The organism is Shewanella sp. SW1, from assembly GCF_025653545.1.
Taxonomy (GTDB): domain Bacteria; phylum Pseudomonadota; class Gammaproteobacteria; order Enterobacterales; family Shewanellaceae; genus Shewanella; species Shewanella oncorhynchi.
On the sequence record NZ_JAKKSG010000033.1, the window covers coordinates 1 to 40432 of the forward strand.

Below are 40432 nucleotides of genomic sequence, written 5' to 3' on the forward strand. Positions count from 1 at the left end.
ATCATCCTGAGTGAACTGGCGTGCGCGCAGGCAACCATTTAACGAGCCTGAGGATTCATTACGGTGCACCAAGCCAAACTCAAATAGTCGCAGTGGCAAATCTCTATGGCTATGTACACCGCGCTTAAACAGCAAAATATGGGCAGGACAAGACATAGGTTTTAAAACATATTCATCCATGTTTTCCTTTCCGCCACCGAAAAACATGTTCTCTGCAAACATGTCCATATGCCCAGACGTTTGCCATAAATCCTTCTTCATAAAAACAGGCGTGTTCACTTCCTCAAAACCATTTCGGCGATACACCCGCCTCATGTGCTCTTGAATGTCTCGGAATAACGCCCAGCCATTCGGGTGCCAAAAAATCATACCCGGCGCCTGTGGTTCAGAGTGAAATAGGTCAAGTTGTTCTGCAATTTCGCGATGTGTTTTCATCATTCTCTCCTAAGTAAAATCTGAGCGAAATACAAAACCAAGGTATAAAAAAACCCTCTGGCGATTTCGCTCAGAGGGTTTTTTTAAAGACGCAAAAAACTACCCCCCGAGAATTCTCGTGGTGGTAGTGGTGGTGTTAATTGCGCTTACGTATATTTTTTTCATGCGCCAGTAATAACAAATCATCCCTATCGCAGCAAGCATTTTGTTTATAAAAAAAATAAATGGCAGACAAAATAAACGGCCATCCATAATGAATTATTAGACCGTCGCGGCCAACCTCTTTTACTCACAGTAAAAGGCACAGTTGAAGCCTTTTATCGTTAAGCTTTAGCGCAAAGAGCTGGATCATAACAACGGCCAATTAATATTGGCCGTTTTGTTTGCCTATTCTACTTCTGCGGCTAAACCATAGGCCTGGTAAATCTGTTTTACACGGCCCGATGCAGCCATATCAAGCAGCGCCCGATTAAGTTCATCGAAAATAGCAGCATGGGTAGAGTTACGGGACATACCAAAATAATGTTCGATCCGATTCGACTGACGGTAATCGGCATAGCTAAAACGATCGTAACCGAGATGCTTGAAGGCATTCTCAATGGCGGCACGATCGAGCACCACCATAGTGTCGAAACGCCCCATGATAAACATGCGAGCCATGTTTTCATCATCGGTAGACTCAATTTTACGTAGCGCGGGATCCGTATTAAAACGCTCAAAATAAACTGTGCCCCGTTTAACCCCTACAGTAAGCTGATACAAATCCTCATAGGACTTAATCCGTCCTTCCTCGCCGGCTTTTACGAGAAACAAAATATCGCGAGTCTGAGTGCCGATAGGACCAAGAAACCGTACAAATGCCTCTCGCTCTTCGTCTCGTATCGTGCGCGGCACAATGTCGACCGTGCCTACCCGCAACTCATGAATGCTGCGTGCAAAAGGACACGCGCTCCATTCGACGCGATAACCGACCTTAGCCGCCGCTTCCTCAAGAATATCCTTTAACGGACTCGTCATAGTATTAGTTCGCTCATCAAGCACCATCTCAGGAGGACGATGCCGAAAATCGGCACGCAACACGTTAGAAAAAGTAGCCGATTGCACCTCAGCGGCGACAATGATGCCCGCGAAAAAACCACAACCAAGTACACACAAAATTGCGTAAACAGAAGGCAACGAAACAAGGATACTTTTAAAATACATAGAGATACCCGCAAATTTATATGCTGCATTTAGCATAACTCAAAAAATCGAAAACTAAAGTGCATAAAACATTAAAATAAATGGCCATCCATAATGAATCCTTAGACCGTCGCGGCCAACCTCTTTTACTCGCAGTAAAAGGCACAGTTGAAGCGTTTTATCGTTAAGATGTATGCGTACTGATAATATCGGTACGACTGTTGATGTAGTGGCTAACAAGATGTAATCACTACACTCAAAGACTCATTATTTTTGGCATAAAAGTACTAGCAGCTAACGGATATGTACTTAGCAAGTTATAATGACAATACTAAACAAGGATGTAATGATGAATTCGAATCAATTAATACTTATCGGGCTGGGTTTGGCGATTATCATTTTCGTGCCGCTACTCTTACGCATTTTCACTAATCTGCTTATCCCATCTTCAGATAATAACTATCGCTACCGTAAACAAGACGCCCTATTTTCCAGTGCTGAACGCTCCTTTCTCGGGATATTAGATCAAGCTGTAGGCGAACAATTCCGAGTTCTGGGCAAAGTGCGTATCGCCAACGTTATCACCCCAGAAAAAGGCATGAACCGCAAACACTGGCAAATTGCCTTTAATAGAATTTCAGCCAAGCACTTCGATTACTTACTCTGCGACAAAAACACACTTAAAGTTATCGCCGCCATCGAACTCGACGATAAAAGCCATAAGCAAACACGTACTCAGCAACGCGACCTCCTCATCGAGCAAGCCTGCGAAAGCGCCAAACTGCCATTAATCCGCTTCGATGCCAAACGCAGCTATCAGCTAGAGCTTATTCGCAGCACTATACATGCAGCCTTACCAGCAAAAACTCACGCATCTGAAGAGTCGCCACTCATACTGACCGCGGACTAAACACAAACTAAATCAATGAACACTACACATCCTGAGTTTAAGGATGTTAAGCTTGACTCGATTTTTTACCCTTATGCTGCTTTTTGAATTCATGTACATCATGTAAGCGGGCAGCGCTTACTCGTCTAACAGCGCTTGAGATTTAAAGCGGCCTTTCCCAAACGCACCTTTAATACTTGTCTTCACGATTGGCCTTGCGAGCAATTTCTTCAATAAAACAAAGCATAAGCTAGCTAATACTACTTAGCAGCTCATTCTACTCGGCGAGCAACACGTCAAGTAACATGATTTCACCACAGTTCAAAGTATCAGCATTATTCGGGCAATTTAAAAGCTGTGCTAAAAAATGCAAAAAGATGTGGCTTTACTGGCTTAAATTACAACGGACTCAATTTACTCATGGAAGTAAAGCAGCTTTGACTGGCTTACCTCCATATTATTGATTATTTAAAGATATATTTAACCAAAATATCTTACTCGCCGATTATTCGCCTGTTAATGACGATTAAAAAAACCTGTTTCAATAATCTTATCCGCAAAAACTTTATGCACGGCAGTCGTTGGATGAGTGATCCCCCAAAACAGATACTTATCAGAGCCATAATAGGCACAATCTTTTGTTAAGCTGTGTGACAACAAATAATCCTTACTACTATCTCTATTGATATCTAAGCAAGCATCTGTGACATTAACAAAACCATACTCTTTAGGGTTTTGAATAATTTCATCGAAGATAGAATGAGCATCAAACAACACTAGATCTATACCTTTTGCTTGATACAACAGAGCCTGCTGTTTAATAAAACCATTGAACTCTTCAATTTTTGATTTTATTTTTACAATGTTTTCTTGAGTAGAATACTTGAACTGTGGTGCGCGCGTAGCATCGGGCAATGTGAATAAAATAATATGCTGAGCCCCGCCTTCATCAACTAAACGCTTTAACCCATCACTTAAGTTCTGACTCACATCTTTAACCTCACGATCATAATTCATGAAATCATTAAGGCCAATTTCAAGTGTAAATAACGTATTTGCAGGCTGGTAATTTTCAGCCTTTTTTAAATAATGAAAATAGGATTGTATTTGATGACCTAAACCGGGAATAATCTTATATTCATCAATACCTGCGGCCCCGCCAACAGACCAATTATACAGAGGAATATTCTGCGATTTAGCTAAATATTCCGGCCATACAAATCCATTAGAAAAATGCCCTAAAAACCAAGAGTTAGTATTTGGAAATCGCCACTCAGAACCATTAAATAGATTTCCCGTATCAGACAAACTATCACCAAATGCGATAATTTTGTTAATTTTATTCCCTTGTTCCGCCTTATCTTGCGTCCAGATAGTCTGATTAAATGACAATTTTTCATTAGCAGCAAAGAAGGTAATGTCTGCGACTTCGTTGCTTGAAACCCCTAATGTATCGACACTCCGTTGCATGATTTCATCTTGTGACGTCTCTGTATAAAACATATTTTTACCCGAAAGCTTATGTCTCCAAGCGCCTTGAATAGAATAATATTCATCACTGTCATTTTGCTTTGCCCATCTATGTTCAGTTGCAGGATTATTATGCGTTTGATCTAATCTATACCAACAACGAATATAAGTATGACTGTGACCAGCTTCCAAATGGTTATCTGGACCATCTGTCTCATCTATATCATCTATCTCATCGATATCCGCAGTTCTAAGCGTTTCCAATATGCTAGTTTGGCTCTCCATATCATCCCTAAACGTTTCATTAGCAGCCCAAGCAGCTGAAAAAGGTAGGGTTAATGAAAAAAATAATAAAGCCTTATTCATACATTTCCTTAACAAAAATAAAATCAACACATATAAATTGGCCATAAAATTAAAATTGAGAAACCTAGTAATTCAATAGACTAATAAGTTTTTTCACAGCCAATATCAGAATAAATATTAAGTATGGGAGAATAATGATAAAAAACTCAAAAAAATATTATAATTAGTATGTTGACGCTTAAAACTGGTCCGATGAGGCAATATAAAATATCCTTACTACGGGTAGTTATTTACATGAAGTGCTTAATCTTGTTTAACACTTGTGTAGATCGGCAAGTTTAGTAAGGAAAAATATCAGAATCTAAAAACGCGACGCGACAAATGATGCCTATCAGATCTTTTCCCCAGAGTAACTTGTATACAAGTTGTTATTTAAAATACGTTTTTGTGATAAAGCGCATTGATTAAACCGTATAGAGCGGGTTAAAGTGTGACCACTCAGGAAAATGCAGGGCAAACTCGAACTCAATCATCGAGCACGCCATTTAGGGAAGAAGAAGCAAATCAGCAATGTGCGCCCAAACTCTAAGCAGACAAGTCTGCCACCACTTTCCAAAATAATAAGTACATTTGATTAGCGGGTTATGTCATCGGGTTAACTATTGACTCGCATTACTTCAGGGACGTAAATGACCGATTTCAGTAACAGTATGTTATCCCTAGCGATAATACTCTCCAGCATGTTTGCCATTGTGGGTGTCATGTATGGTTTGCTGAAATATCGCGATGCAACCGTAAAACTACCCGTCGATCGTGAGCAACTCACCCGTATTCCCGCTTATGGTCTTCAGCAACAAATACAAGATCTGCAGATGGACTTAATCGGCTGCATGATGATGGGACTATTGATTGTTTGCCTTCCATTTGCCGCCAGCAGCATCCAAGCGCATATCACAGTCGGAAAATTCCCTTGGTTGTTCGCCTTAACAGGTTTAATAGGAGTAATTTACTTCGGCATTAAAACCTGGAAACTCTTTTCCAAGCTCATCAAATTACGCCTCGGCCATACAGCAGAAATTGCCACAGCCAATGAGCTCATAGGCTTACAAGCATTGGGTTATCAAGTGTTTCACGATGTCCAAGCCGACGGCTTTAATATCGACCATCTTGTCGTAGGCAAAAATGGCGTATTTGCCATTGAAACCAAAGGCCGCCATAAACGGAACAAAGACCTACTCCAAACCAATGGAACTGGCCCAGGCTCTGGTAAAAAAGGCTATCAAGTATTTTACAAAGACGGGCGCTTAAACTTCCCCTCGTGGACAGAAACCAAACCCATAGAACAGGCTGAACGCCAAAGTAAGTGGGTCAGCCAATGGTTAACCAAGGCCACAGGAACACCAGTATCCTCAACCCCAGTACTCGTATTCCCCGGCTGGTATGTCACCTGCCAGACAAAGCCACCGTTCCCGATCGTTAACCACAAACAATTAGTCGGCACGATCCCGAAACTTAAAACTCAAGATCTTACCAAGCAACAAGTCGACTCCATCATCTACCAAGTCGCCCAAAGATGCCTAAGTAAAAGCGAGGTGGGGAAATGATCAAGAAACAATTTCGCCAACCAAATAATTAATATTTAAAAAGAAATTGAAGGAACACTTATGAGTACCCGAAACTTAGTTATAACTCAAGAAATGAGAGATACAATAACTATACATAGCTTTATTTATCACATACTTAAAACAGACATCGACACTGTTGAGTATCTAACAGCAGTAACTCTTACTAAAGATCAAACTAAATTCTTTCAGGATATGATTGCCGAGTCTTCCAGAGGCACAAAGTACAGATTTTCAGATAAAGCTAATGCTCCTCTATATACCCAATGTTTAGCGTTATTAAGTAATATACATGATGAGACTATGTTTCTCGATAAAAGTGAATCAATAGCCCATAATTTTAAAGCGACTCACGATAAAAGAATGGCTGACGGCATTGTAGTAGTTACCACGTTTAGTATGGTAGTTAATACGCAAACACATAATTTTGTTGCAATATTAAAACTAGATTATAAGCCTGTTTTACAACAAATTAGAGATAAATCCGACCCAACAAAAGTCACTTTCCAAGAAATCACTGATTCCTTGTTAGAAGATAAAGCTGCAATTCAGAAAAGAGCAATTGTAGATATAGGCCAATCCTTTAATTGGGATGTTATCGCAGTAGAAAGAGGTAAATCTGTCTCTAAACAGGATACTGATATAGCTATAGGCGAACATTTTAAAAACTTCTTAAGTGTTTCATTACTTGAAGATAATAGTGTTGTTACACGAAAAGCCATTACACATGCCTCTAAATGGGCCCAAAAACACGCTGAATTAATTTCATCAGAAGTAAAAGCACGCGTCATTAGCTTTTTAGATGCCCATAATGAGCAAAACATAAGCATGGACGACATACGTGATTTACTTTGTGAAAACACAAACCAAAACACTAAAGCAATGTTAATAAACAGCTTTAACTCCTATATGGATAATGTATCACTGAGTGGTGTACAATTTACATCCAAGGCAAATAGTATTCCCAAAAGTGAAAAACGGACCAAGGTAAAAACAAACAAAAATGTTATACTCCAGTGGGAAGGTGAAATGATTGCTTCAGGAATAACAAAGGAAATTAAAAATGGCCAAACGATTTTTACAATTGTTGCAGATAATGTAAATGATATCAGTTAAAAATCTTTGCACTCAGCTTAATTGTTTAGAAGAGTTATCAAACTGCATCAATGAGAGCATTGACAGCTATTATATTAAGGGCTTTGCATCTGATGAAGTTGAAGTTATGCTTCTTCAGCTGTGCGATGTACTAGATGACGTAAGCTATCAAAATTATTTCACTATCAACATTGACAGTGAACGAGTGCAATTTTCAGATATACAACGTTTATTCGATAATCATTGCGCCGAGTTCGAATTAACTTTTGATAAAAAGTCATTTATTCAATCTTTATATTCTGGCGCAGGTGACATTAACGAGATCTTGTACATTTCGGCAAATGCATTTGTTAACAAAAATAATGGACTAGGTTTAGAAAATTCATTACAACAAGGGCAGATAAATCACGAAAGAAACACTAGAATACATGTTAATGGATTAAAAACATCTTTTGGAGGATCTAGATTAGCGATTATTCCTGTTGAAGATCAACTACAAAGAGTAGATTGGTTTTCTGGTAGTAGCTTACCCAATACAGAAACTATCCACCAAAATGTTCATATTATTAATACAAATTCAGTCAAAATTAATCCCCAACAATTTGAATTATCTTGGGGTGATATTGATGGTAGTGATGCAAGACCATTTAGAAGAGCTTTTGCAAAACAACTTTTTGTTACTTTATGCACAAATTACTATACTGACGATAAAGTAGAGTTAAAAGGTGTTAAGCATATTCAAGCCAATATTTTAGAAACTGACACCGAAATTAGCTCTAAGATGCTAGCTGCACTATCGGACTGTGTAAAGTGGTGTTATAGCAAAGAGGATACTGCAGTTCCTTTACAATTACTTATCGATAGACTTTCCCTTGAATGTACAGAAAGTTTATTTGACCTTCCAGCATCTACCTTAATAAGTGCCTTATCACAAGCAAAGAGCAATTATAAGTTTGTTATAGCAAAAAAAAGCGATGAATACCGAAAAGAATTAAAAGAAATATATAAAGACATTAAAACTGTTACTGATAAATTTGCTGAAAAATCACTTTCATTAGCATCAGAGTCATTAAAATCATTACTAACTATTGGTTTCATCTTTACTGCAGGAACAATCTCAAAAGCAATAGTTAACAATCAATTACTGCACTCTAAAGAAGGACAGTTACTTTTTAAAATTGTAGGGATTTATTTAGTTTTCAGTTTTTTAATTAGGTGGCTTAATTCGAGTGCTGATTTAAAAGTATCAGAACAGGCACTAAAAAGTTGGTCAAAAAAGTTACACGATCATATTTCTAGCCAGGAGATAGTTGATCTGATAAAAAAACAAACCTTCTGGTCTAAGATGTTTTATTGGTTTTCTCTCGCAATAGTGACTGCATTTCAAGTGAGTATTGCATACGTATTGTTTAATTCAGCTAGTACACTATTCATATTAGGGCTTTAATAACATAACAGTAACAATCTGAGTATTACTTAATAATTTAGAGAACACTAACTCACCACTAGCTATGTGTGCCACAATATAGTTTAGTGATTACAACTAAAAATAAAGATTTCGATGTGCAACTGGAATACCTATTTTATGTACTGCTGTAATTAACAGAGAAAGTAGTATTAATTTTATGCTGGAGCTCGATAAAATAACAAAAATCATTACAGCCGAACTCAATTGCTCGAAATAATTTATCAAGAGATGCCTCGTAGCCCCAGACACATAAATAAGCAACAATGATCCCCACAAATAACCAAGCAGACATAAGTACATAAGCCATAACACCTGATGAATTGGATATTGGTGCTTCAATTCCTTTTAAAAATGTATAAGTAAAACAAGCCCATAAAATACCGACCAACCATTTAAGTGCGCTTACTCTCGAGCGAGCACGATCTTCAAAAGGTTTAACAGATTTCTTTAGAAGTTCAATGGACTCTACACTGGAAAAGCTACGTTCCCCTAAGTGCTTCACTATAAAAGCTATAGTTTGTTGCGAAACACCATAGTCGCCATACATGCTTGGCATAGCAAAGACGACTAAAAAAAATGGTGAAATCATAGCGAGTAGTAAAATCCCTATTGCAGCATCAGTGTTAGCTATACCTAAAGTATTTATCAACCATGCCCCAAGTATCATAAATATAAACGATAAAAATGCCCAGACTGATGCATCTTTTATTTTTTCATTTATTCCCATTTGTAAAAATTTTGTAGGGAGCCAAAGTAGTCGTTTTATATAACTAAATAAATGAATATCACTGTCTATTTCTGACACAATGTGAGCTTCAACCGACCTCACTAATATGAGTGCCTCTGTAAATATTTGCATAATATTAAAACAAACCTCTTGATACTTTGTTATCCATTATAATATATAAAACACCCAGTTCAGCATAAACATGGGAAATAAAATACTGTTTTATAATAACTTTAACTTTTAGTTAATCATACTCAAAAATTAGAGCAAGCATTACTCATCATTCAACGGTTACACCAGATTAGGCATTGTTGCACCAGTGACCTTCTAAAACATGGATGTTTTAGTAGAGCCTACAAGGATGTATCTACGGCGAGTCACTGGTGTAACAGTGCGAAAGCCTGCGGCAGGCAATTGGGAAATGCCTTTGCCAAAAGCCATAATAAAGCTATTTCGCAGCACTAAATTCATCCGAAATAACATTCAAATCATTAATCACAGATATAAAGAATCGAACACTCATTTAAGATGAATGGCACAATTTAGCCCTTCTAAAGTAGAATGTTATGATTGAGGTGATAAGATACTGAGTCATGATCTTTCTATTCTAAAAGGTAAAATATTGTGAAAATGAGATATCAAGAAGGTGATATTTTTATTATTCCTACAGAGGGTAAATTTGCCATCTGCCAAATTGTTTTTGCCCCAAAAGGGAAGTTTAAGCAAGTCATAGGTTTCTGCGTCCTATTTCTACAGGATAATAAAGTTTTTAAAAGTGATGACGTACTTCGCCCTCTTCCTATCATGGATATGGGGAAAGAGATGAAAGTTATATTTACTGGGAATCAAAATGTAAAAAATGGTTCTTGGGAGATAATTGGACATGCAGACCTGACCGAAGATAAAGACGAGTTAAGGATCTTTAATTACGCAGGAGGGTTATATAAGGGAGAGGAAGAAATTAAACGAATCCCTGTCTCTGAGTATAATAACTATATCTCAATGGAGGTGTATGGTTTCGAGCTTGTTAATAGCTTATTGGCAAACCTGTAACACCTCCGTTTTATCAGCCAGCGTCTCGTATTTGGGAAATGTCAGAACAAGCATAACTCTGTACTAAACCGTTACACCAGAACAGGCATTGTTGCACCAGTGACCTTCTAACACATGGGTCTTTTAGTAGAGCCTACAAGGACGCTAATATTTAAATCTTTGGCGGAGTGTCACTGATGTAGCGAATATAAGAGAATGCGGAAGCCTGCGGCAGGCAATAAAAAAGCGACCTTTCGGTCGCTTTTTGATGCTTCAAATTCGCTGAAGCCAACTACACCATAATTGCGTTGCTGGCGAAGCTAATGCAAGGCGGATTGAAAGCTTTCGCGCGGAGTTGACTGCTGTCAAACTCTCTATTTCGAGCTATGCGAAAGCCTCATTCAACACCGCAGTAGCTAGCCTAAGCAGCAATTATTACTCGTAGTCTGATAATGGTGCACACGAACACATTAGGTTGCGGTCGCCATAGACATCGTCGATACGATTCACGGTTGGCCAGAACTTATTCGTGCGTACTGCTGCACTTGGGAACACGGCCACTTCGCGGCTGTATGGACGCGTATCAAACTCTGGGTCCATGATATCAGCCATAGTGTGCGGTGCGTTGTGCAGCGGGTTGTTGTCCACTGGCCATTCACCTGATTCCACTTTGGCGATTTCGGCGCGGATTGACACCATAGCGTCGATAAAGCGGTCCAGTTCAACCTTAGACTCAGATTCGGTTGGCTCAATCATCAGCGTGCCCGCAACAGGGAAGCTCATGGTTGGCGCGTGGAAACCGTAGTCGTTCAGACGCTTAGCGATATCCATTTCGGTCACGCCTGAGGCTTCTTTCAGTGGGCGTAGGTCGATAATACATTCGTGCGCCACGCGATCGTTACGGCCACGGAACAATACTGGGTAGTGTTCAGACAGCTTCTTCATCACATAATTTGCGTTTAACAGCGCAGTTTGGGTCGACTTTTTCAGGCCTTGTGAACCTAACAGCTTAATGTACATCCAGCTGATCGGCAGAATGCCCGCGCTACCGTAAGGTGCGGCAGATACGGCACCGTTGTTATCGCTTTCGCGGCCTGGTTTCACTACAACGTGACCCGCGACGAACGGCGCTAAGTGGGCTTTCACGCCGATTGGGCCCATACCTGGACCACCACCGCCGTGTGGAATAGCGAAGGTTTTATGCAAGTTAAGGTGTGATACGTCGGCACCGATAAAGCCAGGAGACGTTAAGCCAACCTGCGCGTTCATGTTAGCGCCGTCTAAGTACACTTGACCGCCGTGCTGATGCACTATGTCGCAGATTTCGCGGATAGATTCTTCATACACACCGTGGGTCGATGGGTAAGTGATCATGATGCAAGACAGGTTTTCAGCCACTTCGGCGGCTTTGGTCTTCAGATCATCTAAATCGACGTTACCTTGCTTGTCACAGGCAGTAACTATCACTTGCATACCGGCTAATTGCGCCGATGCAGGGTTAGTACCGTGGGCAGATTGCGGGATCAAACAGATGTTTCTGTGCGCATCGCCGCGTGACTCATGGTATTTCTTGATGGCTAACAGGCCAGCGTATTCACCTTGAGCGCCTGAGTTTGGTTGGATACACACAGCGTCGTAGCCTGTGATGTTCACTAACCAAGTCGACAACTCTTCAATCAACTGAGTAAAGCCTTTGGCTTGATCCAGTGGGCTGAATGGGTGCATGTTGGCAAATTCTGGCCAGCTTACGGGTAGCATTTCAACCGCTGCGTTCAACTTCATGGTGCAAGAGCCCAGTGAAATCATCGAGTAGTTAAGTGCTAAGTCTTTGCTTTCGAGACGTTTGATATAACGCATCATCTCGGTTTCGCTTTGATAGCGATTGAAGGTTGGGTGGCTTAAAATCGCATCTTGGCGCACGAGTGCCGCCGGAATCGATTGGCTACCTTGGCTAACTATTTGCGCGTCTAACGCGGCAACATCTAAACCATGGCCAGCACCTAAGATCACATCGAACAAGGCTTCGATATCGGTGCGCAACGTAGTTTCGTCTAAGCTCACGCCCACAATACCATCGGCATCGAAACGTAGATTCATTTCAGCAGCCAGTGCGCGTGCATTGACGGCAGCAACATCTAAGCCTTTGATGCTAACAGTATCAAACCAAGTGCTGTTGACTAAGTTCACGCCCTTCGCTTTTAAGCCTGTCGCTAAAATATCGGCGAAACGGTGAATGCGTGATGCAATTGTTTTCAGACCATCTGGACCGTGGAATACGGCGTAGAAAGACGCCATGTTCGCTAACAGAATTTGCGCAGTACAAATGTTGGAGTTAGCTTTTTCGCGGCGGATATGTTGCTCACGGGTTTGCATCGCCATACGCAGGGCGCGGTTACCACGGGCGTCCTTTGACACACCAATGATACGGCCAGGCATAGAGCGTTTGTGCTCGTCACGGGCAACGAAGAAGGCCGCGTGTGGACCACCAAAGCCCATTGGCACGCCAAAACGCTGGGCACTACCGAAGACCACATCGGCACCCATGGCTCCCGGTGATTTCAGTAACACTAACGCCATAATGTCGGCGGCAACGGTCACAACTACGTTTTTAGCGCGTAGTGTGGCGAATAATTCGCTGAAGTCAGTGATTTGACCGAAACGGTTAGTATATTGGAACAAAGCACCAAACAGCTCATGGTTAACGGCCTCAGATGCAGGGCCAACCACCACTTCAAAACCAAAACACTCAGCGCGGGTTTTCACTACGTCTAAGGTTTGCGGGAACACATCATCGGCAACGAAGAAGATATTGGCTTTTTTCGCTTTAGAAACGCGCTTTGCCAGCGCCATTGCTTCGGCAGCAGCAGTTGCTTCATCTAATAAAGAAGCAGAAGCCAAATCTAAACCCGTTAAGTCCATCGACACTTGTTGGAAGTTTAGAATGGCTTCTAAACGGCCTTGGGCGATTTCTGGCTGATATGGCGTGTAAGCCGTGTACCAACCTGGGTTTTCAAATACGTTACGCAGGATCACGTTTGGCACTTGAGTGCCGTAGTAACCCATGCCGATATAGCTCTTAAATACTTGGTTTTGTTTCGCTAAACCACGAATGTAAGCAATGCCTTCGGCTTCGCCGCAGGAATCACCAATGCTCAGATCTTGGCTTAAACGGATCGACTCAGGCACAATTTGCGCGGTCAGATCGTCCAGAGACTCAGCACCAACATAGTTCAGCATGGCTTGCTGTTGGCTGCTATCTGGGCCGATATGACGACGTAGGAATAAATCGTGCTGTTCTAACTGAGTGAGGGTTTGCTTGGTCATGATAAACCTTGTTCCAGATTTGCCGAAATTCAGAACTGTAGGGTACTGATTAACGGACTGTTGTTATGTCAATCTTGCGCTAAAACAAACGAAGCCCCTTAGGGCTTCGTTAGCGTCGACGATTATTCTTCGTCGATAACAGCTTGGTAGCCTTCAGCATCCAGCAGGGCGTCAACTTCTGATTCGTCAGAAGGCATTACGCGGAAGAACCAGCCTTCGCCGTAAGCACTGCTGTTAACGAGTTCTGGCGAATCTTCCAGCGCTTCGTTCACGGCAATCACTTCGCCAGAAATAGGGGCATAAATGTCAGACGCCGCTTTTACTGATTCAGCTACAGCACAGTCTTCACCCGCAGTCACAGTGTCGCCAACTTCTGGGAGTTCAACGAAAACCATGTCACCTAACAGCTCTTGGGCGTGCTCAGTGATACCTACTGTGTAGCTACCGTCTTCTTCCTTGCGGATCCATTCGTGTGAAGAGGCGTATTTCAGTTCTGTCGGAATATTGCTCATTGTTCTTGTTCCTTGTTCCGTTTTTTTAAAATGCTTGTTTACCGTTGCGCACAAAGTTTGGCGCCACTACTCTAACAGCCACACGTTTTTTACGCATTTCGACTTCCGCAGTATCCCCAATAGAACTAGGAACACGTGCCATCGCAATAGAATAGCCCAATGTTGGCGAGAAAGTCCCGCTGGTGATCACGCCTTGTTGCTCTACACCGGCTGCGTCAGTGAAAAATACTGGCATATCATGGCGTAACACGCCCTTTTCTTCCATCACTAGACCAACAAGTTTGCTGGTTCCGGCATCGCGAAGTGTTTCTAGGGCTTTACGGCCGATGAAGTCACGGTCGTTTGGTTCCCATGCAATAGTCCAGCCCATGTTGGCGGCCAATGGGTTGATGGTTTCGTCCATGTCTAAGCCGTAAAGGTTCATACCGGCTTCGAGACGCAGCGTGTCACGGGCACCGAGACCACAAGGTTTAACCCCTTGATCTAACAATGCTTGCCACAAGGCTTGGGCTTCATCTTCTGGGACGATAATTTCGTAGCCCGCTTCGCCTGTGTAACCCGTAGTCGCAATAAACAGTGAGCCTGCTTGCTTACCGAAGAAAGGTTTCATGCCTTCGATGGCGGTGTTTTGCTCGGCACTGAACACCGCAGCGGCTTTCGCTTTTGCGTTAGGACCTTGAACGGCAATCATCGCCAGCTCAGGACGCTCAGTCACAGTGACATCAAAACCTTGGGATTGCTTGGCGATCCAAGCGAGATCTTTTTCGCGGGTCGCTGAGTTCACTACCACGCGGTAGTTAGTGTCAGTGAGGTAATAAGTGATAAGGTCGTCGATGATACCGGCATTGTCATCTAACATACCGCTGTATAAGGCTTTACCTGGCACTTTAAGTCTAGCCACATCGTTCGCCAGCAACTTACGTAGAAATGCACCAGCGTCGCTACCTATCACATCAACCACAGTCATGTGGGATACGTCGAACATACCCGCGTCTTGACGCACAGCGTTGTGTTCTTCGATTTGTGAACCATAGTTGAGGGGCATATCCCAACCGTGGAAGTCGACCATCTTAGCGTTTGATTCTAAGTGCTTGTTAAACAGAATAGTTTTGTTAGCCATTGTTATCCCTTTTTGCGGCCTTTTTCAGGTCTCTGCCTAGTGTAGGGTGTAGATACTAGGGTCTAAAATGCGGCGAAATTATACCTTGCGTCACAAATTTGTATACAGGAGATTTTTCTAATCCGAAGCCATTGTCATTAGATTTTCTCATCTTCAACATGTAATTTTTTTACATGCGAAGGCCAGATTTGCGCAGCTTGCAGCCAAACTGCTGATATTGTCAGCAATTCTGATCACATTAGCGCAACCTAGGCTAACGGCACAACTTAGGCAGTGCCGACTTATTGCCCATGGCCTGTTGTATGAACACTGTTTTCAGCCCAGCGACATTATCAACGAGATTTAAGCCCAGATCGCGAATCGCCTTTTTGACTGGGTTTGAACCTTCGAATAAGCGTTTAAAGCCCTCCATCGCCGCGATCATCTCCATTGCATCGGCTTTGCGCCAACGTTCAAGTGCACGCAGCTGCGCATAATCGCCGATATCTTTACCCGCTTGCTGTAATTCGCTGATCACTTCGATAATGCTGGCCGCATCTAAAAAGCCAAGGTTCACCCCTTGGCCAGCCAGCGGATGAATAGTATGGGCAGCATCGCCTGCTAATACTAAACGGTGACGGGCAAAATGGCGGGCGTAGCGCATCCGTAATGGGAAAGCTTGGCGCTCGCTTTCCAGCTTGCAAATCCCTAAACGTCCGTCGAAAGCCGCGGTTAAGTTGCGCTCGAATTGCACTTTATCCATTGCCAATAATTCAGTGGCGCGCTCGGGCGGCACCGACCAAACGATGGAGCAGAGATTGTCTTCATACAGAGGTAAAAATGCTAGCGGGCCGTCCTGCAAAAACACTTGGCGGGCGGTGGCAAGGTGTGGCATTTCGGTACGAATAGTTGCGACGATTGCGTGATGGCCGTAATCCCAAAAGGTCAGCGGGATCTTGCATTGCTCGCGCACCCAAGAGTTGGCGCCATCGGCGGCTATCACAAGTGCAGCACTGACACTTTCTATTTCAGAATCGACGCCATTGGCAAGTGTCAACCAAGCTTCGCGCTCACCAAAGGCAATGCGCTCTATGCGTTGGTTTTGAATATGGGTGATATTGTCAAACTCACTGGCGCGTTTGGCGAGGGCAAAGCTAATGGCATCGTTTTCGATAATCGCGCCGAGACTGGTTTCGCTGATGCTGTTGGCATCAAAGGCAATTTTACCGAAACCGTCTTTATCCCACACCGCCATTTTTTGATAAGGCGTGGCGCGGGAAGTGTCTAAATAACTCCATGCCCCTAAGTTTTCTAACAAGCGCTGGCTCGCCTTATTGATGGCGCTCACCCGTAAACGTGGCTCGCCGCTCACGGCCTCAGTGTGGCCCGCATCGATAACGACGACATTCAGATCGGCCTGCGCCAATCCAATCGCGGTGGCGAGTCCCACCATGCCGCCACCCACAATGGCGATGTCATAGGCTTGTGAACTTAACATGGGTACATCCTTTTCGCGTTGCGATACCAGTAAATTGCTGAGTTATTTCCAGCCCATTGCCTTTTGAGCGACGGGGGTTTTCAGTGGCGGAAACCAAGACAAAAGCCTTAATCCTAAGTTACGACCCAGCGCCATCGGCCAATATTGGTTTGAAAAGCCACGGACTAAAAATTCGATATTTCGGATAGTGCTGTTTCTGTCGTGCTCGCGGGCATTAAGGTACGCATGGGTCACAGCGGCGGAGCCAATATCGTCACCCTGCGCGAGCGCCGTTTGGATTACCTCGAGCAAACTCACCACATCCCTCAACCCTAAGTTAAACCCTTGCCCCGCAATCGGATGCAGTGTCTGCGCCGCATTGCCGATAAACACACATCTGTGATGAATTGGCCTTGGCATATAAGACAAATTAAGCGGATACGCATGGCGCGCGCTGACATCGATAAACGTGCCCGCACGATAACCAAAGGCCTGTTGCAGCGCCGCTAAAAACTCGGCCTTAGGCGCGTCTTGCATCTGTTTAGCCCGAGCATCATCTAGCGCCCACACGAGAGATAAGCGAGGTTGACCTTGAATATCGGCCATAGGCAATAACGCTAAGGGACCTGTTTGAGTAAAGCGCTCATAGGCCAAATGTTGATGCGGCTTGTCGGTTTGAATATTGGCAATAATCGCGGTTTGCTCGAAGGCCACTTGGGTCACGGGCAAAGCAAAACTGCTGCGCACTTTGGATTGCAGACCATCGGCGGCGACCACGAGTTTTGCTTGAAGGCGATCGCCCGTGTCGAGCACTAAGGTGTGGCCTTCTATGGCGGGTTCCACTTGGGCAAGCTTGGCGGGGCAATAGAGTTTTACCTCGCTCTTGTTCAACTCGTTAAACAGCACTTGGCCAACTCGTTCAAGCTCAACCACTTGGCCTAGGGCATCTAAATGAAACTGCGCGGCATTGAGCTCTGTCATGCCAAAGTGGCCGCGATCCGATACATGGATATTTTCAATCGCCGTGCCCAAATGGGCGAGCTTTGGCCAGAGACCTAAACGGGATAATTCGAAAATAGAGCCGTGGGCGATAGCGATGGAGCGAGCATCGAATCCGGGGTGTTGTTTATCGGGAAGATGCGCCTCGATTAAGGCGATGGAAAGTGGCTTAGCTGCGGATAAAGAAAGACGCGCGAGAGCCAACGCGAGCGTCGCCCCCGCCATCGCACCGCCTACAATCGCGATGTCGACGTGTTGAACTGAAGTATCCATGTGATTTGTGGCCGTCATGGGGATCTCATTCAAGCTTTGGCATGGCACTAAAGCATGTAAACATAAGAGATGTAAACATCAGTGCTATGCACTCAAAAACACCAGTGCTATGGATTCAAAGGCAGGTTTGCCCGCCTTTGATATCAAATGAAGCCACTACTGCGTTAACTTATTGAACATTAAACAACTGCGGTAAATTAATGTACAACCGCAGTATCGTCAGCCTCACCATGGGGAAGCTCAGGACCAAACTCCGAGTAACACATGATGGCTGCAATACGTACAAACTCGAGTAATTCAGTGTAAGCGGCTTCGGATTCTTCATCGTCGGCAACATCAAATTCCACTTGGGCAATTTCCGCCAAGTCTTTGATCACTTCACGTACTTCTGCCGAGGCTTGATTCAGTTTCGGCTGAATAATCGCCATGCCAGTCAAAAAACTCTGGGTCCACAGGGACAAGGCTTCAACACGTTGGCTGAGCGGCTCTTCTTCTTCGGGCAACAGCGGCATGAAACCAAATTCAAAATCCACTAAACGCGTCACTGAATCGTTAAACAAATCACACACTAATTGGTGCAACTGCGCTGGCAAAGGTTGACCATCGTTCATCAGGTCGAATAAAGGCTTGATCCAAGTGTCGCCAGTTTGCTCTACACCACCGCAGATTAAACCGACTAAAGCACCGTGAACTTCTACCGGATGCTGGCCGATTTCAGCCGCATCTAAGGCGAGTTTTAAGCTGTCGATACGTAACGAAGGAGGGGTTGCCATATCAGATCCCAATAAGATTTTTCCAGCAGCAATGCTAGCAGAGATAAAGACTTGAACCAATACTGAATCCCAATAATGGCGAAATCGGCCACGCCCTGATAAAAAACTATCCAACTGCTCACACAAACAGCAAACAAAACCGTCAAAGACCAATCCATTTGCGGCTTACCTTGCACTTTTAAGATCAGCCCTATATAGTCCGCCCTAAGAGGCTAACGAAAGGATCACCCGCGACATGAGTAACAGTGCTGTTGAAATTACCCTACTTGGGCGCACCTACTCTATCGCTTGCCCGAAAGGTCAAGAGGATGCCTTACGTACGGTAGCGTTGGGAGTTGAACAACAACTCAGTGCGTTAAAAACCCGAACCAATAGCCTAAGCCGTGAAGAAATTGCGATCATGGCGGCGCTGAATATTGGACACGAGTTGTTCCAAGAAAAGCAAAAAAATAAGCACTACATGCAACAGATGGACGACAGGATCAGCTTGCTGCAGTCGACCCTCGAAAGTGCCTTAGTTGAGCGTTCAACTAAATAGATTTAAACTGTGCACCTTAGTGATTTAACACTCATTGAGTTAAACCAACTGACGCACAGTGAATGGCTAAACTGGCTTATTTAAATAAACCAATGCTTTAGCGATTCAATACCGTTTTGCTCCCTGGGATGCATGCCAACTGGTAATGTCCCTGTGCCGATAATTTTTATCTCAGGGTGAATGCTTTACTGACATTGTGCATGCTCGGCTTGTACCGAGAAGCCTTAGGAGGTAATCATTTACCCGCCTTGAACCTACGGTTCAAGGGCTACACCGGTAGCGGCATTCTGGGGAGCATCTTAATTCTATGTCTACATCTTCCAAACTTTCTCATTTGAATCCCCAAAGCGACACGGCGCAACTTGCCGTAGAAGTCGCTGATGCCGTAGATGTCACAAACTATGCGGCAAATATCGCACTCCATACAAAAGAAAGCCGCAATCTGTTACGCAAAGCCATTCGCACCGCCCGTAAATCTCTCTCCGAAATAGAACAAACCCAAGCAAGTTTAAACGCCTGCCAGCGAATGCTCGATGCATTGCAGGCCAACAAAGCGCAACATGTAGCATTATATCTCACCCACGATGGCGAACTCGCCACGCCACCGCTGATCGCTGCGCTGTGGCAAATGGGCATAAACACCTATCTGCCTAGGTTACATCCCTTCAATGCCGGACAATTATTATTCCTGCATTACACCGCAGACACCCCCATGCAACCCAATCAATTCGGCATCTTAGAACCTAAATTAGATGTGCGCGCCATTATCCCAGTGACAGAGTTAGATATTGTTATCACACCCTTAGTGGCTTTTGATTTAATGGGAAATCGTATGGGCATGGGCGGCGGCTATTACGATAGGACACTGGCGAACTGGCAGCTTAAAGGTAAACCTTTGCCTATGGGTTACGCCCACGACTGTCAGCAAGTGACAAATTTACCCTGCGAGTATTGGGATGTGCCTTTACCGTTCATCATCACCCCAAGTCGGGTACTGACGTTTTAAAAGAAGGATCTAGAAGCTAGGGCGCTTCGCTGCTAGAAAAAGCAGAGCGTCGCTCCATAACTGCTCCTGCACTCTTTCTATTAAAGAATTCTACCTCCTGCATCTGACCACTATGGAGGGTGAAAATGTCATATTTGGTATGAAAAAAAATAGATCATGCAGTCGTTCGCTCCTTCTAGAATCTAGAGCCATGCAGTGGCGTTCTAGAGCCTTCTCTACCTTAAATGCCGGCCACCATCAACATTATGGCAACGACCGGTGACGTAGCGGCTATTCAGAAGATATTCCACTAAATCGATAATTTCCTCATTTCCCGCCTCTTTCGGCAACAGCGCTTTGGCTAATGTTTTTTGCTGATAGGCAACATCATCTCCTGCATTAAATAGGATCATCGCAGGCGCAATCGAATTCACTTTGACCTCGGGCGCAAATTTGGCGGCAAAGGATAGCGTCATATTGTGCAGCGCGGCTTTACTGGCGGCATAGGCGATATGCTTCTGACTGCCCTTCTCTGCCACATAGTCAGTAATATGAATCACATCACTGCCGCCGATTTCATCGCCAGCAGCCGCACGTAGCTGCGCCTCTAAGGCCAAGTTCAACTGATAGGGTACGCTCACATGCACTTGCATCATGCGCTGCAGCACTTGGCTCGGCGCAAAAGTGGTACTCTTTAAAGGCTCATTCTTTGTAAGAACGGTATCCGGCAGCCAATCTGAGGCATTGTGAATAATGGCGCGAATTTGCGGCAATTTAGCTAACTCATTAATTAAGGATCGCACTTGGGCATCGTCATAAAAATCACAGGGATACAGAGTCGCACCTAAAGCGTTAAGCTCATCGATGCTAGCGTAATGGCTGCGATAAGTACCAATCACACGCTGACCTTGGGCGAGAAAATGTTTAGCTAAGGCGTAACCTATGCGTTTACCCACGCCTGTGATTATGATGGGAGATGTCATACCTATCCTTTTGAGTCGTTATTGGTCAGGTTTTACCTTGTTCGCTTAAAAATCAGCAATCAAGTTAAACTGATGAATAACCAAGATGTTACTGCACTCATTTGAATTTAACCTAACAAAAAGCCAAATGAGATGCTGATCCGTTCTACAATCGCTTCGATCTAAAACCCTTTCTTCTGCGTATAGGGTAGAAGAGAACCAAGCTTAAGTACTCAAGCCAAGAGCTTAGACCAAGTATTGTGATCAAGTCATCAGAGGTAATACCGATGGAACTGCGGATTTTTTACGATGGAAATTGTCCATTATGTAGCGCCGAGATGCGCCAACTGAAAGCGCGCGATCCGAAGAACTTGATTGCGCTTGAGGATTTAAATGCGCCAGACTTTAGTGAACGCTTCAGCCATATCAATAAAGACTATGCAAATACGATTCTCCATGGCGAAACCGCAACGGGCGAAGTGTTACTCGGGTTAGATGTCACCTGTAAAGCGTGGGCACTGACAGGAACACGCACTTGGATCCAACTATTACGCCTGCCCGTGATAAAAACTGTCGCCGATTGGACTTACCTGCGCTTTGCTAAACACAGATACCGCATCTCCTATTTACTGACGGGTAAAGCCCGCTGCGATGATAACTGCCAAATTCCCACTAAGCGCCGCTGATCGACTGAATTCGCTTGGAAAAATGTAAAACCCAGGCATAAAAAAACGGAGCTCATTGCTCCGTTTTTAATTCGTCATAATCTAAAAAGATTATCCGAAATATTATTTAACGAAATCAACGCCTAGTTTGATATCGCCTTTCAGCGTATCTAACATAGAATCACGAGCGTTAGCTTCGAATGCACTCACTTCACCGTAAGGCAGTACTTTTTCAATACCATTTTTGCCTAACAGCACAGGTTGTGCGAAGAATTCTGCATGCTCGCTGCCGCCGTCAACATAGGCGCATTCAACGATGTTAGCTTCGCCTTGCAGACCACGAACCAGAGACAGACCAAAACGGCAAGCCGCTTGACCCATAGACAGAGTCGCGCTACCGCCACCGGCTTTAGCTTCAACCACTTCTGTACCCGCGTTTTGGATGCGAGTCGTCAAACTTGCCACTTCTTCGTCAGTGAAAGTCGCGCCTTCAACTTGAGACAGTAATGGCAGAATGGTCACGCCGCTGTGGCCGCCGATCACATTAACTTTAACGTCAGCAACGTTCAGGCCTTTTAATTCGGCGATGAAAGTTTCAGAACGGATCACGTCTAGAGTCGTGATACCGAACAGACGGTTTTTATCGTAAACACCCGCTTTTTTCATCACTTCTGCAGCGATAGCCACAGTCGTGTTAACTGGGTTAGTGATAATGCCAACCAAAGCCGTAGGGCAAGTTGCCGCTACTTTTTCGATCAGGTTGCGAACGATACCGGCATTGATATTGAACAGATCTGAACGATCCATACCAGGCTTACGTGCAACACCAGCAGAAATTAGAACAACGTCAGCACCCACTAGGGCAGGCGTTGGATCTTCACCAGCAAAACCTTTGATTTCAACAGCAGTTGGAATGTGGCTCAAGTCAACCGCAACACCCGGAGTTACCGGTGCGATATCATATAGAGACAATTGTGAACCCGCAGGCAATTGAGTTTTTAACAGTAGGGCAAGAGCCTGGCCGATACCACCAGCAGCACCAAGTACAGCAACTTTCATAGTTATCTCCGTTATTTCTCGGATATGTGTGACATGGATCTAATTTGCGTTGGCGTCACATTACTGGAATGTCACAACAATTTCAATTATCCCTTAGTCGTGGGACAAAAGAATTCCGGAATAACGCAGAAGCAATGTAGAACAATTACTCAAATTGGGATTTTTACGCCCCCTACAAACACTTAACCACTGAGAGCTAGTGAATTTTTATTCAACCAATCTGGTTATTTGTTGACAATTTTTCTAAAAATATTCAAAATGGGCCTGTTTTTTTGAATAACGAATAATAATATTATGCAAACGACCAAGAATCAGGATGACCTTGTTAGAATTTTTAAGTCGATTTTAAAAGAAGAGCGCTTTGGCTCTCAGAGTGAAATCGTCACCGCCTTGCAAGCTGAAGGCTTTGGTAATATTAACCAATCAAAAGTGTCACGCATGCTCAGCAAGTTCGGCGCAGTGCGGACTCGCAACGCTAAGCAAGAGATGGTGTATTGCTTACCAGCCGAATTAGGCGTACCCACCGCGGGTAGCCCGCTGAAGAATTTGGTACTCGACGTCGATCACAACCAAGCTATGATCGTCGTGCGAACTAGCCCAGGTGCCGCGCAGCTGATTGCCCGTTTATTGGATTCTATCGGTAAACCAGAAGGCATTTTGGGTACGATTGCCGGTGACGACACTATCTTTATTTGCCCATCGAGCATCCAAGATATCGCCGATACCTTAGAAACCATCAAATCTTTATTCAATTACGCAGAATAAAAAAACAGGTCAGTGAGCTGACCTGTTCTATTTTATCTGTACATTTTGAAGTGCAATACCGCGCTGGTTATTTGGCCATTGTCCCGATTACGTTACACATTCAAGCACAATATCTAACTCACAATATCTAACTCAACTATAACGATATCAGTAAGCCACACTGATGCGCTGGTTTGGGTGAGCGCCCTTTTCGGCTTCATCTATCATGGCTTTTGCGTAATCTGTAACAGAAATGCGGCTGCGACCATTGGCATCGGTAAAGAAGCTGTCGCCACCAAGACGGTACGGGCCTTCACTCTCACCGGGATAAATCTCAGCCGCTGGGCTCACAAAGGTCCAATTGATTGCCGTTTGCGCCGCACGGAATACCTGCAAAGCTTCACCCTGAGCTAACGCCTCATCTTTATATGCTACGGGGAAATCTGGGCTAGAGACCAGCGTCACACCCGGCGCTACTTCTAAACTCCCAGCACCACCGACCCACAATAAACGTGGCACGTTAGCGTTAGGCAGTACATCCAGTAAATGCTGAACCGTACTCGCCACTAGACCATGATTTTGTTGGGCGCGGCCACCAACGGCGGCAATCACGACATCTACGCCAGCAAAAGTATCGGCGACCAATGGCTGCTCTAAATCCACGGCACGTACTGCCACGTCAGCCACGGATAACTTGCTTGGATCACGCACTAACGCTGTCACTTGATGTCCACGACTCTGTGCTTCTTTTAAAATTGCACCACCAATCCAACCCGTTGCACCTAAAATTGCGATTTTCATTTCATTGTCTCACTCAGATGATTTACATTGGATCCAGTTTACTTGCAGTTTTTCACCTAATAAACATCAATAATTGAGCATGATTGTTTCAATATAGGATACTAATGTGGATAAAATTGCCGCGATACGCAGTTTCGTCGAAGTCGCAAACTGTGGCAGCTTTACCAAAGCTGCCGAACATTTAGACCTCAGCCGCCTGCAGGTTTCCCGTCATATACAAGAAGTGGAGCAGTGGTTGAGTTTACGCTTATTACACCGCACCACGCGCAGCGCCAGCTTGACTTTGCAGGGTGAGGAAGCGCTACAATTTTGCCAGCGGATCTTAAGTGAAGTTGCTGCCATGGAGAGCCGTGCCCACAGCCATAACAGTGAACTGGTAGGCAGTATTCGTATCGCTACGCCTATTGGCCTTGGGCAGCACAGTCTGTTTGATGTCGTCGATCGCTTTATTAAAATTCATCCTAAGGTCAACATTCAACTGGTGATGTCGGACAGTTTTGCGCAATTGGTAGATGAGCGAGTCGACGTGGCGCTACGTTATACTGAGCAGCCCGATGAGAATCTCATAGCTCGGCGTTTGATGACCATAGATGCGGTACTTTGCGCGGCGCCGAGCTATCTTGATAGCGCAACGCCACTCCTCGAACCCATTGATCTGTTGGCCCACAACTGCCTCATACACTCGGCGCAACAAAACTGGCCTTTTCTAAAAGAACTGCAAGCTGAGCACGTCAAAGTTTCAGGGAATCTTAGGGCTAACGATATGGGCGTGCTGGTGAGTGCAGCGCTACGTGGACATGGCATAGTGCGGTTACCCTGTGACTTGGCTAACCAATACCTTGCCAGTGGTCAGCTCAAAGAAGTCTTACCCGAATTTACGACACCAGGCCAAACCCTGTGGGCGGTATATTTGTCCCGCAGTTATCAGCAAAATCTAGTGCGCGCCTTTATCGATTTCACCGCCCTGCAATGGCAGCTCGATATCAAAAAATGGGTTCCCGCGCATTAGCATAAAAAAACGCACTTAGGCGTTAGCTTAAGTGCGTCTCGATTGATACTAATTCGGCTTGATTATAGAAAGCTTATTCGTCGAACTGCAGCATAAAATCCAGTGCGGGGGCAAAGAAAGATGAACCTGTCATCGCCTTAGTAAAATGCATCAAGTGATCATGATTGCCTTCGCCATCACCAAACATCATGCTATGCAGCATCTTTTCAAAATGTTCTGGCGTGCGGCAGTTAGAGATAAACATTAATCCCTGCTCCTTCAGCGAACCATAGGGCATACTCTGACGCAGGATCTCCATTGACTTACCATCGGCATCTTTAAGATTAACGCGCTTGATATGGCTGGTCAGTGGCTTATCTTCAGATTCATACTCGATATTATCTTGCTTAGTACGGCCGATAATATCCTCTTGTTTTTTAACTGGTAACCTATGCCACTTACTCAAGTTATGGGCATACTTTTGCACATGAATATAGCTGCCACCTTTAAACTCAGGATCCTCATCACCCACAAGTGCCACTTCCTGGCGGTGGCGCCCCTTAGGGTTTTCGGTGCCATCGACAAAACCAGTCAAATCACGGCTATCCATAAATCTAAAGCCACGCTCTTCTTCAACTAACTCCACTAAATCTTCAAACATTTGGCTGATTTCATTAGCCACTAAATGCAGAATATCGTAACGATCACTGCGAATATGCACGAATAAATCATATTCAATTGCAGGCGCTTCACGACTGCCCACTTGCATCGCAGGGAAAGGTTTAAGCAGTTCTGGGCGAGCAGTAGGATAGAGGCTATCCCAATAATTAGCACCAATACCAACAAAACCATTGAATGCACTGTCGGAATATTGATCTGTCAGCTCATAAATATACTGCGCAACGTTGGCAAGACAGGGACGTAATTGCGACTCGACATTGTCATTGGCATTAAACATCAAATAGACACTGTGTAGGTTCCCCTCTGCACACACACCCAACTGTTCACGCGGCATATTTTGAATATCCATTTGGTTATCACCCTTTTTCTAAATTCATTTTCGGCAATATTATCCGCAACTTTACCTAAAAATGACATTAACTAACGCACAGTTTGCTCTGATCTGTTTATGATAATCCCAATTGCGGAGCATTATCCCACCCCAGACCCTTAAACATAAAAATTGACGAGACCATTAAAGTCTCGCCAATCAGTTAAATCGAATCAATGACGTCAGGTTCACTCAGTGTTGAGCTTACCTTAGCATTTATCTTAGTGTTAATAGCCTGCGGCGTGACCATCCTTGCGACTCTCAGAGGCCGCACGATATACGCCGGTTTCGGCATTGAATCCAATGGCTTGATAGCCACCAAATTCCCCAAGTCCATCACGCAGCACATGGCCTTTCTTAATCAACTCACGACGAGTTTCTACCGGAAAACCTGATTCCAGACTGACGTAGCCGCCATCCTTCATCACTTCGCCTGTGGGCTCGGTTGACCCCATATGCAAAATTCTGGGGGCATCGCCCGCTTCTTGCAAGTTCATTTTAAAATCAATCAGATTCATTACAATCTGCGCGTGCATTTGTGGCTGAGTCGCGCCGCCCATCACCCCAAAGCTCAGCCAAGGTTTACCGTCTTTGGTCACAAAAGCCGGAATAATGGTATGGAATGGACGCTTGCCCGGTGCGTAGGTATTAAAACGCCCTTCCGTTAAATCAAACATTTGCCCGCGGTCTTGCAGCACAAAGCCGAGATCCGGTGGTGTCATCCCTGACCCCATACCACGGTAATTACTCTGAATGAGTGACACCATGTTGCCATCTTTGTCAGCGGTAGTCAGGTACACAGTATCGCCATGTTGCAACGCTGGATTACCCGCATCGACACTCTTGGCGGCTTTTGTAGGGTCAATAAACTTAGCGCGATCATAGTTATATTTCTGTGAGATAAGCTCAGTAACGGGCACTTTATTAAAGGCCATGTCGGCATAAAACTTAGCTCTGTCGGCAAAGGCGAGTTTCTTTGCTTCGACAAATAAATGAACATATTCAGGACTATTAAAGCCCATGGCAGCCACATTAAAGGGTTCCATGGTTTTTAAGATTTGTAGCGCCGCAATGCCTTGACCATTAGGTGGCAGTTCCCACACATCGTAACCACGGTAGTTCACCGAAACGGGATCTATCCAGTCGCTAGTATGGCTCGCTAAGTCATCATAACTTAAATAACCACCTTGGGATTTCATGTACTTATCAATACTTTTGGCAATATCACCTTTATAGAAAGCATCGCGGCCGCCCTTGGCAATTTTCTCATAGGTGTTAGCAAGCGCGGGATTTTTAAAGATTTCCCCTACGGTAGGCATCTTACCATTAGGCATATAGGTTTCTTTAAAACCGGGGAATTTAGCCAGTTTTTTACCACTGCCATCAAGGTAATAGGCAATCAACTCTGACACAGGGAAACCATCACGGGCGTAATGAATTGCAGGCGCGAGGTTATCGGCCATAGCTAATTTACCAAACTTATTATGCAGCTCGTACCAACCGTCCACAGTGCCCGGTACAGAAACCGGCAAAGGTCCAAGCGGCGGTAAATAGTCTAATCCGAGGGATTTAAGCTTTTCTAAACTTAAGGATTTGGGACTGCGCCCCGATGCATTTAGACCATAGAGGCGTTTATCTTTTGCGCTCCAAACGATAGCAAATAAGTCCCCGCCGACACCCGAGCCCGTTGGCTCGACTAATCCTAACATAGCGTTAGCGGCAATCGCTGCATCGACCGCACTGCCGCCCTGTTTGAGTATATCAATAGCGACTTGCGTGGCTAAAGGCTGACTGGTCGCCGCCATCCCTTGGGTTGCATACACTTCTGATCGCGTTGCGAAGGCTTTACCTGTGATCCTATCCATGGCCATCACTCCTGAAGACGATATTGCCGTTGCTACAATAACGAGGGTGCAAATTGAATTTATTGTTTTTATCATAATTCCTCCAAAACCGGAGGATAAAAGTAGCAAGGATGGTCGAAAATATCACCAACCAATACCGCATAGACCCAAGTTTAACGTAAGCAAAAATGTCGTACTTTAGTTGGCTATGCTATATCAGCATTGAATAAATACTCATCGCTTAGATTGGGTCCCCACAGTTTGAATATGCTGAAGATTCAAACAGCACAAGCGAATGCGGCTCAGTCGTTACCCCAACCTTTTGACCGATACTTAGCTGCATCATTTGGCTACGCACCTCCACATAATAAGCATGGGAAGCGGCCTCAATTTTGACCCAATAATGACAAAAGGCGCCTAAGAAACGTCGCTCAGTGATAGTACCAACGCCCTGTTCATCGGCGCTGAGCGTCAATTGCTGTGGTCGCAAGAATACTGTTCCGCTGAACTCGCTCGGCAAATTTAATGGCGTGAGGCTCGTTAAATGACCTATGGGAGTGACAACACTGTGCCCATCAAACACTGCTGCAGGTAAGTAATTACCGCTACCTAAAAAGTCCGCCACATAGCGGCTGTTTGGGGCGGCATATAAAGCTTCGGCACTACCATGCTGCACTATGATGCCTTGATTAAAGATGGCTAAAGTATCTGCAAATACAAAGGCTTCATCCTTGCTATGAGTAACAAACACCGCGCTGACATTACGCTGTTTTAAGATGCTGCGAATTTCCGCCATCATCTCGTAACGCACTTGGGCATCAATATTAGAAAAAGGCTCATCGAGCAGCAATAATTGCGGCTCATAGGCAAGTGCCCGCGCAATCGAAACTCGCTGCTGCTGACCGCCAGATAATTCATGGGGATAACGCTGTGCCAACCCTTCAAGTTTGACCAAGGCTAGCATTTCATCCAAACGTGCCTGACGTTCTGCGCCCGACAATCTAGCCACCCCAAAGAGGATATTTTCCGCCACAGTCAAATGAGGGAAAAGCGCATAGTCTTGAAAAATCATGCCGATGCCGCGCTGCTCACTAGGTACAAACTGGCTATTGCCACTCACTATGCGGCCATTAATCTGGATTTCACCTTGGCTTATGGCCTGTAATCCAGCAACCGCACGTAATAAGGTCGTCTTGCCACAACCGCTTGGGCCTAACAACGCCAGGATTTCCCCTTGAGCGAGCGTTAAACTCAAACCTTTAAGTACTTGCTGGCCCTGATAATCGCTATGAATTTGCTTAAGCTTGAGCGTACTTGTCATCAGCTGTGATGCTCCAATGAACGGTTTAAATAAATAAGCGGCACTAAACCCACCAGTACAATCACAATAGCAGCTAATGCGCCGTGCTCGAGTTTTTCATCGGACGCAAACTGGAATACATAAGTTGCAAGATTCTCAAAGCCGATAGGCCGCAGCAATAACGCAGCGGGCAGTTCCTTCATGCTTTCGATAAACACCAATAAAGCACCCGCAAACAATCCCTTAGCAAGTAAAGGCAAATGCACCCGCCGCAAAAGTTGCCTAGGAGTTTGCCCCATGGTCAGGCTCACCATGTCTAGCGATGGCGAGATGCGTTTATAACTGCTTTCAACACTGCCAATCGCAATTGCCACGAAACGTACACAAAAAGCAAAAATCAATGCCATCACACTGCCTGTAAGGATAAGACCAGGACCTGCTATGCCGACAAGATCCGCCAGATCGTTAATCGCAAAATCTAACATAGTTAAAGGCACTAATACCCCAATAGCCAGCACAGTGCCAGGTAAGGCATAGCCCGTCGAAGCTAACCGTGAGGGCAAAGCATCACTCTGTCTTGGGCTTATCCGGCGAACGAACATAAGCAGTAAGGCGATTAAGCAACAGAGTAAACTGGTGATCAGCGCTAGACTGAGGCTGTTAAGACTCAATTGCCAAAAACTCTTATCCCAGCTTTGTTCAAAGTAACCAATGGCATAGGATAATAAAATCCCGAAAGGTAACAGAAAGGCTAATAGCAATAGCATGCCGCAAAAGCTGAGTGCGACCAAGGTTTGAGTCATCGAGAGTCGATACAAGTCAGTGGCTTGTATTCGTGATTGTTTTTGGAATAACTGCTGTTTACGACGGGCAAAACGCTCAAATCCAATCAGACTAAATACCACCAGCAAGATAATCGCCGATAACTTAGCGGCGGCGGTCAAATTGCCATAACCCAACCAAGTGTCGTACACGGCTGTCGTTAAGGTAGGCACGGCAAAATAGTTAACCGTTGCAAAATCAGCGGCCGTCTCCATCGCCACTAAAGCCACCCCAACGGCGAGCGCAGGCCTTGCCATAGGCAAAGATAAACGCCAAAAACTTTGCCACGGTGAACAGCCCATAATGCGCGAAGCATGTGCCAAACTTAAGGATTGCTCCATAAAAGCGGTACGCGCCAAGAGATAAATATAGGGAAACAATACCAGCGACAACATACACGCCGCGCCGCCTAAGGTACGAATATCGGGGAAGAAATAATCCTGCGGTGAGTCCCAGCCAAATATCGAACGAAGACCGCGCTGCACTGGCCCCGCATAATCGAGTAAATCGGTATAGACGTAGGCGACAATATACGCAGGCATAGCGAGGGGCAATAATAGCGCCCATTGCAAATATCGCCTGCCGACAAATTCACAACGAGCCATCAACCAAGCGCAGGGTAAAGCGAGTAATAACGCCCCCAGACTCACCCAGAAAATCAGCAATAAACTGTTAATGATATATGTCGGCAGAACCGTTGCCATCAAGTGCCCAAACACGGCTTCGTCAGGCTGAAAAGCTTGAAATATCAACGCAAATAGTGGCAATACCAGCAAGGCAGCCACGGCATAACCAGCAAGCGACCAGCTTCTGGCTAATCCTAAAATCATGTCAATCCTTAAAACATCACAGCGCCAATCACTGGCGCTGATAACCTAAATCTGCATTTTGTCGCTAGCACTGGAGCTAGAGATCAAACTGCACTTCATCTAATAGCTTAACCGCCGCTTGGTGATATTCTGCCAACTTAAAAATGGGCAATTGATCTGACTTAAACTTACCCCATGAAGCCACTAAAGATGAAGGTGCCACATCGGCTTTCACTGGATATTCCATATTCACATCGGCATAGGCCTTCTGAGCCACATCGGCGGATAAGAACTCCATCAATTTGATCGCATTGGCTTTATTAGGCGCATGGCGAGTGAGTACCATACCAGACACATTCACATGGGCACCGCGGTCAGCTTGGTTCGGGAAGTTGAGCGTCACAGCTTCGGCAATCGCCTTTTGCTCAGGATCCTGCAACATATTGCCGTAATAGTAGCTATTACCAATGGCGATCTCACACACACCTTCTTTTACTGCGGCAATTTGCCCCCTGTCGTTCCCCTGAGGTTTACGGGCTAAATTAGTTTTCACGCCTTGTAACCAAGTTTTTGCCTCAGCTTCACCGTGATGAGCAATCATAGATGCTACTAACGCTATGTTGTATGGATGTTTACCACTGCGAGTACAAATCTTTCCTTTATATTTGGGATCGGCTAATTCTTCATAGGTCAATTGCTGCTGGCCTAAACGATCCTTGGCTGTATAGAGATTTCGCACCCGCATAGTCAGGGCATACCACTGGCCGTCGGGATCGCGATACTGCGCAGGAATATTACTCTCTAGCAGGGGATTTTTGACTGGAGAGGTTAGATCTTTATCCACTAATTCAACTAAACGTGAAAAATCAGACGTCAGCACAAGATCCGCTGGGGATAAACGGCCTTCACGGACGAGACGCTCGGCAATACCGTCTTTAGCAAATACCAAATTCACACCTATGCCAGTTTCTTCGGTGAAACGCGTCAGGATAGGCTCCACCAAGAAAGCTTGACGATAAGAATAAACGGTTAATTTATCATCTGCATTCGCTGAATGCCCAACCGACATTAACCCAAAAACAGCCGCGCAAGTTACCCATTTCATTACCGAATTCTCCCCAAAGTGATGACGTGTTCAGCAAAATTTGAACACTAACGCATTAATGATAATGCTTATCAGTTTCGCAAGAGTAATAGATACGGAACTTGAGAGCAAGCAGCTAATTAACTTTATGTTTTTAATGGCATTAATCTGAAAATTTGAGATTATCTCAAATCAAACTAAACTGAACCTTAATTTGATTAAAATGCTTTCAGGAGGCGTTATGTTTACTGTTTTGCTGCTAGGCGTAGCCGCAATTGCGCTATTTGGCTTATTCAAACTCAATACTAGTCCCAAAAGACATAAACACTCTTCTCAAGTTGCAGATCCCAGCATTAATAAAACTCACAGTTTTCACAGTGTGAGCATAGTGAATAACGGCAGTTGCTGTGAGCAGATTGAAGCGCTTTCTGGAAAACGATTTTTATCGAAAGATGCGCCCGAAATTCCGATGGAAGAATGCACTATGGCAAACTGCCAATGCCGCTATCAACACCATGAAGACAGGCGCCAACTAGGCAATGATCGCAGAGTAGAATATGGGGTTACTCGTGAGTTATTCGGCGCTTTTGGTGAACAAAATCGCCGTGATAGGCCAAAAGGAAGACGCGCAACCGACGGTTGAGCATCCTCTGCGGATTATTGGGGACGAGTTTGAATAAATGCAGGTAAATCACGCATTTCACTGAACCAAAGTGCTGTCGCAGGTGCAACCTTACGCCAATCTAGCTCTGGATGTCTAAAATCCACATAATCGAGTAAGCAAATCAAAGCTAATTGCGGTGCTTGAATCGTGGTTTGGGTGATCACAGTTTGAAGCTCAATCTGCATAAGGCCGCGCAGTAGTGCTTGTTCAAAACGTGCAGTCCAAAATACTGATCTCACGCCTTCTTCTTCACGCATTTGCTCTTGGCGTAATTTCACCGCGCTATCGATTAAGCCTTTAACTAAAGAATACTGACACTCCAGCACCCAGTTATTATTTGAGATCCCAAACATCTTACGATCGCCAAGCTCTGCATCTAGGTAACGCATGATCACTTCACTATCGAATAGTGCTACACCATCGTTGGTAATAAGACACGGGATCTGTCCTAACGGGTTAGCATCGAGTAATTCTGCGCTGTTTTCAAAGGGATTAACTAACTGCTCTTCAATATTGTTAATCCCTAGATACTGGATTAAGGCTCTTACACAACGGGCATAGGGCGAAGCTTGAGAACTTAACAACTTCATCAAAAATTTCCTTTTGTTTGCATTAAACGCTATGGCTTTTTAGGGGCAAGAACGGAAACAAGTTTACTCTCGCCTTCTATGTAAAATTGAGATTACCAGTATTTTTCAACGGTAATTTGCCCAGGAGCACGGCGTAAATTCTTCACTAACCCTTTATCGAGTAAAGCGGCTTGCGCACCGTTAATCATACCCGGATTGCCGCAGATCATAACTTGAGAGTCAGCTGCGTTTAAGGTTAATCCTGCCTTTTTTTCGATTTCACCCGAGACGATCCCCTCGGGAATGCGGCACTGCAAAGCATCGGCAAAGGGTTTACGGGTCACACTCAAGACTAATGTAAATTGTTCAGGGTATTTGCGTTCTAAATTACGCAGCTTATCAAGATATGCCAAATCCTGTGCCTCGCGCACGCCATACACAAGCACGACTTTTTCAAAACGCTCCCAAGGTTCATCGGTGTCGAGCATAGACAAAAATGGCCCTACTGCTGTTCCTGTGGCTAAAAACCACAAATGCTTCCCTTGGAGTTCACCCTTAGGAATTTCAGCTAAGGTCATAAAACCAGTCGCGGTTGAGGTAATTTCAATTTCATCGCCTATTGCAAGATTATGTAATTGAGGCGATAACAAGCCATCCTCTACCGCAACGGCGAGCACCTCGGCATAGGGTTTATCGGGAGAATTGACTAAGGAGTAGGCTCTAGCCACACGCTTATCATCTTGCATTTGACTTAACTTGATAAACTGACCTGGAATAAATGGAGCTAACTCGGCAGCAATGCGCAATGAGAATAACTTATCACTCCAATCAATACGTTCTATCACCTGTCCCCTAATCCACATAACTTGCCCTCAAGCGAAACGTTAAATAGGCTTCCAGCATAGACTTTTTTCTGCACAACAAAAACCCCTTATATAAGGGGCTTATGACTATAACGCTGAATATAGAACTGAAAATACTGAGGTATTAACTCGGACTCGATGCTGTCTCATCAGTCTTCTTGTTAAAGCTATCTCTAAAGGCTTGCAGCCCCTCTTGCACTAAGCTGTAGGTTTTATCGACACCATCGGCAATATCACCCTGCAATACTTTAAGGCCGGACAGAATATCTTTAGCCTCTTTAAAGCCATTGTCGATGGCACCGCCAATAATCCCCATAAAGCTATCGAGTTGTTCATCTAAGCTCATACCTGAATGTTGCTGCTGATGAATCCCAAAGAATTTAGTCGCAAAATTCACAATGCGATCAGCTGTGGCCTCTGGAGACATATCAACGCCATTATCATAAGCGGTTTGAGTCGCGTTTTCGCCCATAGTAGGCGCTAGCTCTTTGTTTATGGCATCAATAGCAGCACGATAGAGCAAGGTCATAGACTGATCGCCTGACTTAATGTTGACCTCTTGCTGCGCCGATAAAATCGCTTGATTCATTAATAACTTACTTGTCTGGTATGCCGTTTGCCTCGATGTGGCTTTCGCGTCCTTCGAATCACTCACTTCGGTGCCCTTAGACGCCGCGTTTTCAGCATATTTTTTCTGTGGCAAAGGGGTACTTTGCACTTGAGGGGGTTTATTGATTTCCATGATGACTATCCATTCAATTCGGGTCGACTTAATTATCGACCAAAATTTAACCAGCTTTAGTAATTTTTAGAATTGAAGTACCATCTGACCACAAGGCCATGATAAGGCCCACATAAATTAAGTGGGTTCATTCTTTAATAAGGTGCATAAAGCGCCAACCCACCGCAATGCAGATCATTACTATCGCTTAGCTTAGACATAAGCCAATAGAAAAGGATGTTACACCATGGCAGCAGGCCGCAGTTTGAGTCATTTCCGCTTTCACGGGTTTACACTAATCCTTAAGCACTATTTTAAGCATAATGTGGTCATCAATATGAAACGCTTTAGCCTGCTAACAATCCTCGTCATATTCACTTGCCTCGGCTTTACTCACATTAGCCAAGCTCATGCTGAAAGCAGACTAATTATTTTAGTCAGACATGCAGAAAAAGCCGACACGCCAGCCAATAACCCGCAGTTATCACCAAAGGGAGAAATACGCGCAGCATCACTGATCACTGCCTTGAGCCGCACGCCGCTTTCGCAACTTATTGCGACTCAATACCTAAGAACCCAACAAACACTCGCGCCCATCGCCGAGGCTCGCCATTTACCTGTGACGATAGTAGAAGCAGCCAAACCTATCGAAGGACATATTCAACACATTGTCGAACAAGTGCATGCTGTAAAGGGCAATACACTCATCGTTGGGCATTCAAACACTGTCCCACTGATCATTAAAGCCCTTGGCGGACCAGAGATCCAAGCGATCAGCGAAGATGACTATAGCCAGCTGTTTTTACTCTCTCTTAATGATGACCAACCTGCGAGCTTGATCGCCACCCGTTACGGACAAGAATAAGGATAAATAACATGAGTGAACTCAATTGGTTTATGTGGGGACTCGATCTATTTTCAGGGCTGTTTTTGATTGTAATAGGACTCGCAGTACTCGCGGTTATTTACATGTATATCGCAGATAAAATGCAGACCAAACAAGCGGTAAGACATAACTATCCTGTAATTGGTCGCTTTCGGTATCTGTTCGAGAAACAAGGCGAGTTCTTTAGACAATACTTTTTCGCCCAAGACAGGGAAGAATTGCCCTTCAACCGTGCTGAACGCAGCTGGGTGTACCGCGCCGCTAAAAATGTCGATAGAACTATCGCCTTTGGTTCGACTCGCCCCTTGGATACAGCCGGTACTGTTATGTTTATGAATACCGCCTTCCCAACCCAAGATGAAGAGATCACACCCATTCATCCACTGACAATTGGCACCAATTGCCGCCAACCCTATACGACTCAAGCCATTTGTCATATTTCAGCCATGAGCTTTGGCGCGCTATCGCGCCCAGCAATTACCGCCCTTTCCCACGGTGCAGCGCAGGCGGGTTGCTGGCTTAACACAGGTGAAGGCGGCTTGAGCCCTTATCATCTAAAAGGTGGCTGCGATATCGTCTTTCAAATTGGAACGGCCAAATACGGTGTACGTAATGAGCACGGACATTTAGACGATGAAAAGCTCAAGTCGATAGCCATTCATCCCGAAGTCAAAATGTTTGAAATTAAAATGAGTCAAGGAGCTAAACCGGGCAAAGGCGGCATTTTACCAGGGATCAAAGTCACAGCTGAAATTGCCCATATCCGCGGTATTCCTCAGGGTTATGACTCTATTAGCCCTAATGGTCATATTGAATTCAAATCCGTGAACGATATTTTGGATATGGTTGAACGAGTACGTGAAGTTACAGGTAAACCAACGGGCATTAAGGCCGTACTCGGTGACGTACAGTGGCTCGAAGATTTATGTGATGAAATCGAACGTCGTGGCGAAGACTCTGCCCCCGACTTCTTTACTTTAGACAGTGCCGATGGCGGCACAGGCGCTGCACCACAACCTTTAATGGATTATGTCGGATTACCACTGAAGGAAAGCTTACCTATCCTAGTTAATGTCTTGATCCAACGAGGCTTGCGTAAACGCATCAAAGTCATCGCTTCGGGTAAACTCATAGTGCCATCAAGAGTCGCTTGGGCTTTGGCATTAGGTGCAGACTTCATCGCATCGGCCCGCGGTAATATGTTCGCCCTAGGTTGTATTCAAGCCTTACAGTGCAATAGAGATACCTGCCCAACGGGCATCACAACGCACAATCCCAAGCTACAACAAGGACTCGATCCTAGGGATAAATCGGCTCGTGTTGCTAACTATAATCATAATTTACACCATGACTTAGCCTTAATTGCGCACTCTTGCGGAGTGACAGAACCAAGACAACTCAAACCCTCACATGTCCGAATTGTACTCGATAGCGGTTTATCCATTTCACTCGATAAATACTATGCACATATGGATAAGTAGCCGCGAACCCTCGCGGTTAATGGCGAATACAACTTTCGTCTATATAGGGTTTACATAAGGTATATTTGAATGCGTATCACAAAAGAGGTAAGATCCGTGACGTGAGACATTATTCAAATGTCTTACCCACAATTGAACTTAAGGAAACACTTTGAAATCTAGCTTCGTAAGCCAACTGCCCGCCAGTAAAACTGTAAGCACTAGCTGTAAGAGCTGTAATCGCCTGACCGAGATCGAAGGTGAACTGGTGTGTTTTCGCGAAGGGCAGATCATTCGACTCACTTTGATAGATGAGTCAGTACCTAAATTGAATCTTTTATGTGAAGGTTGGAAAGCGGGAAAGCTGAACGGCGTAGCTTAATTCAGCCATATTTTATCTCTGGAGTCTCTCTAGAGCATCAAGAATAGAGGCTCACCTCTATTCTCGGACGTTCTCACCTAAACTGTACTAAAGCACTAGCGAACACACCTAACGCATACCCATAAAGTCACTTGTCGGCGCGTTCATATCGCGGATCACACCTGCAAGCACCATTTCTGGATTGACTTTAGCCAAGGTAAGTCGCCGAGTAGTAACCAACAGGCCCGCATTCAATTCAGCATGAATGCGTTGCAATGAATCATAATCAACACCACGTTTTTTCAATGTCGCCATGATGGCATACCAATCAGTGGCGACTTTTTCTTCTTTGCCTTCAATATTAGCTCTCAGTGTAATATTTTCCATGCCAGATCTCTTCCGATTGATGTGTTGGCATTGAGTATAGAGAGCCGAAGCTGAATAAAGACTGAACTGTATTGCGCTATTAACTGCTCAGAGGAGTATGTTGTTGCTCATTTTGTATCCGCCATAATTTGGCATAGAGACCATTTGCCAACAGCAAAGTCTGATGATTACCTTGCTCAACTATTTCTCCTTGGCTTAATACGACTATTTGATCGGCATCGACTATGGTCGATAACCTATGAGCCACCACTAGGCTAGTGTGCCCCTTAGCGACTTCCCGCAGTGCCGACAAAATAGCTTGCTCGGAGCGACTATCGAGTGAAGATGTCGCCTCATCAAACACCAGCACTGGCGAGCCCTTCAAAATGGCCCTTGCTATCGCGACCCGCTGTTTTTCTCCGCCAGAGAGTTTTAAGCCGCGCTCACCCACCTTTGTGTCCCAACCAAGGGCAAGTGATGCAATAAATTGCTCTAAGTGCGCCAGTTTTATCGCGTTACGCACCTCTTCATCCGTCGCGCTTGGGCGACCATAACGTATATTTTCGACTAATGAATCGTTAAATAGCACAGTATCCTGCGGCACTATGGCAATGGCACGCCGCAGCGCATCTTGCGTGAGATGGCGGATATCTTGTCCATCGATTTTAATCGCACCTTGGTCCACATCGTAAAATCGAAATAGCAGTTTAATCAGGGTCGATTTACCTGCACCACTATCACCTACAACAGCCACCTTTTTACCGGCTTCAACCTTAAAACTCACATCCCGCAGAATTTGCCGCTCATCGTAGCTAAAATTAACATTTTCAAATATCAACTCACCCTTAGTGGGTTGAAAATCGAGTGCTTGGGGTAAGTCGACTATCATAGGATGTTTATCGAGCAAGCTAAACATGCGCTCAATATTGGCTAACGCGCCGCGAATTTCGCGATACACAAAACCTAAGAAGTTAAGGGGTAAAAAGAGCTGCATCATAAACGCATTAATCAACACAAAATCACCTAAGGTCATATCGCCATAGGTAACTCTGTATGCCGCCAGCGCCATCATAGCCGTCATCGCCAAAGCGATAATCACAGCTTGTCCGCCATTTAGCGCAAACAAAGATAAGCGATTCTTACGCTTAGCGATCTCCCACTGTTCAAGCGCTTGGTCATAGCGCTGCGACTCATACTTTTCATTATTAAAATACTTTACCGTTTCATAGTTCAGCAAGCTGTCGATGGCGCGGGTATTCGATAACGAGTCAGCCTTGGCCGCATCACGAACATACTCAGTACGCCATTCGGTCGCGACCACAGAAAAAATAATATAAGCCAGCACAGCAACAAAAGTGATTGCCGCAAACGCAATGCCATAGTTATAGAAGAAAATGCCGATCACCATGACAATTTCGAGCAAGGTCGGCACTATGTTGAACACCATAAAACGCATGAGGAAACTCACGCCGCTGGTGCCGCGTTCAATATCACGGGATAGGCCGCCGGTTTTGCGCTCTAGATGAAAATCGAGGTCAAGTCGGTGTAAATGGTCGAATACCGCTAAACCTAAACGGCGGATCGCCCGCTCTGTTACGCGGCCAAACAAGGTATCGCGGATCTCCCCCGTAATCGCCGTTAGTAAACGTACCGCGCCATAGGCCAACACTAATCCTACGGGCACACTAAGGGCTTGCGCTGTTTTATCAGCGTCTAAGGTGTCGACCAAATGCTTCAGAATAAAAGGCAGAGCCACGCTGGTCAGCTTAGCGATGATGAGGCATGACATCGCCAGCGCAATACGACCTTTGTATTCTAATAAGTAAGGCCAAAGCAGTTTCATGACGTGCCAGTTTAATTTATCGACTGGACCTTCAAAATATAACGTTGGGCGCATAGGACATAACCTTGAATGAGTTATGCCAATTGTAACAGTTCACACCGAACATAAGCTAAGCGAAACTAGGGTCTGTTGATCTTTCGAGAGTAATTTTTAGACAGCATGGCAAGACGTTATAATTTGCTTCGCCAAAAGTAACCATAACCTCAAGCCATGCCAAGACTTATGCTAACCGATGCACGCTGGGAAAAGCTATTTCATTTAATGAAAAGCACAGGCCGTGTTTATGACAAACCTGAACATAGACAAACATTCGAAGGTATTCTTTACCGCCTTAGAACAGGTATCCCTTGGCGAGATTTACCTA

The 40432-nt window shown here is 44.8% G+C and carries 38 protein-coding genes, 1 other RNA gene and 2 pseudogenes; 18 read left to right on the top strand and 23 right to left on the bottom strand.

Annotated elements, in window-relative coordinates; translation table 11 throughout:
• The coding region (locus tag L5M71_RS21675) for an aminoacyl--tRNA ligase-related protein (RefSeq protein WP_317630060.1) at positions 1-435 on the bottom strand (435 nt) is incomplete at its 3' end.
• 258 nt (positions 436-693) lie between these two features.
• Between L5M71_RS21675 and L5M71_RS21680 the strand changes: the two are divergent.
• Positions 694-762: pseudogene (locus L5M71_RS21680) on the top strand (DUF3297 domain-containing protein); the annotation flags it as partial.
• A 60-nt stretch (positions 763-822) separates the two neighbouring features.
• Here L5M71_RS21680 and L5M71_RS21685 read toward each other — a convergent pair.
• A complete protein-coding gene (locus L5M71_RS21685; protein ID WP_263209722.1) occupies positions 823-1638 on the bottom strand; it encodes a substrate-binding periplasmic protein in 816 nt (271 codons plus the stop codon).
• A gap of 86 nt (positions 1639-1724) precedes the next feature.
• Between L5M71_RS21685 and L5M71_RS21690 the strand changes: the two are divergent.
• A pseudogene (locus L5M71_RS21690) lies at positions 1725-1805 on the top strand (DUF3297 domain-containing protein); the annotation flags it as partial.
• A 161-nt stretch (positions 1806-1966) separates the two neighbouring features.
• Entirely contained in the window at positions 1967-2527 is a 561-nt protein-coding gene (locus tag L5M71_RS21695) for a DUF2726 domain-containing protein (protein WP_263209724.1), read from the top strand.
• Between the two features lie 495 nt (positions 2528-3022).
• On the opposite strand, the gene L5M71_RS21700 is transcribed toward L5M71_RS21695, so the two are convergent.
• Entirely contained in the window at positions 3023-4342 is a 1320-nt protein-coding gene (locus L5M71_RS21700; RefSeq protein ID WP_263209726.1) for an SGNH/GDSL hydrolase family protein, read from the bottom strand.
• 629 nt (positions 4343-4971) lie between these two features.
• Here L5M71_RS21700 and L5M71_RS21705 point away from each other — a divergent pair.
• Genes L5M71_RS21705 through L5M71_RS21715 form a run of 3 tightly spaced genes read left to right on the top strand, consistent with a single transcriptional unit; the run spans position 4972 to position 8446 of the window.
• Complete coding sequence (locus L5M71_RS21705; protein WP_263209728.1) at positions 4972-5886, top strand: nuclease-related domain-containing protein; 915 nt, start codon at positions 4972-4974, stop codon at positions 5884-5886.
• A 60-nt stretch (positions 5887-5946) separates the two neighbouring features.
• The gene (locus tag L5M71_RS21710) at positions 5947-7020 is read left to right on the top strand and encodes a nucleoid-associated protein (RefSeq protein WP_263209731.1); all 1074 of its coding nucleotides are present in this window, start codon (positions 5947-5949) and stop codon (positions 7018-7020) included.
• Positions 7007-8446 carry a hypothetical protein gene (locus L5M71_RS21715; protein ID WP_263209734.1) on the top strand — a complete coding sequence of 480 codons (1440 nt, stop codon included), beginning with the start codon at positions 7007-7009 and terminating at the stop codon, positions 8444-8446. Before L5M71_RS21710 ends, L5M71_RS21715 begins: the two co-directional genes overlap by 14 nt.
• Positions 8447-8582: 136 nt before the next feature.
• Here the strand turns inward: L5M71_RS21715 and L5M71_RS21720 are convergent, their stop codons facing one another.
• A complete protein-coding gene (locus L5M71_RS21720; protein WP_263209736.1) occupies positions 8583-9326 on the bottom strand; it encodes a hypothetical protein in 744 nt (247 codons plus the stop codon).
• 498 nt (positions 9327-9824) lie between these two features.
• Between L5M71_RS21720 and L5M71_RS21725 the strand changes: the two genes are divergently transcribed.
• Entirely contained in the window at positions 9825-10247 is a 423-nt protein-coding gene (locus L5M71_RS21725) for an immunity 26/phosphotriesterase HocA family protein (RefSeq protein WP_263209765.1), read from the top strand.
• 414 nt (positions 10248-10661) lie between these two features.
• On the opposite strand, the gene gcvP is transcribed toward L5M71_RS21725, so the two are convergent.
• From gcvP to L5M71_RS21755, 6 genes are all read right to left on the bottom strand, one after another.
• Positions 10662-13550 carry an aminomethyl-transferring glycine dehydrogenase gene (gene gcvP / locus L5M71_RS21730; protein ID WP_263209738.1) on the bottom strand — a complete coding sequence of 963 codons (2889 nt, stop codon included), beginning with the start codon at positions 13548-13550 and terminating at the stop codon, positions 10662-10664.
• 122 nt (positions 13551-13672) lie between these two features.
• The gene (gcvH, locus tag L5M71_RS21735) at positions 13673-14062 is read right to left on the bottom strand and encodes a glycine cleavage system protein GcvH (protein ID WP_011845766.1); all 390 of its coding nucleotides are present in this window, start codon (positions 14060-14062) and stop codon (positions 13673-13675) included.
• A 25-nt stretch (positions 14063-14087) separates the two neighbouring features.
• Positions 14088-15182, bottom strand: coding sequence for a glycine cleavage system aminomethyltransferase GcvT (gene gcvT, locus L5M71_RS21740; protein WP_263209740.1), 1095 nt, complete (start codon positions 15180-15182; stop codon positions 14088-14090).
• A gap of 253 nt (positions 15183-15435) precedes the next feature.
• Positions 15436-16659, bottom strand: coding sequence for an FAD-dependent monooxygenase (locus tag L5M71_RS21745; RefSeq protein ID WP_263209742.1), 1224 nt, complete (start codon positions 16657-16659; stop codon positions 15436-15438).
• A 42-nt stretch (positions 16660-16701) separates the two neighbouring features.
• Positions 16702-17928, bottom strand: coding sequence for a 2-octaprenyl-6-methoxyphenyl hydroxylase (ubiH, locus tag L5M71_RS21750; protein ID WP_263209744.1), 1227 nt, complete (start codon positions 17926-17928; stop codon positions 16702-16704).
• Between the two features lie 179 nt (positions 17929-18107).
• A complete protein-coding gene (locus L5M71_RS21755) occupies positions 18108-18683 on the bottom strand; it encodes a UPF0149 family protein (RefSeq protein ID WP_105252998.1) in 576 nt (191 codons plus the stop codon).
• 235 nt (positions 18684-18918) lie between these two features.
• Here L5M71_RS21755 and L5M71_RS21760 point away from each other — a divergent pair, with 235 nt between their 5' ends.
• The 3 genes from L5M71_RS21760 to L5M71_RS21770 all read left to right on the top strand — a co-directional run bounded on the left by L5M71_RS21760 (position 18919) and on the right by L5M71_RS21770 (position 20227).
• Positions 18919-19221: a cell division protein ZapA gene (locus L5M71_RS21760; protein WP_105250206.1), complete on the top strand. Its 303-nt coding sequence runs from the start codon at positions 18919-18921 to the stop codon at positions 19219-19221.
• A 117-nt stretch (positions 19222-19338) separates the two neighbouring features.
• Positions 19339-19519, top strand: a non-coding RNA gene (gene ssrS / locus L5M71_RS21765) — 6S RNA.
• 9 nt (positions 19520-19528) lie between these two features.
• Positions 19529-20227: a 5-formyltetrahydrofolate cyclo-ligase gene (locus L5M71_RS21770; RefSeq protein ID WP_263209746.1), complete on the top strand. Its 699-nt coding sequence runs from the start codon at positions 19529-19531 to the stop codon at positions 20225-20227.
• A gap of 215 nt (positions 20228-20442) precedes the next feature.
• Here L5M71_RS21770 and folM read toward each other — a convergent pair whose 3' ends face one another.
• Positions 20443-21189 carry a dihydromonapterin reductase gene (gene folM, locus L5M71_RS21775; RefSeq protein ID WP_263209748.1) on the bottom strand — a complete coding sequence of 249 codons (747 nt, stop codon included), beginning with the start codon at positions 21187-21189 and terminating at the stop codon, positions 20443-20445.
• A 266-nt stretch (positions 21190-21455) separates the two neighbouring features.
• Between folM and L5M71_RS21780 the strand changes: the two genes are divergently transcribed.
• Positions 21456-21854 carry a thiol-disulfide oxidoreductase DCC family protein gene (locus L5M71_RS21780; protein ID WP_263209751.1) on the top strand — a complete coding sequence of 133 codons (399 nt, stop codon included), beginning with the start codon at positions 21456-21458 and terminating at the stop codon, positions 21852-21854.
• Positions 21855-21956: 102 nt separating this feature from the next.
• On the opposite strand, the gene mdh is transcribed toward L5M71_RS21780, so the two are convergent.
• Positions 21957-22892: a malate dehydrogenase gene (gene mdh / locus L5M71_RS21785; RefSeq protein ID WP_105250210.1), complete on the bottom strand. Its 936-nt coding sequence runs from the start codon at positions 22890-22892 to the stop codon at positions 21957-21959.
• 294 nt (positions 22893-23186) lie between these two features.
• Here mdh and argR point away from each other — a divergent pair, with 294 nt between their 5' ends.
• Positions 23187-23657 carry a transcriptional regulator ArgR gene (gene argR / locus L5M71_RS21790; RefSeq protein ID WP_006080175.1) on the top strand — a complete coding sequence of 157 codons (471 nt, stop codon included), beginning with the start codon at positions 23187-23189 and terminating at the stop codon, positions 23655-23657.
• Positions 23658-23804: 147 nt separating this feature from the next.
• Here the strand turns inward: argR and L5M71_RS21795 are convergent, their stop codons facing one another.
• Positions 23805-24437 carry an NAD(P)-dependent oxidoreductase gene (locus tag L5M71_RS21795; RefSeq protein WP_263209753.1) on the bottom strand — a complete coding sequence of 211 codons (633 nt, stop codon included), beginning with the start codon at positions 24435-24437 and terminating at the stop codon, positions 23805-23807.
• Positions 24438-24543: 106 nt separating this feature from the next.
• Here L5M71_RS21795 and L5M71_RS21800 point away from each other — a divergent pair, with 106 nt between their 5' ends.
• Positions 24544-25446 (top strand): LysR family transcriptional regulator, encoded by a 903-nt coding sequence (locus L5M71_RS21800; protein WP_263209755.1) that lies wholly within the window; start codon positions 24544-24546, stop codon positions 25444-25446.
• Positions 25447-25519: 73 nt separating this feature from the next.
• On the opposite strand, the gene L5M71_RS21805 is transcribed toward L5M71_RS21800, so the two are convergent.
• The 5 genes from L5M71_RS21805 to L5M71_RS21825 form a co-directional block, all read right to left on the bottom strand.
• A complete protein-coding gene (locus L5M71_RS21805) occupies positions 25520-26455 on the bottom strand; it encodes a Dyp-type peroxidase (protein WP_113939098.1) in 936 nt (311 codons plus the stop codon).
• Between the two features lie 248 nt (positions 26456-26703).
• Positions 26704-28416, bottom strand: coding sequence for a gamma-glutamyltransferase (gene ggt, locus L5M71_RS21810; RefSeq protein ID WP_263209757.1), 1713 nt, complete (start codon positions 28414-28416; stop codon positions 26704-26706).
• Positions 28417-28561: 145 nt separating this feature from the next.
• Positions 28562-29641 (bottom strand): ABC transporter ATP-binding protein, encoded by a 1080-nt coding sequence (locus L5M71_RS21815; RefSeq protein WP_173496716.1) that lies wholly within the window; start codon positions 29639-29641, stop codon positions 28562-28564.
• Entirely contained in the window at positions 29641-31272 is a 1632-nt protein-coding gene (locus L5M71_RS21820) for an ABC transporter permease (RefSeq protein ID WP_173247444.1), read from the bottom strand. The genes L5M71_RS21815 and L5M71_RS21820 overlap by 1 nt, the downstream gene beginning before the upstream one ends.
• 76 nt (positions 31273-31348) lie before the next feature.
• The gene (locus L5M71_RS21825; RefSeq protein WP_113939101.1) at positions 31349-32356 is read right to left on the bottom strand and encodes a Fe(3+) ABC transporter substrate-binding protein; all 1008 of its coding nucleotides are present in this window, start codon (positions 32354-32356) and stop codon (positions 31349-31351) included.
• 220 nt (positions 32357-32576) lie between these two features.
• Here L5M71_RS21825 and L5M71_RS21830 point away from each other — a divergent pair, with 220 nt between their 5' ends.
• Entirely contained in the window at positions 32577-32978 is a 402-nt protein-coding gene (locus L5M71_RS21830) for a hypothetical protein (RefSeq protein ID WP_113939102.1), read from the top strand.
• Between the two features lie 14 nt (positions 32979-32992).
• On the opposite strand, the gene L5M71_RS21835 is transcribed toward L5M71_RS21830, so the two are convergent.
• The 3 genes from L5M71_RS21835 to L5M71_RS21845 form a co-directional block, all read right to left on the bottom strand.
• Positions 32993-33589: a glutathione S-transferase N-terminal domain-containing protein gene (locus L5M71_RS21835; RefSeq protein ID WP_131525196.1), complete on the bottom strand. Its 597-nt coding sequence runs from the start codon at positions 33587-33589 to the stop codon at positions 32993-32995.
• 92 nt (positions 33590-33681) lie between these two features.
• The gene (locus tag L5M71_RS21840) at positions 33682-34431 is read right to left on the bottom strand and encodes a ferredoxin--NADP reductase (protein ID WP_105250220.1); all 750 of its coding nucleotides are present in this window, start codon (positions 34429-34431) and stop codon (positions 33682-33684) included.
• Positions 34432-34555: 124 nt separating this feature from the next.
• On the bottom strand, positions 34556-35173 hold the full coding sequence (locus L5M71_RS21845; protein ID WP_263209761.1) for a DUF5610 domain-containing protein: 618 nt from the start codon (positions 35171-35173) through the stop codon (positions 34556-34558).
• Between the two features lie 226 nt (positions 35174-35399).
• On the opposite strand from L5M71_RS21845, the gene L5M71_RS21850 reads away from it, so the two are divergent.
• The 3 genes from L5M71_RS21850 to L5M71_RS21860 all read left to right on the top strand — a co-directional run bounded on the left by L5M71_RS21850 (position 35400) and on the right by L5M71_RS21860 (position 37880).
• On the top strand, positions 35400-36017 hold the full coding sequence (locus L5M71_RS21850) for a SixA phosphatase family protein (RefSeq protein WP_263209763.1): 618 nt from the start codon (positions 35400-35402) through the stop codon (positions 36015-36017).
• 11 nt (positions 36018-36028) lie between these two features.
• Complete coding sequence (locus L5M71_RS21855) at positions 36029-37519, top strand: FMN-binding glutamate synthase family protein (protein ID WP_173496712.1); 1491 nt, start codon at positions 36029-36031, stop codon at positions 37517-37519.
• 151 nt (positions 37520-37670) lie between these two features.
• Entirely contained in the window at positions 37671-37880 is a 210-nt protein-coding gene (locus L5M71_RS21860) for a hypothetical protein (protein WP_105250224.1), read from the top strand.
• A 108-nt stretch (positions 37881-37988) separates the two neighbouring features.
• On the opposite strand, the gene L5M71_RS21865 is transcribed toward L5M71_RS21860, so the two are convergent.
• Together L5M71_RS21865 and L5M71_RS21870 are read right to left on the bottom strand one after the other, a co-directional pair.
• Entirely contained in the window at positions 37989-38246 is a 258-nt protein-coding gene (locus L5M71_RS21865; RefSeq protein WP_105250225.1) for a hypothetical protein, read from the bottom strand.
• A 79-nt stretch (positions 38247-38325) separates the two neighbouring features.
• Complete coding sequence (locus L5M71_RS21870) at positions 38326-40122, bottom strand: ABCB family ABC transporter ATP-binding protein/permease (protein ID WP_113939107.1); 1797 nt, start codon at positions 40120-40122, stop codon at positions 38326-38328.
• A gap of 156 nt (positions 40123-40278) precedes the next feature.
• Between L5M71_RS21870 and L5M71_RS21875 the strand changes: the two genes are divergently transcribed.
• Positions 40279-40432 (top strand): transposase (locus L5M71_RS21875; RefSeq protein WP_263193323.1); only part of this gene is annotated, 154 nt, incomplete at its 3' end.

What these genes read in the sequence shown, in the direction of transcription:
- L5M71_RS21685 (WP_263209722.1), bottom strand. Translation starts at nt 1,638, where the DNA reads ATGTATTTTAAAAGTATCCTTGTTTCGTTGCCTTCTGTTTACGCAATT.
- L5M71_RS21695 (WP_263209724.1), top strand. Translation starts at nt 1,967, where the DNA reads ATGAATTCGAATCAATTAATACTTATCGGGCTGGGTTTGGCGATTATC.
- L5M71_RS21700 (WP_263209726.1), bottom strand. Translation starts at nt 4,342, where the DNA reads ATGAATAAGGCTTTATTATTTTTTTCATTAACCCTACCTTTTTCAGCT.
- L5M71_RS21705 (WP_263209728.1), top strand. Translation starts at nt 4,972, where the DNA reads ATGACCGATTTCAGTAACAGTATGTTATCCCTAGCGATAATACTCTCC.
- L5M71_RS21710 (WP_263209731.1), top strand. Translation starts at nt 5,947, where the DNA reads ATGAGTACCCGAAACTTAGTTATAACTCAAGAAATGAGAGATACAATA.
- L5M71_RS21715 (WP_263209734.1), top strand. Translation starts at nt 7,007, where the DNA reads ATGATATCAGTTAAAAATCTTTGCACTCAGCTTAATTGTTTAGAAGAG.
- L5M71_RS21720 (WP_263209736.1), bottom strand. Translation starts at nt 9,326, where the DNA reads ATGCAAATATTTACAGAGGCACTCATATTAGTGAGGTCGGTTGAAGCT.
- L5M71_RS21725 (WP_263209765.1), top strand. Translation starts at nt 9,825, where the DNA reads ATGAGATATCAAGAAGGTGATATTTTTATTATTCCTACAGAGGGTAAA.
- gcvP (WP_263209738.1), bottom strand. Translation starts at nt 13,550, where the DNA reads ATGACCAAGCAAACCCTCACTCAGTTAGAACAGCACGATTTATTCCTA.
- gcvH (WP_011845766.1), bottom strand. Translation starts at nt 14,062, where the DNA reads ATGAGCAATATTCCGACAGAACTGAAATACGCCTCTTCACACGAATGG.
- gcvT (WP_263209740.1), bottom strand. Translation starts at nt 15,182, where the DNA reads ATGGCTAACAAAACTATTCTGTTTAACAAGCACTTAGAATCAAACGCT.
- L5M71_RS21745 (WP_263209742.1), bottom strand. Translation starts at nt 16,659, where the DNA reads ATGTTAAGTTCACAAGCCTATGACATCGCCATTGTGGGTGGCGGCATG.
- ubiH (WP_263209744.1), bottom strand. Translation starts at nt 17,928, where the DNA reads ATGACGGCCACAAATCACATGGATACTTCAGTTCAACACGTCGACATC.
- L5M71_RS21755 (WP_105252998.1), bottom strand. Translation starts at nt 18,683, where the DNA reads ATGGCAACCCCTCCTTCGTTACGTATCGACAGCTTAAAACTCGCCTTA.
- L5M71_RS21760 (WP_105250206.1), top strand. Translation starts at nt 18,919, where the DNA reads ATGAGTAACAGTGCTGTTGAAATTACCCTACTTGGGCGCACCTACTCT.
- L5M71_RS21770 (WP_263209746.1), top strand. Translation starts at nt 19,529, where the DNA reads ATGTCTACATCTTCCAAACTTTCTCATTTGAATCCCCAAAGCGACACG.
- folM (WP_263209748.1), bottom strand. Translation starts at nt 21,189, where the DNA reads ATGACATCTCCCATCATAATCACAGGCGTGGGTAAACGCATAGGTTAC.
- L5M71_RS21780 (WP_263209751.1), top strand. Translation starts at nt 21,456, where the DNA reads ATGGAACTGCGGATTTTTTACGATGGAAATTGTCCATTATGTAGCGCC.
- mdh (WP_105250210.1), bottom strand. Translation starts at nt 22,892, where the DNA reads ATGAAAGTTGCTGTACTTGGTGCTGCTGGTGGTATCGGCCAGGCTCTT.
- argR (WP_006080175.1), top strand. Translation starts at nt 23,187, where the DNA reads ATGCAAACGACCAAGAATCAGGATGACCTTGTTAGAATTTTTAAGTCG.
- L5M71_RS21795 (WP_263209753.1), bottom strand. Translation starts at nt 24,437, where the DNA reads ATGAAAATCGCAATTTTAGGTGCAACGGGTTGGATTGGTGGTGCAATT.
- L5M71_RS21805 (WP_113939098.1), bottom strand. Translation starts at nt 26,455, where the DNA reads ATGGATATTCAAAATATGCCGCGTGAACAGTTGGGTGTGTGTGCAGAG.
- ggt (WP_263209757.1), bottom strand. Translation starts at nt 28,416, where the DNA reads ATGATAAAAACAATAAATTCAATTTGCACCCTCGTTATTGTAGCAACG.
- L5M71_RS21815 (WP_173496716.1), bottom strand. Translation starts at nt 29,641, where the DNA reads ATGACAAGTACGCTCAAGCTTAAGCAAATTCATAGCGATTATCAGGGC.
- L5M71_RS21820 (WP_173247444.1), bottom strand. Translation starts at nt 31,272, where the DNA reads ATGATTTTAGGATTAGCCAGAAGCTGGTCGCTTGCTGGTTATGCCGTG.
- L5M71_RS21825 (WP_113939101.1), bottom strand. Translation starts at nt 32,356, where the DNA reads ATGAAATGGGTAACTTGCGCGGCTGTTTTTGGGTTAATGTCGGTTGGG.
- L5M71_RS21830 (WP_113939102.1), top strand. Translation starts at nt 32,577, where the DNA reads ATGTTTACTGTTTTGCTGCTAGGCGTAGCCGCAATTGCGCTATTTGGC.
- L5M71_RS21835 (WP_131525196.1), bottom strand. Translation starts at nt 33,589, where the DNA reads ATGAAGTTGTTAAGTTCTCAAGCTTCGCCCTATGCCCGTTGTGTAAGA.
- L5M71_RS21840 (WP_105250220.1), bottom strand. Translation starts at nt 34,431, where the DNA reads ATGTGGATTAGGGGACAGGTGATAGAACGTATTGATTGGAGTGATAAG.
- L5M71_RS21845 (WP_263209761.1), bottom strand. Translation starts at nt 35,173, where the DNA reads ATGGAAATCAATAAACCCCCTCAAGTGCAAAGTACCCCTTTGCCACAG.
- L5M71_RS21850 (WP_263209763.1), top strand. Translation starts at nt 35,400, where the DNA reads ATGGCAGCAGGCCGCAGTTTGAGTCATTTCCGCTTTCACGGGTTTACA.
- L5M71_RS21855 (WP_173496712.1), top strand. Translation starts at nt 36,029, where the DNA reads ATGAGTGAACTCAATTGGTTTATGTGGGGACTCGATCTATTTTCAGGG.
- L5M71_RS21865 (WP_105250225.1), bottom strand. Translation starts at nt 38,246, where the DNA reads ATGGAAAATATTACACTGAGAGCTAATATTGAAGGCAAAGAAGAAAAA.
- L5M71_RS21870 (WP_113939107.1), bottom strand. Translation starts at nt 40,122, where the DNA reads ATGCGCCCAACGTTATATTTTGAAGGTCCAGTCGATAAATTAAACTGG.